The following is a 57,671-nucleotide window of genomic DNA, read 5'->3' on the forward strand; positions in this document are numbered from 1 at the left end:
TTACAGCAACCGTTAACTCCATTCCGCTTATCGCAAGCTCGATTATGAGCAAAAAAATCGCTGCCGGCTCCGACGCTATCGTGCTTGACGTGAAGACAGGTGCAGGCGCCTTCATGAAGACGGTAGACGATGCGAAGGAGCTTGCGCACGCAATGGTGAGCATCGGCAACAACGTGGGTCGCAAAACGATGGCGGTCATTTCCGACATGAGCCAGCCGCTGGGCTTTGCAATCGGCAACGCTTTGGAAGTGAAGGAAGCGATTGATACGCTGCAAGGAAAAGGTCCAAAGGACTTGGAGGAGCTTTGTCTGGCGTTAGGGCGTCAAATGGTCTATTTGGCGAACAAAGCAAGCTCGCTGGAAGAGGCGGAGGAAATGCTGAAGGAAGTCATTCGCAATGGCAAAGCGCTGGAGAAATTCAAAGTGTTTATTGCCAATCAGGGCGGAGATCCAACGGTTGTTGACCATCCAGAGAAGCTGCCGCAAGCGGCTTACTTAATTGAAGTGCCAGCGAAAACCGACGGTGTTGTAGCGGAGATTGTTGCTGACGAAATCGGTACGGCAGCGATGCTGCTCGGTGCAGGACGTGCGACGAAGGACTCGGAAATCGATCTGGCTGTAGGCTTAATGCTGAATAAAAAAGTGGGCGACACCGTCAAAGCCGGCGAATCGCTCGTAACCATTCATGCCAATCGTGAAAATGTGGACGATGTGCTCGCGAAAATTTATGACAATATCCGTATCGGCGATAAAGTCGAAGCTCCTGTCTTGATTTACGGAACTGTAACCGAGTAGTAATAAAGCCATTTGGGTATAAAATACAAGCCGCCATCCGGGTGCAATTGCTGCCGGGATGGCGGTTTTTGTGCTGCAAGGAAACGGCTGGCAAAGGTTTAAATAGGGTTTATTAAAGGTTTATAAGGTCATGAAACGGAAATGCTTAACCTACAAATACTTAACAACTAAAATATTTGACAATAAGGTAAAATGCCCTTATTATATGTGATGGGACAGCTGTCCATTGGGAAATGGGCACGTAAGTCATCTTGTGTAGATAGGCAGGGGGAGAACAAATGTCGCAAGCAGCATCGAAAGGCGGCGCAGAGCCTGAATTCCGCTTGGCAAGCATTATCGTACCGATGATCGCCATTATTTCAGGCATATTTATGGTTATTTTGGATTCAACAGCGATGAATGTGGCGTTGTCTAGACTCGTCATTGATTTTAAAACCGATTTGCCAACGATTCAATGGACGGTAACGGGCTATATGCTGGCGACGGCGGCGGTTATTCCGCTTTCAGGCTGGCTTTCGGATCGCTTTGGAGCCAAAAATATATTTTTAGGCTCGGTTGTAGCCTTCACCTTGGCATCATTGCTATGCGCATTGCCTAGCAGCGCCGAGTGGCTCATCGTATTTCGGATTATTCAAGGCTTGGGCGGCGGTTTCGTTATGCCGGTCGCTATGGCTTATGTGTTTCGTTTAAGCCCGCCGAATAAGGTAGGGCAAGTCATGGGGATGATGGGCGTGCCGATTTTGCTCGCGCCTGCGGTTGGCCCGATTTTGGCGGGCTGGCTCGTGGAATATCACTCCTGGCACTGGATTTTCCTGATAAACATTCCGGTCGGCATTTTCAGCATTATATTCGGCCTTTGGAAGCTGCCGAAGACGGAGCGCAAGCAGGTCACCGGCATTGATATTCCAGGCATGATTTTAGGGCCGCTTGCATTTGCCGCCTTATCCTACGGGGTTACGCAAGGCGCGGAAAGCTGGTCTTCGGATAAAACGATTGGCGGGCTCGTTATCGGCGGCATTGCGCTCATCGCATTTATTATCGTAGAGCTGCGTTCAAAAACACCGCTGCTGGAGCTTCGCGTGTTCCGCTCGGTCGACTTTTCATTCAGCATTTTTGTGCAGTGGCTGCTGCAATTTTCGCTTTTCGGCGCGATTTTCCTGCTTCCGCAATTTCTGCAGCAGGCACGCGGCTACGGCGCCTTTGATACGGGGCTGACCTTGTTCCCGCAGGCGCTAGCTTCCGCATTTATGATGCCGATTGGCGGCTATTTGTTTGATAAAATCGGGGTGCGATGGCTTGTCGTTATTGGCCTCAGCCTTGTATCCGGTGCGATTTTTCAATATACGCAGGTCGATTTGACGACTGAAGGCAGCGACTTGCTGCTTCCGCTCATTATGGCGGGCATGGGCTCCGGCCTCATGATGATGCCGCTCAACTCGCATTTGCTGCAAAAAGCGCCGCGCGAGCTCGTCAGCCGGGTCACGTCGCTAACAAGCGCTTTGCAGCAAGTTGTCAGCTCCTTCGCGGTTGCTACTTTAGTTACGGTGCTCTCTTCACGAGTGAAGACGCTCATTGTGGATCAGCAGCTGCCGCTTACGACGCCTGCCGAAGTGCAGAAAGCGACGCTAGCCGTTGCGCCGGAAGCATTCGGCTATACGTTCGGCATTATGCTCGTTATTGCCATCGTCGGCATTTTCCTCGGCTTGTTTCTGCGCAGAGGGAAAGTGCAAGCGGGAGCGGAAGAGCAGAAGAGCAAGCAGGAATTGGGGCTTGAAGGACTGCATTAATTTAATTTAATTTAATCAAACTTACGTCAGACGCCTGGTTCGCCAGCGGCGGTCTGGCGTATTTTTTTATTGTTCAGGTCAGCTTACTATTGACATTTGGTCTATAAGTTATAGACTACAGATATGAGGTCGATAACTTATAGACCAAGGAGTGGGAAAATGAAAGGCTATAAGCTTACAGAAAGCGAAATTAAGTTTACCGATTTAATCTGGAAAAACGAACCCATAAGTTCTGGTGATCTTGTGAAACGATGTCAAGAGGAAATGAATTGGAAAAAGTCCACAACCTATACTGTGCTGAAAAAAATGTGTGAAAAAGGTTTATTACAAAATGAAAATTCAGTCGTTTCTTCTTTGATTACAAGGGATGAATATTACGCAAATCAAAGCCAACGTTTTGTTGAAGATACGTATGGAGGGTCCTTGCCCAAATTTTTAACAGCGTTTATGGGCGGAAGAAAATTAAATAACCGCCAAGCAGAGGAGCTGAAAAAGCTGATTGATGAACACAAGGAGGGGTAATCATGAGCGAGCTATTTCTGTCTGTTTTAAACATGAGCCTTACAGCAAGCTATGTCATTCTTGTTGTCATATTAATCAGGCTGCTGCTTAAAAAAGCCCCGAAGGTCATCTCTTATGCTTTATGGGGAGTGGTAGCTTTCCGGCTTGTCGTTCCAGTCACCTTTGAGAGTGTATATAGTCTGTTGCCAAGGAATGGGGATCGAAATCCAATACCTCAAGCTAGTATGCCTCAGCAAAGTCCGCAGATTAATAGTGGGATAGAAGTGGTCGATTCAATTGCAGGCGGGACAATACCAGCAATGGCTGCACAGGATAGTGTGAATCCATGGCAGATTTACATACAAATTGGTTCATATATTTGGATTTTATGTATGCTGGTTTTGCTTATTTATAGTCTTGCATCTGTATTTCTCTTAAAAAAACAGCTCAAAGATGCCCAACGGGTAGAGCGGAATATCTACGAAGCTGGGAATTTGAAAACACCTTTTGTACTTGGCTTTATACGACCAAAAATTTATTTGCCCGTTGGACTCGATGCCACGGAGCGCAGCTACATCCTGCTGCACGAGCAGACTCACATTAAACGATTGGATCATATCATTAAGCCAGCAGCCTTCTTACTATTATCCGTGCACTGGTTTAATCCTCTTGTATGGGTAGCCTTCATGTTAATGAGTAGGGATATGGAATTTTCCTGTGATGAACGTGTATTGAAAAAGATGGATTTTGATGTGGCTATAAAAAAATCTTACGCGTCCTCCTTATTATCACTTGCTGCGGATAGACCTATTTTGAATGGAAATCCGCTTGCTTTTGGTGAGGGAAATGTGAAGGGGAGGATTAAAAACGTATTAAATTATAGAAAGCCAAAATTCTGGTTACTTGCTTTCTCAATCATCATTTTGCTAGCAGTTGGGATTGGATTGATAGCAAATCCTGTAATAAAGGGGAGAGATGCATTAGAACAAATAACTGACTCAGAGAATATATCATCAGGTGAAGAAGTTTCGTTGGAACGACCAGAGAAATCAGCAGCAGAAATATTAAAAGAACTAGCCAATCAACCATTTTCAATTAGTGGGAATCAAATTGGTGATGACGATCAAGAAACCGTAGTCACATTTGGAAAAGCTTTTGTGAATTTGTATACCGGTGCTGTTGCAGAACAAGAAACAGTAACCTTTAGAAATTACATATCTAATGAAAATCTTCTTAAATACACAAATAAAATGTTAGAGCTAGAACAAAGAAAAGAACTAAAGGGAGCAATCAGTGTCCATTTCGGTTTGGAAAATGAATTCAAGGAAGCAGAGCTCAAGAAACTGGACGTAAATCTCTACTACGTAAGTTTGCCATTTTCGAACCAAGGGTCTGGAATGAACCTTCAGATGTTAGTTCAAGCTGAAAACAAGGCATTAAAAATCGTTGATTATTATTTTGGAAACAAAGATGGTGTAGATACGATTGCAACAGGACATCCCGCTGATAGAAAGCTTCATGATCCAAAACGATGGGATGACCAAGTGTGGGTTGATGGAGTTTTTGAAAAGCTTGATAAAATAGAAATTTGAACGGAATTTTAATCTAAACGTAATTTTACAAGGAATGAAGCGTTAGCAAATAGCCATACCAAAAGCGCCTTGCCTGCATAACGCAGGGCAAGGCGCTTTTCCCGCTGGTGTCTCCCATTCAGCCTAACGGTTTTGCCCTGGTTCCCGCAATAACCTCTTTGTTACCCGATTGGATGCTTGCGAGAGCAAAGCAGCGGTATGTGCACGCAATAGCTCCCGGATAAGCTCCATAAATGCAATCCCCCTTCTGCTTCGGTTCATACATTCTATTAAAATGCCAGAGAGATGTGCTAGTCTCTTAATCTATCAGGCGAAAGTTGATGAATATATCGGTTAAGGACAATGGACTATAGCGTTCTAACCTTTCAGCTGCTTGCGGTAATCCGTAGGTGACACGCCGATAATCTTCTTGTACAGCCGGGAAAAATAATACGGGTCCTTAAAGCCGAGCGACAGGCTGACCGCTTTCACGCTTTGGTCGGTAAGGTCAAAAAGCTGTCCGGCGCGCTGCATTTTCAGCCGCAAATAATAGTCAATGGGAGCGTAGCCAGTAGATTGCTTAAAAAGATGATTAAGATGCTGCTTGGATATGCGCGTTCGCGTAACCAAATCGTCCAAGGTCAAATGGCCTTCCAGCTGTTCCTTCATATATTGGATAGCCTGTTCAATATAAGCGAGCATCTTCTCGTCCTGCTTGCGCTTTGGAATGAGCGAAATGAAGCTGAGCAAATAACGAACCGTTTGCGAAATATGCAGCTGATGAATGACCGAATAGGACTTGGCTGAAAGCAGCTCGTAGCATTGGTTGAATAGCTCGACGATTTTCTCTGCCTCCGGCAGGGAGACGTGGAGCAGTTCAGCTTCAAGGCCAAGGCTTTCCAGCAGCTGCACCAGCTCCTCGCCCCGAAAGTGAAACCAGTAGATGCTCCATGGATTCGCCGTATTGGCCCCGTAGCTATGAGGGGTAAAGGCGGGAATGATGGAGACGGTTTTTTCCGTTACTTGAATCGTCTCCTCGCCGCCGAGCTTGATCCAGCCTTCCCCGTTCGTGCAATAGATGAAAATATAAGCATCGCAGCCTTTGGGCCGCTCCCGGTAATGGTGCTTGGCCCGGTGAAAATAGCCAATATCCGTTACATAGGCTTGGCGAATAATCGGGTGGCTGGTCATCTCCTCAAGCTGGTAGGAGGGCAAAACAATGAGCTTCTCCGTCTCGAAGCCTTGCGTTTTTTTGTTGAGCATGGTGAAGCAAGCCTCCTCGTTCCTTATGGCTATATTGTAAGCGGTTGGAGCTTCCAGCCGCAAGTGATGCATTAACGCAAAATCAGAATATGCTCCATTAGGAACAGATGATTGTTAATGGAAAAGCGGGCATAGGCGCGGTACAGTGGAGGAAGATAAAGGAGGTAATGGCTTTATGAGTAAGCACCAAATAGCTGTAAAACTGAATGAGCGCAATAAGGAGATTACGACAGGCACATTGTCCGGCAATAAAGGAAGCAATCCGAAAGGAGAAAGCTTCGGTTTTACGAATTTTTACATGACGCGCAATGGCGAGCCTTTTATTCCTGTCGTCGGTGAGTTTCATTTTTCCAGATTTTCTTATTTGTACTGGGAGGAAGAGCTGCTCAAGATGAAGGCAGGCGGGGTGCACATAATCGCTACCTATATATTTTGGAATTACCACGAGGAGAAGGAAGGGCGCTTTAATTGGAATGGCAACCGCAATCTCCGCCATTTTATAGATTTATGCGCCAAGCTGGAGCTGCCGCTCGTGCTTCGAATCGGCCCTTTCTGCCACGGCGAGGTGCGTAATGGCGGCATTCCGGATTGGGTGTTCGACAAGCCGCTCGTCATTCGCTCGAATGATGAGCTGTATTTGAACTACGCAGCGCGCCTGTACCGCGAAATTGCAAGGCAGATGAAAGGCTCGCTGTTTCAAGAAGGCGGCCCGGTTATTGCAATTCAGCTCGAAAATGAATTTATGCACTGCGGCGCTCCGCTGGACTCATGGGGCTACAAAACCGGAATATTCATGTCTTCGGGCACGGGCGGCAATGCGCATTTGGACAAGCTCAAAGCGATTGCGGCAGAAGCGGGCATTCGCCCGCTGTTCTTTACGGCAACGGCATGGGGAGGAGCGGCGGTGCCGGAAACGGATACGCTCCCGATGCTTGCAGGCTATGCGTATACGCCTTGGATTCCTAATCAGCCGCCAAGCGGCGAATATATTTTCCGCGATCTTCATGTAACACCGATGGAGAAGGTCAATTATCCTTCTGCACAATATCCCGTCGCATATTGCGAGATGGCAGGAGGCATGCAGGTCAGCTATACGGCAAGGCCGCATGTGAGCCCAGACAGTGTGGAAGCGATGACGCTTGTAAAGCTGGCTAGCGGCAGCAATCTGCTCGGCTATTACATGTATCATGGCGGCTCGAATCCGCGCGGGGAAAATGGTTTTCTCAACGAATACGGCTTGCCGAAAATAACGTATGATTACCAGTCTCCGCTAGGCGAGTTTGGACGCATTGGCGAATCGTACGACCGTATCCGCACGCTCAGCTTGTTCATGGAAGCTTACGGTGCAATTTTGGCACCGATGGGAACGGTGCTGCCGGAAGGACAAGCGGAGCTGCATCCTGAAAATACGGAGGAGCTGCGCTATTGCCTGCGGCAGAAGGATGGCTCGGGCTTCCTGTTCCTGAACAATTTTCAGGATCATGTAGACATGCCAGACCGGGAGGAAGTAACGGTGACGCTGGATACGTCCAGAGGACAGGCGAGATTTCCGCATACCGGGAGCTTGCGGCTCAAGCAGGGAATTAGCGCGGTGCTGCCGTTCCACTTGGAAGCAGCAGGCATTCGCATAGTTTCCGCTACGGTTCAGCCATTGACGAAGCTTGCGGATTTAGAGGAGCCGCTGCTTGTCTTTTATGCGCATGAGGGACTGAGCCCAGAGCTTGTTATAGCTGTTGACACGGTCGCGGGCGTAACTAGCGATGGTGGCGGCACTGTGGAGCAGCAGGACGGGGTTTATATAGTGCGTCCGGCAGTGGGCAAGCAGCATGTCGCTGAAGTGAAGCGTAAAGACGGGAACGTCGTTCGTATACTCGTCCTTTCCAGAGAAGAGGCGCTGAACACCTATCGCCTCCGCGTGTGGGGAGAAGAACGCCTGCTGATCAGCGACAGCCACCTTTATGCAGCGGGCGGGCAGCTCATTTGCACCTCGCCAGGCAAGGCGGAATGGCAAGTTGCCATGTATCCGGCAGCTGAAGCCGAGCTCAAATCAAGCCAAGGCAGCCTTTCTCCTGCTGCCGGAGGCTTGCTCCAGACGTATACGGTGAAGGTTGCGGCCTATGAACCTCAGCTTCTCATCAAGAATACGTCAAGTCGTCATGCGGCCGTGCAAATCGATGCTTATTGGCCAGAGCAGGTAGCAGACTTGTTTCTTCATATTGAATATGATGGCGATGTAGCCGCTGCTTATTTGAATAATGAGCTGCTGACGGACCATATCCATTATGGCCAAGCTTGGCCGATTGGGCTGAAGGGCTTCCAAAATGAACTGCTGGATAATGAGCTTCAGCTCGCGATTACTCCGATTCGAAAAGGTACGACGCATACGTTCGTAAATCAGGCGTTCGTGGAGCGCTTTGAAGGTGTGGAAATGGCAGCGTTTCATGAGATCAAAGCGGTGCCGCATTATGTGACGGCATTGTCTCAAGTGTTCAAATAAGCCGCTAATTGAAGGGAGAAGCAGGCACGCCAGTGCCCGGCAAGCAGCAAGCGCCGGGAAACAGGCGTGTTTGCTGTCGTTTTTATGCGTTTTTTGACGAGAAAGGTACTAATTTATATATGACTTTGTCCGCAATATTGAGGGTACTGCAAAGGAAGAGGTCTGGCTTATGATGAATATATAAGCTTGGCGACGGATTTGAGCCACGGCGCTGCAAGAGCGACGAACCATAAAAACTAAAGGAGTGACCATCGCAGTGACAACACAGCAACAGCAAAATATTCAGCCATGGAAGCTATGGTACAAGCAGCCAGCGAGCCGTTGGGAGGAAGCGCTGCCGATCGGCAATGGCCGACTGGGCGGCATGGTATTTGGAGATGCGCGCAAGGAGAGAGTTCAGCTTAACGAGGATACGTTATGGTCTGGATTTCCACGCGACACCAACAATTATGAAGCATTGCGGTATTTGAAAAAATCGCGCGAGCTCATTTTTGCTGGGCAATACGGCGAGGCCGAGACGCTTGTGCAGGATAAAATGCTAGGTATGAACACGGAGGCTTACCAGCCTCTGGGCGATCTTTATATGGAACATCGCCAGCTGGGAAGCGATAGCGGAACTTCTGCTTTTCGCCGTGAGCTTGACCTTGATACAGGAATTGCTTCGTCTGCGTATACAGTAGATGGCCGATCGTTTCGCCACGAAATATTCGTAAGCGCCGTCCATCAAGTGATGTGCATTCGCTATGAGGCGCTGGACGGCGGGGAGATTTCTCTAACGGCAGGGCTGGAGTCGCCGCATCCGGTGCAGCTGACGGAAGGTAGCGGCGGCGCGCTTGTACTGAGCGGGACATGCCCATCCCATATTGCCGACAACTATCGTCAGGATCATCCGAAGTCGGTGCTTTATGAGCAGGGCCGGGGTGTTTCCTTCGAGGCAAGGCTGCAATTGCTAGGTGCAGGCGCGACTAACATCGTAGGTGGCTCCAGCAGCTCGCTTACTGTAAGCGGACACGGCACGGTTACGCTTCTGCTTGCGGCTGCTTCCAACTTTGCCGGCTATCAGGTGATGCCGGTTAATGATTCCGCGGCATTGGCGCTTAAAAATGAGCAGCCACTAGCGATTGCATCGGCGCTCGGCTATGAGGAGCTGCGCAGCCAGCATATTGCCGAGCATCAGCGGCTTTTCCGCCGGGTAGCTATCGATCTCGGTACTAGCCCGAATGCGCTGCTTCCAACAGATGAGCGGCTTGCAGGCTATAAGCGGGGCGAGGCAGATCCGCAGCTGGAGGCTTTATATTTTCAATATGGCCGGTATTTGCTAATGCAGAGCTCAAGGCCCGGTACGCAGCCAGCCAACTTGCAGGGCATATGGAATGACCGGGTACAGCCGCCATGGAACAGCAACTATACGACGAATATCAATACGCAAATGAACTATTGGCATGCGGAAATTTGCGGGCTGGGCGAATGCCATGAGCCGTTGATTGATATGATTAGCGAGCTTAGCCAGACCGGCAGCCGAACTGCGTCTATTCATTATAATGCGCGCGGCTGGGTCGCCCATCACAATGTGGATCTATGGCGGGCCTCGACTCCTTCGGGCGGGCATCCAAGCTGGGCTTTCTGGCCATTCGGCGGCATTTGGCTTTGTCTGCATCTCTGGGAGCATTATGCGTTTAATCCAGATCTGGCCTACTTGCGCGAACGTGCGTATCCGGTCATGAAGCAAGCTGCGCTGTTCTGTCTGGACTGGCTGCAGGAGACAGAGAATGGCGTACTTGTAACGGTTCCGGCAACTTCGCCGGAAAATATGTACAAGCTGCCAGATGGCAGCGGCGGCACAAGCAGCGTTTCTCTGGCAACGACTATGGATATTTCACTTATTAAAGAGCTATTCACGCTTTGCCTGCACGCAGCCGATTTGCTAGGCGAGGATGAAGCGCTGCGCAGCGAGTGGCAGGAAGCGCTTGTGAAGCTGCCCCCATTTCAGGTTGGTTCGGATGGCAGGCTGATGGAATGGGTTGAGGAATATGAGGATCATGAGCCGGGACATCGCCATGTATCGCATTTAATTAGCCTGTACCCGGGTTTTCTGATTAATGCGGAGAAGGAGCCAAAGCTGCTGGAGGCTGGCCGGGAATCGCTGAGACAGCGAATCGCGAGCGGCGGCGGCCATACGGGCTGGAGCTGCGCTTGGCTGATTAACTTATATGCAAGGCTGGGCGAGCCGGAGCAGGCGCATCATTTTATCGAGACGCTGCTTTCCCGCTCGACGCATCCGAATTTGTTCGACGATCATCCACCGTTCCAAATTGATGGAAATTTCGGCGGGACAGCAGGTATTGCTGAACTGCTGCTTCAAAGCCATACGCAGGAGCTTGCGCTGCTGCCCGCACTGCCAAAAGCATGGCCGGACGGTTCCGTACGAGGACTGCGGGCGCGCGGCGGCTTCATTATCGATATGGAATGGAAAAATGGACGTCTGGCGTCTGCCCGCATCGAGTCATTGGCAGGCTCGCTATGCACGCTGCGCAGCGGCGATCTGGAGCTGGCCGTACAAATGGAAGGCGAAGGCACGCTAGTCGCAATGCAGGGCGAGCGGTTTGAAACGTCGGCTGGCGCTGTATATACCGTCTTGCCGAAGGAAGCACTGTAAGCTTAAATCATACACCTATATATAGAAGATATAGCATAAGGGAGAAGTGGAAAAACCATGACAGAACAGCAGTATCCATTTTTAGACGGCAAGCTGGACATAGAGGAGCGTGTGCGCGATCTCGTATCGCGGCTGACGCTGGAGGAAAAAGTAGAGCTAATGGTTCAATATCAGCCTGCCGTTGAGCGGCTCGGCGTAAAACCATACAAGCATGGAACGGAAGCAGCGCATGGTCTAGCTTGGCTCGGCGAAGCGACCTCGTTCCCACAGCCCCTCGGTCTTGGCTGCACCTGGAACCCGGAGCTGCTGAAAGCTATTGGTTCTGTCATCGGTGATGAAGCCCGCGTCTATTATCAGCGCGACCCAGAAGTAAATGGCCTCACGCTGTGGGCGCCTACCGTCGATATGGAACGCGATCCGCGTTGGGGACGGACGGAGGAGGCTTATGGCGAAGACCCGAAGCTGACGGGCGAGCTTACTACGGCACTCGTGCAAGGCATTCAAGGCGACGACCCGGTTTTTTTCAAAGCGGTCGCGACGCTGAAGCATTTTATCGCCAACAATAATGAAATTGATCGCGGCAGCTGCTCGGCGAGCATTGATCCGCGCAATATGAAGGAATATTACCAGCGTGCTTTTCAGCCTGCGTTCGTCAAGGGCGGCGCGCAATCGATGATGACGTCGTACAATTCGGTAAACGGCATCCCGACGATATTGCATGAGGATGTGAACAAGGTCGTTAAGGGCGAATGGGGCATGAATGGGTTTATCGTCAGTGATGCTGGCGATTTGATCGGCCTGGTGAAGGATCATCATTATTATGATACGTACAAGGAAGCGGTAGCCCATTCGATTAAAGCGGGAATCGACAGCATTACCGACGATAAGGAAATTAGCTGCGGGGCGATCCATGAGGCATTGTCCGAAGGCTTGCTTGCGGAAGCAGATCTTGACCAAGCGCTGACCAATACGTTCCGCGTGCGTTTCCGTCTTGGCGAATTTGATGCGGATAATCCGTATGCGAATGTGCCAGATTCCGTCTTATGCGCTCCAGCCCACGGCGACCTGTCGCTTCAGGCTGCCCGCGAGTCGATCGTTTTGCTCAAAAATGAAAAGGCCACGCTTCCGCTGAGCAGCAGCAAGCTGGGCAGCGTAGCGGTCATCGGGCCGCTCGGCGATGTTGTGTATCGCGATTGGTACTCCGGCACTTTCCCTTATACGGTTACGCCGTTCGCTGCCATCCAGCAGAAGCTGGCTGGCAAAAAGGTAACGTTTACGAGCGGCAGCAATCAGGTGGTATTGAGATCTGCCGCAGATGGAGCACCTGTCTCGCTTGGTGACAACGGTGTACTGCAGGTCGCCGCTGGCAGCGCTGCGGAGACGTTTGAGGTATGCGATTGGGGCTGGAACAGCTTGACGCTGCAAAGCCAATCGACGGGCAAATTCGCGACGAGCGCAGATGATGTCCACATTGCGGCTGCAGCGGATGAGGCCTATGGCTGGTATGTGAAGGAAGTGCTGCATCTGGATGCGAAAGCGGATGGCACGACGGACATTGTTACATGGGATGATAAACCAGTTGTGCTGAAGGAGCAGGATGGCAAGCAGCTGCTTACTGTAACCGAGGAAGTTACCGAGGAAGATCGTGCGCCAGAAGCAGCTGGAGACAACGCGGGCGGCGCAGCTAACAGCGGAAGCGGCAACAATCGTGACAAAGAGCATAAAGGTGCCTTTAGGTTAGACGTTACCGTTGATGGAATTGCCGCAGCAGTAGCGGCAGCCCGCGAAGCAGAAACAGCGATTGTATTCGTTGGCAACAACCCGCTTATTAACGGCAAGGAAGAAACGGACCGTCCGGGCTTTACGCTTGCAGCAGCGCAAGAGCAGCTGCTGAGGGAAGTATACGCGGTTAATCGAAACGTAATTGCCGTCGTCATCGGCAGCTACCCGTTTGAGCTTAATTGGGCGCAGGAGCATCTTCCAGCCGTTGTCTATTTGGCGCATGCCGGACAAGAGCTTGGCAATGCGGTCGCTGATGTGCTGTTCGGCGATTTTGCTCCGGCAGGCAAGCTGAATATGACTTGGTACAGCCAAATGGAGCAGCAGCTAACCGATATTTTGGATTATGACATTATTAAAGGAAAACGTACCTATTTGTATTTTGAGGATACGCCGCTATATCCTTTCGGCCATGGTCTGACGTATGCGCCATTTTCCTTCGACAGCCTGCAAATTTCCCCGGCTGAAACGGGCGAAGGCTGGACAGCCAGCATTCGAGTAACGAATACGGGCAGTGTGGAGGCCGGCGAAGTCGTGCAGCTGTATGCCCATGCGAATGCCTCGCGAGTTAAACGTCCGGTGAAGCAGCTCGTTGGCTTCGAGCGCGTTTACTTGCAGCCGCAGGAAAGCATTACGGTTCAGATCGCGATTAGCGCAGCTGAGCTTTCCATGTGGGATGTGACGCGGGACCGCTTCTGTCTGGAGTCAGGCGTTTACAGCCTGATGGCCGGCAGCTCGTCAAGCGACATCCGCTTGACAGCCGAGCTTTCCATCGAAGGCGAGAGCATTCCGCCAAGAGCGCTGATGCAGCTGACGCGCGCGGAAAACTATGATGATTATTCCGGCGTGCTGCTTGATGAGAGCAAGGAAAGCGGCACCTGCGTGCGGCTGGCGGACGCGTCTACTGCTGGCTGGATACGCCTTGCAGATGTGCAATGGAGCGCTGCTCCAGCAGCCATCGAGGCGCGGGTTAGCGGAGGCCCGGCTGGCGGCACGCTGACGGTGCGCTTTGGCGCGGCTGAGGCTGAGCAAGCAGCTGTTCTGACGGTGCCGGCTGGCGGCGAGCAGCAGTGGCAGACCGTTTCGGCATCGCTTGCAGCGGGCATTTCCCCGCAGGCGGACGTATATCTTTCGTTGAGCGGCAGCGTGCGGTTGAGCAGCTTTATTTTTTCCTAAAAGCATATTAAGGATCGTTAGGCCGCAGGCTCTTTATGAACTTGCGGTCTTTTTTAAATATAGGAAAGGATATGATTTCGCCATACTTTCTCTATATTTCTCGGACTGAAACGCACCGCGCCGCCAGAGGACGGCGGAAGCCGTTTCACCTTGCCAGTCGCGGCAAAAGCATGCGCAAGCCAAACCCTTTGTTTGCTGCAGGTGGGCAGGCTTATTTGGCTCGTTACCCGGGCGGGAGGAGCAGGGTGTACATCTGGGGTGCTGCATTTTATAATAGAAGCGGGGCTTTCGAGAACGCTTTCTTACATTTTTACCACGAATTGACGCTAGAGATATAAGAAGTAATAGAAGAAGGGGCATTTGCCGAGTGAAGAAACAATCTGCCTTCGTCAGAAGGATGAACGATGTTCGCATTAAGCATAAGCTGATGATTTCATTTTTGCTCGTCGTCTGCATTCCGGTGCTGCTTGTCGGCATTATTTTAACGGCGGCCTTTCGTCAAAATGTGCTGAATCAGGCGACGCAGCAGACGCTGAACAATGTAGAGAAAATCAAGAAGCAGACGGATGACATTATTCGGATGCCCATTACAATTTCGGATAAAATGCTGTTTGACAATGCGCTGCGAAGCACGGTGAACACCAATTATGAATCTACGTTTGAGGCTGTAAGCGCATTGTGGGAATTTCGGGCGTTTAAAGATTATATGCAGCTGTATTCAGAAATCAATAATATCCGCTTTTATACGACGAACGAAACGATTCTTGATAACTGGGAATTCATCAAAACAAGCAAAGCCACTGAAGAGGCTTCCTGGTACAAAAGTGCGATGGGGGAAGTCGGCATCCACTGGATGTACATCAAGGATGAGACGAAGAAAAATAAAAATTATCTCAGCCTTGTACGAAAAATACCGTTTCCTACCTATCGGACAAGCGGCGTGCTAGTCATTGGCATCAATCAAGAGAAGCTGAATGCGCTGCTTAGCCAGGAGCCTTTCGATACGATGATCTTTGATGATTCCGGCTATATTGTGGCGGCCAGCAATCCGAAGCAGGTGGGGCTGAATTTAACCAATCTCGATTTTTCCAATCAATTGTCCGGGAAAGGGCCGGGTACCTTTGAAATTTTGTATGAAGGCAAGCGTTCGCGGCTTGTCATGGAGGAGCTCACCCCACAATCGAGCCGCAATGGTTTGCGCATCGTATCCGTCTTTTCAATCGACAGCATCGTCAGCGAAGCGAATCGCATTAGTATTTTGGGACTGACGATTATGGGCATTAGTTTGGCAATTGCGTTTTTGCTCATTTATTTTTTCTCGGGACTACTTGCGACGCGCATGCTGCTGCTGCATAAAAACCTCAACAAAGTAGCAATGGGCGATTTGACGACGGTGGCTACGGTGGACGGCAATGATGAGATTGGGCTGCTCTCGCGGCAGTTCAACAATATGGTGGTCAGCATTCGCGGGCTGATGGACGAGGTTTCTGAGTCCCAGCGGCAGCAGGATCAGCTGGAACTGAGGCAGAAGGATATTAAGCTTAAAATGATGGCGAGCCAAATCAATCCCCATTTTTTGTTTAATGCGCTGGAGTCCATTCGCATGAAAGCGCATGTAAACGGCCAGACGGAAATTTCCTCGATTGTCCATATGCTGGGCAAGCTCATTCGCCGCAATTTGGAAATTGGCGCTGGTAAAATAAGACTTAAGGATGAGCTGGAAATTGTCCGCTGTTATTTGGAAATTCAGAAGTTTCGCTACGGCAATGACCGCCTCACCTTTAATTTGGAGCTGGACCCGCATGCACAGTCATTGGACATTCCGCCACTGATCATTCAGCCGTTGATCGAAAATGCGGTCATTCATGGTTTGGAAAACATCGATGAAGGCGGCTGCGTGACCGTGACGACGCTGCTTCGGGATCGGGTGCTGCATGTGAAAGTGTCGGATAACGGCATTGGCATTGACGAGGCTAGAATGGATGAAATTATGCTGGCGCTGGGGGATATGGACGATGAGCAGGAATATCGCATTGGACTGCGCAATGTTCATCAGCGACTGGTGCTGCTCTATGGACAGGCTTCCGGATTGCAGATTATGAGCGGCGGGGAAGATGGCGGAACGACCATTACGTTTCAAATCCCGCAAGCGCAAGGAGGGCAAGAAGATGCATAAGCTGCTTATCGTTGATGATGAGCCGATGATTCGCGCAGGTCTGCGTACAATTATTGATTGGGAAAGTCTTGGGTTTGTCTGGGTAGGGGAAGCGGCCAGCGGCCCAGAAGCCCTTATTAAGCACGGCCAGTTGGCGCCCGATTTAATTTTAATGGATATACGCATGCCGAGAATGGATGGCTTGCAGGTGATAGAGGAAATTCGCAAAATTGACACCTCCTGCCATTTTCTTGTTTTGAGCGGACATGCTGATTTCAGCTACGCGCAGCGGGCGATCCAGTTCGGCATTGACGCTTATATATTAAAACCGGTTGACGATGACGAGCTCTATGAGAATGTTGTGCGTATCGCGGGGATTTTGGACAAGCGTTCCGAGCAGGCGGCAAGTCTTGGCCATAGAGAGACGCTGCGCCGGGAGGAGCTGCTGCAACTTGCTGTATCGGGCGACGCGGCCAGCTATCCGGAAATATGGAAGGAGCTGGAGCAGCTTACTGGCGTTACGGCGAAGAGCTTCCAGCTGCTGCTCATTGAGTGGTCAAGAACGGAGGAGCATACGTCTGCTGCAAGCATTGCGGCGAGGCGTAGATTGACAAGTGCGGTACAGAGCAACCGGGCAGGCTGGACGTTTAGCTCGGGCGCATATACGGCTGTGCTGCTGAAAGATTACGTCGTGCAGGAAGGCACGGGCGAGCTGCTTCGGCAGTGGGTGCAGCAGGCGGCGCAGGAGCAGCGTTATATCGCTGTCGTTGGCGAGGCGGTGCCTGCGCTTGTACAGCTGCCGAGCAGCTATGAAGCCATACTTGCGGCGATTAAGCATAGCTTCCGGCTGTCAAGCGGCGAGCTTCATCTCGTCGGAGGCGAGGAGCAGGCTCTGCATGCAGAGGCGGATGAGGAGCAGCTCCAATTACGGCTCCAGGAGCTGGCCCAGAAGCTGTATTATATGCTCGACATCGGCAGCCAGGATGGCGTGCGGCTGATGCTGCAGGAATCGGGGGAGCTGGCGAGCACGAGCCGGCTTTCCGAGCAGCGCATTAAAACCAGCTTTGCGCAAATGCTGACGATTGTATTGAACAAGCTGACGGCGGTTCATGTACAGCTTGCGATTCAGGACGAGCTGCGCATTGTAACGGATTTATACAAACAGACGAACTATGATGAGATGATGGCGCTGCTGGAGGACCGTCTGTCGCAGCTCGCGTTCCGTCTCGGAAATTCGAGCAATGTATCGGTCATTAAGCAAATTACCGGTTTTATTGAGCGCCATTATGCGGAAAATTTAAAGCTGGAAACGCTGGCAGAGCTGTTTAATTATAATAGCGGCTATTTGGGCAAAATGTTTAAAAATTTCACCGGCGAGCATTTCAACACCTATCTCGATCAGGTGCGGCTGCGCCATGCGGTAGAGCTGCTTCAGCAAGGGCTTAAGGTCCATCAAGTATCCGAGCTGGTCGGCTATGCGAACGTCGATTATTTTCACGCTAAATTTAAAAAATATAAAGGCATGTCGCCTTCGTCGTTTAAAGGCATGGTGAAATCAGATGCCGAGCGGCAGGAGTCTTAAAGCGAAAGATAAAGCGAAAGCGAAAGCTAAATCTAAATCGAAAGGGGAACGTGGATTGAAAGTCATCGATTTGACGCATACCATTTTTGAACAGACGCCCGTTTATCCCGGCACGCCGCAGCCAACGCTGGAATCGCTGAGCACGTATGAGAAGGACGGCTTTAGAGAAACGCTGCTGACGCTTGCTTCTCACACCGGCACACATATGGATGCGCCTGCGCATATATTTGCGGGTGGAAAGACGCTGGAGCATATTCCAGCGCAGCAGTTCGTGGGGACGGCGCTCGTCATTTCATGCAGCGATCTGCAGGCTGGCGAGCAAATTACGATGGACTATATTGAGCGGGTACGCGCGCTTGCCGATTCGGTTGATTTTCTGCTTTTTTACACAGGCTGGTCCAAGCATTGGGGAACGGATGCATATTTTGGTGATTATCCCTATATGACGGAGGAAGTAGCCGACTATTTAATCAACAGTGGTAAAAAAGGCGTTGGCCTCGACGTTATTGGCGTTGACCCGATTTCGGATGCGAATTTGACCATTCACAAAAAAATCTTTTCGCAATCCGAAATGGTTATCGTCGAAAATTTAATTCATTTGGATCAAATAGGCGGCGGAGTATTTACCTTTTGCGCTTTGCCGCTCAAATTTCGGAATGCCGATGGAGCGCCGGCGCGGGCGATTGCCATCGTAGAATCATAACGAAGCGGGTAAATAAACTTCCAATTACATATTTTATTTTCCAAAAATGCCCTCGGCTTGTTTTCAAGCGGAGGGCATTTTTTTGCGAAATCCGTCATTTTTAGCTAATGATCCGGCCGGAATCCCTCATTTTTTGCAGAAAAATCATATCAAAATCACATAAATAGCAGCCTGTACGTATTTTTATATGATTTTAGGTGGAATTTGTCGGGTGCCTAGCTGAAAATGCTATCGGTTATGATGGGAACATAATAAAGAGAGAAATTCACGGATATGTTGAGTGAAAGTGAAGTTTTTAGGAGGAGCAGAGATGAAATCGTTACCAACCGCAGAACACCCGCTTAATGTGAACAAAAGCAAAGCCAATCGTTTCTGGGACCGGATGAAGCAGCAGAAATACTTGTATTTTATGTCCGTCCCGTTTGTCATCTGGGTTTTCGTATTCAGCTATGTACCGCTTTGGGGCTGGGTGATGGCATTCCAGAATTATAAACCGGCCAAAGGATTTTTTGAACAAAAATGGGTCGGCTTCGACAACTTCATTCAGTTGTTTGGAGATGAACGCTTTTATCTCGTCCTGCGCAATACGCTGGGCATGAGTATTATGGGACTGATCGTCTCGTTTACCGTTCCCGTTATTTTTGCCCTGTTTCTCAATGAGATCAGAGGCCAATTTTTCAAACGCTCCATCCAGACGATTTCGTATTTGCCCCACTTTGTATCCTGGGTTGTCGTCGCTGGCCTTGTTAGCAAAATGTTGTCCACGGATAGCGGCGGTGTCAACGACCTGCTTATGTGGCTAAATCTGATAGACGAGCCGATTCAATTTATGACGAAAGGCAGCTGGTTCTGGGGCATTGTAACGATGTCCGATATGTGGAAGGAAACGGGCTGGAACTCGATCATATTCCTGGCGGCTATGGCGGGCATTGATCCCGAGCAATATGAAGCGGCAACCGTTGACGGAGCAGGAAGATTCCGTAAAATGTGGAATATTACATTGCCCGGCATTCGCACCACCTTTATGGTATTGTTTATTTTGTCCATCGGACATTTGATCAGCATTGGCTTTGAAAAGCAATTCCTCCTCGGCAACCCGCTCGTTGTCGATTATTCCGAGGTACTCGATTTATATGCGCTGAAGTATGGCATTCAAATGACCCGCTTCTCTTACGGTACGGCGATCGGCATATTCAACTCCGTCGTCAGCATTATACTCGTGTTTAGCGCTAACGCCATCTACAAACGCATTACGAAAGAATCGGTTATTTAGGAGGAGAAAAGCATGCAGGGAACGATTAGACCAAAGTCAGAAATCATTACAGACGTCATCATATATATTGTGATGGGGCTTGCTGGATTAATTACGATTTACCCGTTTTTGAACGTACTCGCTATTTCATTCAATGAATCGATGGATACGGTAAAAGGCGGCATTACGGTGCTGCCTAGAAAATTCACCTTGGAAAACTATATTACGATTTTTCAGTATAAAACATTGCTGACCGGTTTCCAAAACTCGGTGCTGCGTACGATTATCGGTACGATTATCGGGGTGCTGTCGGCTTCAATGATGGCATTTGTGCTTAGCCGCCGCGAATTTCAGGCGCGCAAGCTGATTTCACCGCTTTTCGCGATGACGATGTATTTCTCCGGCGGTATGATCCCTATTTATTTGCTGATTAAGAATCTAAATTTGATGAGCAGCTTCTGGGTATATATTATTCCGCTTATTTTGAGCGTTTGGAACATTTTCGTCGTCCGCTCCTACATTGATGGGCTGCCATACGCTCTGCAAGAGTCTGCAAAAATCGATGGCGCCAATGACTTTACGATTTTCTGGCGGGTCATCCTGCCGCTTTGCCAGCCTGTGTTGGCGACAATTGCACTGTTCATTGCGGTACAACACTGGAATGCTTGGTTAGATACGTATTTGTACAATCCGCAGGCCCCGCAGTTTACAACGCTGCAATATGAGCTGATGAAGGTGCTGCAATCGACGCAGTCCGGCTCTAATTACCGTGATGCGAGCGTACAGCAAAACTTGGCTGCGGTATCGCCAGAATCCATCCGGATGGCCATTACGATGGTCGTTACGGTACCGATTTTAGTCGTCTATCCTTTCCTGCAAAAATATTTTGTCAAAGGGATGACGCTTGGCTCCGTCAAGAGCTAGTGGACGGGCCTTAAGGCTTCCATATGGTAATAGCAGGTTTCCTGTTATATACAAGTTTATCGCTTCATAATTTAATACCGATTAAAAGGGAGGCAATACGAAGATGAAGAAAAAGAAAACCGCTCTAATGGGCTTGCTGCTTGCAACGGCTTTGACTTTCACAGCATGCGGCTCGGGCAACAATAACGAAGCAGGCACAGGCAATACTGGCAATGCAGGCGATGGAAGCTCTACTGAGCCTATTACGGTACGACTGGTATCGGGCGATAACAATCCAGACTGGGATAACATGCAAAGCGACATCGGTAAATTCCTCCAAGAAAAAACAGGCATTACGATGCAGCAGGAGTTCCCGGTTGGCGGATCAGATACGGACATGTTCGCTCTGATGGCAGCAAGCGGAGAGTATCCGGATATGGTTATGGCGAAGGGCAGCGTAAAAAGCTTGGTTGACGCTGGCGCGCTTCTTGACCTGACGGATCTCATTGAAGAACATGCCCCTAATATTAAAAAAGTGTATGGCGATTATTTAACCCGCCTTCGTTACAGCAAAGATGATCCAGCTATTTATGAGCTTCCTTCTTCCGGTGTAGGCCAAACTTATTTTGATGCCGAAGGCGGCTTCGAAATTCAGCATCAGGCGCTTGAGGCGCTGGGCTACCCTGAAATCAAAACCGTTAAAGATTATGAAAATGCCATTAAATCGTACATTGAGAAAAATCCGACGACTGAGGATGGACAAAAAAGAATCGGCTTGTCGCTTAACGGCGGCGAATGGCAAATTCTGATTTCCGTAACAAACCCTGCATTTTATGCAACAGGCTTGCCGGATAATGGCGAGTTCGCTATCGACGAGAAAACATTCGAAACGAAGCTTCACTACCAACGTGAGGAAGAAAGAGAATATTTCCGCTGGCTGAACCACATGAACGATATCGGCCTTCTGGACAAAGAAAGCTTCGTTCAAAAATATGACCAGTACAAATCTAAAATTGCAACAGGCCGAGTAGTCGGCATTATCGATCAGAAGTGGGACTACATGCAAGCGGAAAATTCCCTGAAAGCGGAAGGAAAGTTCGATGCGACGTATGCGCGCTTCCCTGTAACGCTTGATGAAAGCTTCCAAGATCATTCGTATCAAGGTACAGGCTACATGGCAGGACACGGTCTTGCGATTACGAAATCGGCCAAAGATCCTGTCCGTCTGATCAAGTTCCTGGATTACTTGGCTTCTGAAGAAGGTCAAATTCTCGTTAACTGGGGCATTGAAGGCAAGCATTATGATGTTGTGGACGGCAAACGCGTATTCAAGCAAGAAATTCAAGATCTCAAAACAAACGATGGCAACAAATTTAAGAAAACGACAGGTATTGAAAATTACTTCATATCGGCTCGTTACGGCGATGGCGTTAAAGATTCCACAGGCAACTATTTTACGACGAAATTCCCAGAGCAGTTCAAAGCTGAATATTCGGAAGCGGACAAAAAGACGCTTGCCGCTTACAAAGTGGAGATGTACAAAGAATTCTGGCCTGCAGACGATGCTTTCCCTGAGCGTCCTTACGGCGCAGCATGGAACTTGAATTTTGAAACAGGCTCGGAAGCGGATGTCATTTTCCAAAAAACACAAGATATTATGAAGAAACGTGTTCCGGAAGCGATTTTGGCGAAGCCGGAAAACTTCGACAAAATATGGGATGATTTCATGGCGGATCTGGACAAAGCAGGCGCTAGCAAGCTGAATGAACAGTTTACGCAAATGGTTAAAGACCGCGTGGAGTTCTGGTCGCAAAAGTAAGGGGATGCAATGGAGGGGAGAACTCTTAAATGAGTTCTCTCCTTCATTTCTGTCAATAGGCATGTTATGGTAATTAAAGACTAGTCGAAATGGAAGAGGAGCTGTTTTACAGTGATTAATGAAAAATTGCCGAAAATTTGGTACGGTGGCGACTACAATCCGGAGCAGTGGGATGAGTCTGTTATGGAAGAGGATATTCGGATGTTCAAGCTAGCGGGCATTGATGTAGCGACCGTCAACGTCTTTTCGTGGGCGCGCATTCAGCCTGATGAGGACACTTATGATCTCGAATGGCTGGACCGCATCATTGACCGACTATACAAGGACGGCATTTATGTCTGTCTGGCGACGAGTACAGGTGCACACCCGGCATGGCTGGCGAAAAAGCACCCCGATGTGCTGCGTGTCGATTACGACGGACGCAAGCGCAAATTCGGCGGACGCCACAATTCCTGTCCGAACAGCCCGGCTTACCGCAAGCTGTCCGAGCGTTTGGCTGGCACGATTGCACAGCGCTATAAAGATCACCCCGCTGTGCTCGTATGGCATGTATCGAATGAATACGGCGGCTATTGCTACTGTGACAACTGCGAGGCGTCATTCCGCGTTTGGCTGGAGCAGCGATATGGCACGCTTGAGAAGCTGAACAAGGCGTGGAATACCGCATTTTGGGGCCATACCTTTTACGATTGGGATGAGATCGTTGCTCCCAGTGCCCTCAGCGAGGAGTGGGGCCACAACCGGACCAATTTCCAGGGCATTTCCATCGACTACCGCCGCTTTCAGTCGGCAAGCATGCTTGCTTGCTATAAGCTGGAATATGAAGCGATTAAGCAGCATTCGCCTAATCTGCAAGTGACAACGAACTTAATGGGTACTTACTCCGAGCTGGATTATTTCGAATGGGCAAAATATATGGATGTCGTCTCTTGGGACAACTATCCTGCGATGGATACGCCATTCAGCCTGACGGCAATGACGCATGATCTGATGCGCGGCCTCAAAAGCGGCCAGCCGTTTATGCTGATGGAGCAAACGCCAAGCCAGCAAAACTGGCAGCCGTACAACTCGCTTAAACGTCCTGGCATTATGAAGCTATGGAGCTATCAGGCGGTGGCGCGCGGCGCGGATACGGTGCTGTTTTTCCAGCTTCGCCGCTCGGTTGGTGCTTGTGAAAAATACCATGGCGCCGTTATTGAGCATGTCGGCCATGAAAATACCCGCGTATTCCGCGAATGTGCCGAGTTGGGTGCTGAGCTTCAGCAGTTGTCTGGCCGCATCCTCGATTCGCGTGTTCATTCCAAGGCAGCGATCGTCTACGATTGGGAAAATCGCTGGGCGGTCGAGCTGTCGAGCGGTCCGACCGTCGCGCTTAAATATCTCGATGAGGTTCATAAATATTATGACGCCTTGTTCCAAATGAACGTGCAGACGGATATGATCAGCGTGGAGGAGCAGCTCGATCGTTACGATCTCGTCATCGCTCCTGTGATGTATATGGTGAAGCCTGGCTTTGCGGAGAAGGTTGAAGCTTTCGTTGCGCGCGGCGGCACTTTCGTCACGACGTTTTTCAGCGGCATCGTCAATGAAAATGATATCGTGACGCTGGGCGGATATCCGGGCAAGCTGCGCAAGGTGCTGGGCATTTGGGCCGAGGAAATCGATGCCCTGCTGCCGGGCAAGCAAAATGATATTATCCTTAATAAACCGCTTGGCGCGCTTGATAGCGGGACATACTCCGGCAGCATTTTGTGCGATCTGATTCATACAGAGGGCGCTGAAGTGGTTGCCGAATATGGTTCAGACTTCTATAAAGGCATGCCTGCGGTAACGGTTAATTCGTTTGGCGAAGGCAAAGCCTGGTATGTGGCGACCAGCCCGGATAAAACGTTCCTCGAAGGCTTCATGGCCCATTTGTGCTGTTCTGCCGGCATTAAACCGCTGCTTGCGACTCCAGACGGCGTTGAAGTGTCGCAGCGGGCCATTAACGGCAGCACCTTTACGTTCATTTTGAATCACAATGCGGAAGCGGTGCAGCTCTCGGAGCTGCCTAGCACGTTCACGAAAGAGCTGCTGAGCGGGGAAGCTGTAAACGGATCGCTTGCCATCGCAGCGAAAGGCGTAGCGATTTTGGAAAGCTAGAAGAACCGCTGCGGACAAGCTCCGCATTTGCCCCTGCCCGCATATGCTGAACGTATAGAAGCATAGCTAAAGGGAGGGCCGCCTGTGAGGAAAGCCAATGCATTAAGCAGCCGCAAGCAATTGGAGCTGATTTTACTTGTGCTGGCGCTGTATGTGCTGCTCGTTCTGCTGTTGATTTTGCTATTATTTTAAGCTGGATGTCCGTGCTGGCTCACGGACCAGGAATATAAAGGAGCATTCGACTGTTTTGGCTGCGGCTAAAGCGGGCGAATGCTCTTTTTTTCCGAATATAAGCATTTGAAAGGAAAACGATGTGCTGCATACATAATAGCCCCTTAGGTGGCAAATAATGATCAAGAACTGGTGCGTCCGCGCATCTCGTGTTTAGCATTTTGCAGCAGCGTATAACGGAAAGGGGGGCAAGCTATGACAGCAAGCAGCTCAGACAAAGGGAAATACAAGAAGATGGCGATGTCGTCAAAGGAATACCAGAACTTTGCCAAAACGCGGGAGCCTGCCCGCTCCATAGGAACGAATTGTTTGAGAGCCTTCATTATTGGCGGCGGTATTTGTGTGCTTGGGCAAGTGATTCAGGAGCTGTTTATGCATTTGCTTCATATGAAGGCGGAGGATGCGAGCAATCCGACGGTTGCTGTGCTCATTATTATTTCAGTGATTTTGACGAGCATTGGGGTGTACGATAAAATCGCCCAGTGGGCAGGAGCCGGCACAGCCGTGCCTGTCACAGGCTTCGCCAATTCGATGTGCTCGGCGGCGCTGGAGCACCGTGCTGAAGGGCTTGTCCTTGGCGTTGGCGCCAATATGTTCAAGCTGGCGGGCTCCGTTATCGTGTTCGGCGTTGTGGCAGCATTCTTCGTCGGCATCGTCCATCTCATTCTCGGCACAGGAGGGCAATAATATGCTGCGCGGCAAACAGACCTGGTGGTTCGAGAAGCGCCCCGTCATCATCGGCGCGGCAACGGTAGTAGGGCCAGACGAAGGCGACGGCCCGCTGGCCGAGGATTTTGACCTTGTGCATCCCGAGCTGGATATGCAGCAGAAAAGCTGGGAGAAGGCCGAGCGGCTGCTGCTGGAGCAGGCAGCGGACTTCGCGCTTCAGCATGCCCGGATCGACAAGGAAATGGTGCAGTTTTTTGTGGGCGGCGATTTAATGAACCAAATCATAAGCAGCAGCTTTGCAGCGCGGTCGCTGGGCGTGCCTTATCTTGGCGTCTTCGGCGCCTGCTCCACGTCGATGGAGTCGCTGTCGATTGCCGCAATGCTCGTCAACTCCGGCTCTGCCGATTATGTGCTGGCGGGCACATGCAGCCATAACTGCACGGCGGAGAAGCAGTTCAGATACCCGACCGAATACGGCTCGCAGAAGCCGCCGACGGCACAATATACCGTTACTGGCGCTGGAGCCGGACTCGTTGCCGCTTCGGGGGACGGTCCGACCATCGAATGCGCGACGATCGGGAAAATCGTCGATCTCGGGATCACCGATCCATTTAATATGGGCGCTGCGATGGCACCTGCGGCTGTCGATACGATTCAAGCGCATTTTAACGATACAGGACGTTCCCCAAAAGATTATGACTTAATCGTAACAGGCGACCTTGCTGGTGTCGGGCATCCGCTTGCCAATGAGCTGCTGCTGCAAAATGGCGTGCCGATGGATGACACGGTTTTTGGCGATTGCGGCCTAATGGTGTACGATGTGAACCGCCAGAAGGTGCAGGCGGGCGGCAGTGGCTGCGGCTGCTCGGCAGTTGTCACCTATGGCCATTTGCTTAAGCGGCTCGCAAGGGGCGAGCTGAAGCGGATATTAGTCGTTGCGACGGGAGCGCTGCTGTCACCGCTGTCATTCCAGCAGGGCGAGAGCATTCCCGGCATTGCGCATGCTGTCGCGATTTGCGGAAAGGAAGGGTAAGGCGATGATTTTTTTATGGGCATTTCTAGTAGGCGGCGCTATTTGCGTCCTAGGGCAAATTATGTTTGATGTGTTTAAGCTGACCCCGGGGCATACGATGGCGACGCTGGTCGTTATTGGGGCAGTGGTGGATGGCATCGGCTTATACGAGCCGCTCGTTGCCTTCGCCGGAGCGGGAGCGACGGTCCCGATTACGAGCTTCGGCAATGCGCTTGTGCACGGGGCTCTGACCGAGCTGCATGACCAAGGCTGGATTGGCGTTATTTCCGGCATCTTTAAAGTGACGAGCTCGGGCATATCGGCTGCGATCATCTTTTCGTTCCTGGCGGCATTGGTTATTCGGCCTAAGGGGTAATATAGGGGAAATAGATTGGAAAACTGGAGGGTCCTGTGGGATCCTCCAGTTTTTTTTGGAAATTGATGCATTTGTACTTACTTGCTGGACTACTGTAAAATGGAACTATATGCCTTTATCCATCTTGATACGCTGCGGGAGGTTATTCATATGGAAACGCGACAGGTTGACATGCAATTATGCGCATCTATTCTTACTAATCTAAATTATAGTATTTTGGGAAAACAAGAGCAAATCGAAAGACTGATGATTGCAGTGATCGGCGGCGGGCATGTACTGTTAGAGGATGTTCCCGGCACGGGAAAGACGCAGCTCGTAAAGGCGCTGGCTCGTTCAATCGGCGGCCAGTTCAGGCGCATTCAGTGCAATCCGGATTTGCTGCCTACTGATATAACAGGCGTGTCCATTTATCATCCGAAGCAGGAGGAGTTTTTGTTCAGGCCGGGTCCGGTCATGACCAATTTGCTGCTGGCTGACGAGATCAATCGGGCGACGACCAAAACCCAATCTGCGCTGCTGGAGGCGATGGAGGAGGGCCATGTGACGGTAGACGGCGACACCTACGCGCTGCCTCATCCGTTTATGCTGCTTGCCACGCAAAATCCAATCGAATTCGAGGGCACTTATTTGCTGCCGGAAGCGCAGCTTGACCGTTTTATGATGAAGCTTTCGCTCGGCTATCCTAGCGAGGAAGATGAGCAGAAGATGATTATGGGCGGCGAAGTTCGGCTGCAGCCGGAGAGCCAAATTGCCCAAATCGCCGATGTGGACGATATTATCCGCATTCAGCAGCAGGTGCAGGCTGTCCATATGGATGAGGCGGTGGCCAAATATTTGGTCAGCATTGTCAGAGCTACACGCGAGCATCCCGGTATCCAGCTTGGCGCCAGCCCGCGTGCTGCCCTTTCGTTTGCCCGGGCGGCCAAAGCAGCCGCTTATTTGGAGCAGCGCAGCTTTGTTACGCCTGATGATGTGAAGAAGCTTGCTTCGCATGTATTGTCTCACCGGCTCTCCCTGCATACGGAGGCCAGAATGAACGGCCTCAAAGCGAGCGAGCTGGTCGATCAAATCATGGAACAGGTAAGAGTGCCGGTGAGATTGGAGCGCTGATATGGGAATGCGGACGCTCAGCTTGCAAGGCAGACGACTGCTCATTAGCGCGTTTCTGTATGGAGGAGCGCTGCTTTACTTGTTATTTCAAGGCGGCAAAACGGCCGTCATGCTGTTCGTCATTATGAATGCGCTGCTGCTTTATTTGCTGCTAGGGCGCTTTAGCGGCATTAGCAAAGTAAGCGGCAGCCGCAGCTTGCGCAAATCGGATGGCGGCCATGGCGATTATGCGCTGGCGGCCGGGAGCTCGCTAACGGTCAAGCTTTCGGTGAAGGTGCCCGGGTATTATCCGATACCGTTTGTGCTTGTCCGCGATCAATTGCTGCGCAACAATGGACAAGCGCTGCAATTCGAATCATCCTTTGTGCCGAATTTGAAGCGTTCCGGCGAAGTGCTGTATACGACACCTCCGCTGCAGCGCGGTGAATATCGCTTCGGGGCTACCGCCTGCTCCTCCCATGATGTGTTTGGGTTGTTTGAGCATTCGGGCAGCTTTACCGAGGAGTCGGTGTTCAGCGTGATGCCTCAAATCGTCCCCCTTCGCCAGCAGCGCGGTTTGCAGCTTGGCGCGCGCGGGCCATACTCGCACGCTATTGCTTCACGCTCGGCGAAGGAGACGACCCAAATCAATGGCGTGCGCGAATATGTGCCTGGCGACCGCTTGTCGCGGATTCACTGGCATGCGACGGCGCGCACGGGACATTGGAAGTCCAAGGAGTTTGAACGGGAGTCGCTGCCCCGAACGCTTATTATTATCGATCGCGATGCCAAGGCTTACAGCGGGGCGCAGGCAGACCGCTTTGAACTCGCGGTATCAGCGGCCGCTTCGCTCATTGAGAGCGGCGGGCGAGGAGAGACGGCTATGGGGCTGCTGTCGGCCGGATCGCAGCGGGCCATCTTCCCTCCCAAGGCGGGTGCCGAGCAACGGGGGGCGATTATGCAGCATTTAACGGCGGTGAATGCCGATGCGGAGCAGCCTTTATATCAGACGCTGCTTGCATCGGAGTCGCTGCTTGATTCGGGCTCAATTGCGCTTGTTATTTCTACAGCTTCGGGCAAGGAGGCGAGCGCCAGCTTGGAATGGCTCGCACGCAAAGGGCTGCAGCCTTGCCTGCTCCATATTGCGAATGTGGACGGGCGGGCCGCCGTGATGAATCAGGACTGGCAGAAGCTGCTGCGCGCCCGAGGCTGGCCGGTATTTACGCTCACGCAGCTGCCTGAGCTGCCGGCTGTGCTTGAAGGAGGCGGCGGAGCATGAAAAATACTTTAAAAAGATTGAAAGAATATGCCGCGTTTGAGTGGTACAGCCGAATATCCCGTATCATTATTATTTTTTCGCTGCTTAATTCGATTGCGGTTTTTGAAAACTACTGGTGGCAAGCTACATTTACCTCCATTTATATGGCGCTGCTGCTTGCGGGGGCAGTTGACGTCTTGCTTCCAAGGATGAGGCGCAGGCTGCGGCTGCCGCTCCAATTGCTGCTCGTCGTGGTATCAACATGGTTAGTAGTAGGCGCATCTCCCAGCTTAACCGGCTCAGAGGAAGGCTTGCGGAAATTCGCCGCTATGATATGGAGTCTGCTGATCCAGTTCAACCCGTATATTTGGTTTAGCCTGGCTATGCTTGCCACGTACTTGCTGTTCAGTGCCTGGACGACGTCGCGCATTCGGCTATTCGGATTTATTGGGGCGAATTTGCTCGTTTTGACGGTTGCCGATTCATTCACGCCGATCTGGCTGTGGGACAATGTGGCATGGGTCGTATTGCTAGGGCTCATATGGCTCGCAGCGGGGCATTTGCACCAATTTCAGCGTCACCATCCAGGAAGCTGGAAGGAGCTGCTGCATTATCCTTTGCAATTATTTATGCCTATTGCGGCGGTGCTTGCGCTGCTGATGGCGGCAGGCCTGTTCATGCCATCGATTTCGCCTGTGCTTCGTGACCCGTATACGATTTGGAAAGAATCGAAGGGTGAGAAGGTCAATGTTTTTTTAGGTGAAAAAGGCTCGGACCCAGGTGGTGTAACGCTGGACACAAGCTCCGGCTATGGGCGTGATGACGACCAGCTTGGCGGCGGCTTTAACTTCGATTATTCGCCAGTCATGACGGTTGCAAGCTCCCATCGGAGCTATTGGAGAGGGGAAACGAAATCATTTTATACCGGCAGCGGCTGGCTGGAGCTGGATGAAGGAACGGAGCCGAACAACGTCAATCAGTTGAAAAAGGAGCAGGAGCTTTCCCTGCCGTATGATCGCAAGCTGGCAGACACGATTGAAGTGGAGCAGACGGTGACGATGATTCGGAAGGACCAGTATCCCGTTTTATTTGCTGCCGCTCCGATTAATCGCATTCACTGGATTAATGATCCGGAAGCGAATTTATCCTACCGGCTCACCTGGGCGCCTGACGACCAAGAGCTGCGTTTTCCTTTGCAGGGAAGGGGAAGGCAGCCCTATCCGGAATCATACTCCGTCGTGTCCACCGTTCCCGTGCTGGATGAAGCGAAGCTCCGCAGCACAAATGCGCGCTTGTACAGCTCGAATGAAAATGATCATTATACACAGCTGCCCGATAATTTGCCAGGCGAGGTCAAGCAGCTTGCTGAGGAATTGACCAAAACTGCGACCAATGACTATGATCGGGCAAAAATGCTGGAATCGTATTTGCGTTTGAATTTTGTCTATACGAATGAGCCTGATCTGGGCAAGCTGACGGGAGAGTCCGATGATTTTGTCGCCCAGTTTCTGTTTGAAATCCAGGAAGGCTATTGCGATTATTTTTCTACAGCTATGGCGGTGCTGGCCCGTTCCGTTGACCTGCCTACCCGCTGGGTGAAGGGTTTTGCGCCAGGCGCATTGCCTGCCCTCGGTGTTGATGCAGCAGATCGCTTTGATATCGATACGTTTTTACAGGGGGAAGGCACGTATACCGTGCGCAATTCCGATGCCCACTCTTGGGTAGAAATTTATTTTGAAGGTTATGGCTGGGTTTCCTTTGAGCCGACAGCAGGATTTTCATTCCCTTATACGATTGCCGGTGAAGATGCAGCGGCGCCTACACCGGAAGTAGAAGAGGATACAGACGAGGCGGTTAAGGCGGCAGCTGCCGAGAAAGCCGACGTTTCGTACAAAGGCTTTTATATAGCAGGTATTTCCCTGCTTGTATTATTGCTCGCGGCTAGCTTGATTGTACGCCGTCAAGCGCTGAAGGCGGCGTGGCTTCGCTTCCGGTTCCGCTCCTATACGGCGAATGAACGCATCGTATGGGAAACGGAGCGCCTGCTCCGTGTTTGCCGGAGAAAGGGGCTAAAGCGCTCTGAGCATGAGACGCTGCGGGAAGCGGTGCAGCGGTTTGCTCAGCATCGCACAGATATTCGCAGCGAGCTGACTCAGGTGCTGAACGATTTTGAACGAGCCAAATATAGTGGCGCCGAGGCAGCTCCAGAAGAGGCTGAGCAATTTGTGAACAAAGTCAAGCATGTTATTTCGCTATTATAATGAACAGCTTTTATCCGACTATATATAGAAGGAAAAATTCAGCCTGCCGCTGTCCAAACAATGGACGGCGGTATTTTTTTGCAACAAAATCGTTTTTTATGTTATAGTTTCGTAAGATAGCAGGAGAAAAGCAAAGGGGTTTAACGCTTATGTTCAAGAAACTGTTGCCACATATGCGTGTGGATACGGTTTATGATATTCAATTAGATGAGCTGCATAAGAAGGGAATTCGCGGCATTATTACGGATCTGGATAATACGCTTGTGGGAGCGCGGGTGCCGCTTGCAACGCCCGAACTGGTCAAATGGCTGGACGATGTCCGTGAGCGCGGCTTTAAAGTCGTTATCGTATCGAATAATAATGTAACCAGAGTGTCCAAATTTGCAATGCCTTTGAACATTCCGTTTATTCATGCTGCGCGCAAGCCGGCTAATACGTCGTTTCGCAAAGGGCTAAAGGTATTGGAGCTGAAAGCGGAAGAGACGGTAGTCATTGGCGATCAGATGCTGACGGATGTGCTGGGCGGCAATCGAATGGGATTATATACGATTCTTGTAGCGCCAATTGCTCCTGCTGATGAAGGAATCATGACTCGGGTCAACCGCCGAATTGAGCGTATCGCCAAATCGAGCCTTGGCAAAAACGGGTTATGGAATGAGGGGGAGAAGAAGTGAAGGAAGAGCAGCTTAGTCTGGCCGCGCAGTCTTGTGCGGGCTGTGGCGTAAAACTGCAAACGGAAAATGCAGAGCTTCCTGGCTTTGTGCCAGAGCAGGCAGTAGTTAGGGAGCCGGCTATATGCCAGCGTTGTTTCCGTATTCGCAATTATAATGAAGCATCGTCGGTGACGGTGGATCAAAATGAGTTTCTGAAGCTGCTGAGCAGCGTAGCAACAACCGACAGCCTCGTTGTGCATATTGTCGATTTGTATGATTTTGAGGGCAGCCTGATTTCGGGCTTGCAGCGTTTTGTTGGCAACAATCCCGTGCTGCTCGTCGTCAACAAAGTCGATTTGCTGCCAAAATCAATGAACCTGAACCGACTGCGCAACTGGGTGCAGCAGCAGGCGAAGAGCGAAGGGCTGCGTACGCTGGATATCGTGCTGTGCAGCGCGAAGCGCAACATCGGTTTCGAGCATGTCATTGAGGCGCTTGATCGTCACCGTAAAGGGCGCGATGTGTATGTGGTCGGCGCCACCAACGTTGGCAAATCTACACTCATTAATCGCTTGATTAAAGATTACAGCGATTTGGAGCGCGAGCTGACGACGTCCCGCTATCCGGGAACGACGCTTGATGCGGTTCACATTCCGCTGGATGATGACAAGTTCATCATCGATACGCCCGGCATCGTCTATCCGACGCGAATGACGGAAATTGTGCCGCGCGGATTTCTGCAGTCGCTGCTGCCGGACAAGCCGATCAAGCCGCTTGTGTATCAGCTCAATGACCAGCAGACGCTGTTTATCGGCAGCTTAGTCCGGTTTGATTTTGTAGAGGGCGAGCGCCAATCGTTTACGCTGTACATTTCTAATGCGCTCAATGTGCACCGGACGAAGATGGAGCGCGCGGATGCGCTTTATGAGGACCATCAGGGCGAGCTGCTCGGCGGACCATCTCGCGAAGAGCTTGCGGAGATGCCGGCATGGACGCGCCACTCGCTGCGCGTGCCGCGGGGAGCGAAGAAGGATGTATTCATCTCTGGCCTAGGCTGGATTCAGGTGAACGGAGAGGCAGGCGCCTTGCTCGATCTATATGCCCCGAAAGGCATCAAGGTGCTGCTTAGGGATTCATTGATTTAACGGCCATGATGGGAGAAGCTCATCATTGCGTTTTACACTTCATAGCAGCTGAGAGGGGATATTGGCGGAAATGAGTGCGGGAGAAATCCATAAAGCTATGCAGCGCATAGATAGCCATACAGTGCTTTACGGTGTAATTGGTGACCCCATTCATCATTCCAAGTCACCCATTATGCTGAATCGCGCTTTTCAGGAAACGGGCATTAACGGCGTTTATTTGGCTTTCCACATTACGGCAGGTGAGCTGTCCTCTTTCGTTAGCGGCGTTCGGGCGATGGGCATTCGGGGAGTGAATGTGACGATTCCTCATAAATTGGATATGATGAAGGAAATGGATGAAATCGACGAAAGCGCGCGAGCGGTAGGGGCGATGAATACCATTGTCAATGATAACGGCCGCCTGATTGGCTACAATACTGACGGCATCGGCTACGTCCGTTCCCTTAAGGAAGAGGCGGAGCCGGACCTTGCCGGGAAGAAGATCGTCGTGATCGGAGCAGGCGGAGCTGCGCGCGGCATTGTTTATGCGCTCACAGGCGAGCAGCCGGAGCGCATCACAATCGCTAACCGCTCACTCGGCAAGGCTGAGGAGCTTGCAGCAGCACTGCGCCACCGTGCCGACATTGCAGCAGTCACGAATGATGAGCTGCGCACGGTATGCGCGGACGCGGATGTCGTAATCAATACGACCTCTCTAGGCATGTATCCGAATGTGGACGAAAGTCCGCTTGATGCTTCATGGCTGAAAGCGGGCTGTGTGGCCAGCGATTTAATATACAATCCGCTGCAAACGAAGTTTTTGCAGGAAGCTGCGCTTCATGGCTGCCGGACGCATGGCGGTCTGGGCATGTTTATTTATCAAGGCGCGTATGCTTTCGAATATTGGACAGGGCAGCCTGCGCCTGTTCAAGCGATGCGCGAGACGGTACTCGCTGCCCTCCAGGGCTAGCAGCATTTTTCTTATTACTATTTGAAAGAAGGAACATAGAGCGATGCTTACAGGGAAACAAAAACGTTATTTGCGCGCGATGGCGCATCATTTACAGCCGATTTTTCAAGTCGGCAAAGGTGGAACGAATGACCATCTTGTACGTCATATTAATGAATCGATTGAGCTTCGCGAGCTGATCAAGCTGTCCGTGCTGAACAATTGCATGGATGATCCGAAGGAAATCGGGGTTGAAGTAGCAGCAGCAGCTAAAGCCGAGCTGGTACAGGTTATCGGCAAAACGATTGTGCTTTACAAACGCGCATCGGAAGAGAAAAACCGCAAAATCGAATTGCCAGCTGTCAAAGCGGGACGCTAAAGGCTTGCGAGGAAATGAGTGCCCGCAATTTGTTCAAATATAGGAAAGTATATGATTTCGCCATACTTTCTCTATATTTCTCGGACTGAAACGCGCCGCGCCGCCAGAGGACGGCGGAAGCCGTTTCACCTTGCCGCTTTTGCTGGCAAGTATCTAGCGGTACTTATTTCGCCGCAATGACTAAGTGTGAAGTCTACAGATAAGGAGGACTGCGGCTATGCGTAAAATCGGCATTATGGGCGGAACGTTCGACCCGATCCATCTCGGACATCTCATTGCCGCAGAAACAGCGCGCACAAGCTGCGGGCTGGATGAGGTGTGGTTTATTCCCTCGTTTTTGCCTCCGCTTAAAAGCCATGAGCCTGGCGAGCACAGCGAGCTGAGGCTGCAGATGGTGCAGGAAGCTATAAAAGGCAATCCGCATTTTCGGGCATTGGATATAGAGCTTGCAAGAGGCGGGCTCAGTTATTCGATTGATACGGTTCTAGAGCTGAGGCAGCTGCATCCGCACGATTCCTTCTCCTATATTATTGGAACTGACCGGATCAATGATTTGCCCGGGTGGCACCGGATTGAGGAGCTGGCGGAGCGGGTTGCTTTCATCGGGCTTAATCGAGAAGGCACGGAATCGGAAGCCGGCGAGCTGCCGGACTACTTGCAGCAGCGGCTGACGTATATCAATATGCCGCCAATCGGCATTTCATCTACGGCGATTCGCGAAGCGATTCAAGCTGGCGGCAGCTTCCGCTATCTCGTACCGGAAGCTGTGTTTCATTTTATTACGGGGAGGGGCCTTTATGGAGCGCGATCAAATGATTGAGTCGGTGAAAGCGCAAATGCCCGAGAAACGCTGGAAGCATACCGAAGGCGTGATGGCAACGGCGGTTCAGCTGGCGGTAAGGTTCGGGGAAAACCCGGAGCAGGCGGAGCTGGCGGCGATTTTGCATGATGTGGCGAAATATTGGCCGGTCGACCGCATGGAGAAGGTGCTGCGGGACCAGCAGCTGGCGCCTGAATTGCTTGACCAGGATAAAAATTTATGGCATGCCGAGGTGGGCGCCTGGGTGGCGGAGCATGAATATGGCGTGACAGATACGCTGGTGCTGGATGCCATTCGCTTCCATACTTCGGGACGCCTTGCGATGACGCGGCTGGACAAGGTCGTATGCCTCGCGGATTATATGGAGCCTGGGCGCGATTTTCCCGGTGTTGACGACATTCGCAGGCTGAGCAAGGATAGCTTGGAGCAAGCGCTGCTTGCGGGGTTTGATTCAACCATCCTGCTGCTGCTCAAAAAAGGCAAGGCCATTTTTCCACTGACAATAGATGCACGTAATGGTTTAATAGAAGAGTTAAAAACAGGAGGCTGAGTTATGACGGTACATTCGGAGGAGCTTCTGCAAGCAACGGTTGCTGCAGCGGAAGATAAGAAGGCTATGCGTATTGTAGCTTTGAATTTGCAGGAAATTTCCCTGGTAGCGGATTATTTCGTAATCTGCTCGGGTAATTCGGATACACAGGTACAGGCGATTGTGACGGAAATCCGCAAATCCGCGGAGCTGCGCGGCGTACGCGTACGCGGCATTGAAGGGATGGATTCCGCACGCTGGGTGCTGATTGACCTTGGCGATGTTGTTGTTCACGTATTCCACCGCGATGAGCGTGAGTATTATAACATTGAAAAGCTGTGGTCTGACGCCAAAGTTGTGGAGTTCGCATGAGCTTGATCGCCGGTACGACAATAACGCTAAGGGTGGCACGTGAAGTGTCGCCCTACGGCTATTTTTTGACCGATGGCGAATCCGAGGTGCTGATGCATTATACGGAGCTGGTCGGCAGCAAGCCTAAAGTTAACAATGAGGTTGAAGTATTTATATTTTTTGATACCGAGGATCGGCTGGCGGCGACGATGAAGCGTCCGCTGGTGAAGCTCGGCGAGATGGCCCGGCTTAAGGTTGCCGATGTCCATCCGCGGCTGGGCTGCTTTCTTGAAATTGGTCTTGGCCGTCAGCTGCTGCTGCCGCTTTCGGAGCTGCCGGAAAATATCGATTATCGTCCGCTGCCAGGCGATGAGGTTCACATTGTGCTGGGCCATGACAAAAGCGGCAGGCTTATTGCCCGGCTTGCGGGCGAGGATGAGCTTGGGCCGCTCGTATTTGCGGCACCAGATTCCTGGCGCAACCAGTGGATCGAAGGCTGGGTAACGAAATCGCTGCAAATGGGCTCGTTTGTCCTAATTGATGGCGGCGTTGTCGGCTTCGGCGCCTACGGTCTTATTCCGGCACCGGATCGCCTGCGCCCGCTTCGGCTTGGCGAGCGTGTCTCGGCCCGGATTACCTTTATCCGCGAGGATGGACGGGTGAATTTGTCGATGGGCCAGCAGAAGGAAGTGGGCCGCCTTGAAGATGCCGATCGTCTGCTCGCCTTTTTGAAGGAGCGTCCGGGCGGCGGCATGCCTTATTCCGATGAGACGGAAGCGGGCATTATTAAGCAAAAATTCGGCATTAGCAAATCGGCATTTAAGCGTGCGATCGGCAAGCTGATGCGCGAGCGTCTTATTACCCAGAAGGGCAACTGGACCTATCTAGTGGAAGCGACAGGAGACAATGGCGCAGCAGGCGATGCTGCCAAGTCGAACGATGGCGAAGCTTCTGCTTCCGAAGGCTCATCAGAGGATTAAGGAGGGGCTTTCTAGGTGGAGTCATATGGCGAGTTCGCTGCGGTATACGATGAGCTTATGAGCGACATGCCTTACGAGGATTGGCTGTGGTTCACACAGCAATGCTGGGAGCGTTATGGCAAGCCTTCTGTTATTGCCGATCTTGGCTGTGGGACAGGCTCTATTGCGATACCGCTGGCTTTGGCCGGCATGCAAGTGTACGGCATCGATTTATCTGAGGATATGCTGACTGTGGCACGCAGCAAATGGGATGAGGCGCTATCTGCCGTCCAAGGCGCACGTGCAGGCACAGCAACCTGGCTGCAGCAGGATATGAGGGAATTGGATCTGGGCGCGCCTGTGGACGCGGTTATATCGTTCTGCGACTGCGTCAATTACTTGACGGAGGAAGCCGATGTAATCGCCGCTTTCGAGGCGGTATACGCGGCGCTTCGCCTTGGCGGCGTATTTCTGTTCGATGTGCATCCGAAGGCACAGCTCATTCGTTATGCGGAGGAGCAGCCATTCGTGCTGGACGAGGACGGGGCTGCCTACATTTGGACATGCGAGCTGGATGAGGAGCGCTGCGAAATTGAGCATCATTTGACGATTTTTGCGCATGAAGGCGGCGAGCGGTTTCGCCGCTTTGAAGAAATGCATGTGCAGCGGGCTTATGAGGCGGACTGGATAGCGGAGCAATTGCACGCAGCCGGATTCAGCAAGGTCGAGCGTTTTGCCGATTTCAAGCTGCAGCCCCAAGGCGAGCACTCCGAGCGGCTTTTTTTTGCAGCGGTAAAATGATAATACGGCGTTCTGCTGGAACGCCAAAAGGCTTGCGCGGCCGTCATGCTCAACAGGAGCAGAGCGGCCGTACAAGCCTTTTTTGTGCTCGTATTACAGTTGCTGGGAGATCGGCTGTCGCATTTTCGCTACAGTATGTTTCCCTGCAATCAGAGCTGCGCAGCAGCGTCTGTATGCTCTTCACTCGCTTCTTCCACCGCTTTATGCGGAGGGACGAAGCAATGGCGGCAGCGGGGCTCGTAGCTCTCCGTATCGCCGATTAAAATGACTGGCCCCAGCGTCGCTGGCTGGCCGTTAATGACGCGCTGCGTGAACGCTGCGTTCGCATCGCCGCATACTGCGCAGAAGGAAGTCAGCTTTACGATTTCGTCTGCAATGGCAAGCAGCCCGCCGATATAGCCGAAGGCTTTGCCGCGGTAATCCATGTTAAGGCCGTCTACAATGACCTGTTTGCCGTTATAGGCAAGCTCCTCTACAAGAGGGATGATCGTTTTGGAGAAAAACTGCACCTCGTCGAAAGCGACGACGTCGGCATGCTTCGTATCCTGCAAAATGCGCTCCGCCATCTCGGGCGTAAGCTCCTTCGGAATGTTGAAGGCTGGCAGCCGGTAGCCAATGCGGCTTACAATTTCCTCGCTGCTGAACCGATTATCTTCCGCAGGCTTATACGCTCTTACTTTTTTGCGGCCATATTGCAGCAATTTATGACAGCGCCGTATGAGCTCGCCGGATTTTTCCGAGAACATTGGGCCAATAATGACCGTAATCCAACCTCTATCCATATGGCCTATTTCTCCCTTACACTTGAGTCCATGTGTGCCTGTATCATTTTAGCAGGATTACCCTGCGATGCAATGTGAAGGATGTATGCTTTTTGAATTGCTTTATCAAAAATTATTCTCGAAGCGCGTCCTTCAAACGGCTGTTCATGGAAGTGCCTGCGGCTGCCCCACGTGCAGCAGCGAGCCGCCATTTTTTAACTTCCTGCTTCAAGCGATCGTTCTCTGCCGCTAATAATTCGATGCTTTCCAGCAGCTCGGGATTCGTATATCCGGCATCCTTAAATAGCTTATGCACTGCCTCGCGGAGCTGTTCAGGCGTTAAAATTTCGTTCATATTAACCTCCGTATCAATTAAAAATGACTCTACCACATCATATCCGTATCTGTTAAAATAGTCGAGTGGCCTAAAACCGGGTCTCATAGATAGGCGTATTTTTTCATTTGACTCCACCTATATATTGATGTAGAATCAAATTCAGCAACTACATCTTGTTGTGTAGCACGGAAATCGACACTTTAAGTCTACTAGCGCATTTGACGCTTTTTCAGGGTCAGAAGCGCTTTTCTATTGCTGATATCCGGTAGGGGAGAGAGAAATATATGCTGGTTGTCTATGATTCCAAGACGGGCAACGTCAAAAGATTTATCAACAAATTGAATATGCGCGTTATGCCGATTGAAGAGCAGGAAGCGGTCCAAGAGCCGTTCGTTCTCATCACGTATACAACAGGTTTCGGACAGGTGCCAGAACGGGTCATGTCGTTCCTGAAGCGCAACAGCAAACATCTTCGCGGCGTATCCGCCAGCGGCAACCGCAATTGGGGAACGGGCTTTGCCAAAAGCGCAGATACGATTGCCGAGCTATACAATGTCCCTGTTATTTCTAAATTTGAGTTGTCCGGAACGAAATACGATACGGAAAACTTTGTTGAAAGGGTGCGAACCATTGAAGCATATTGAGTTGAATAATGAGCTGATGCAGCGCGGAGCTGACGGCTTTTACCAGTTGGACAAGGATAAAGAGGCAGTAGCAGCATTTATGGAGGAAGTTGAGCAGAAGAGCGTGAAGTTCGCCTCGCTCCAGGAGAAGCTTGACTACTTGATCGGCAATGACTACTACGATAACGTTTTTGACCATTATACATATGAGCAAGTTGAGGCTGTATTTGATTTAACGGCAAACAGCAGCTTCCAGTTTCAGTCGTATATGGCAATTTCCAAATTCTACAAAGACTATGCCATGAAAACGAACGACAAGCTGCAATATTTGGAGCAATATCCAGACCGCGTTGCGATTGTTGCGCTTCATTTGGGCGAAGGCGACGCAGCGAGAGCGCTGCGCATTGCTGAAGCGATGATTGAGCAGCGGCTGCAGCCGGCAACGCCAACCTTCCTTAATGCGGGCAAAAGCCGCCGCGGCGAGATGGTATCCTGCTTCCTGCTGGAAATGGACGATTCGCTCAATTCCATCAACTATGTCATTGGCACGTGCATGCAGCTGTCCAAAATCGGCGGCGGCGTAGCGGTCAACCTCTCGAAGCTGCGCGGACGCGGCGAGCCAATCAAAGGCGTCGAGGGTGCGGCGAAAGGCATTATGCCTGTCCTTAAGCTGATGGAGGATGCATTCTCCTATGCTGATCAAATGGGACAGCGCAAAGGTTCTGGCGCAGGCTATTATAATATTTTTGGCTGGGACGTTATTGAGTTCCTCGATTGCAAAAAAATTAACGCCGATGAGAAAACGCGGATCAAAACGCTGTCGATCGGCCTTATTATACCGAACAAGTTTTATGAGCTTGCTGCGCAAAACAAGCCGTTGTACGTCTTCGGACCACATTCCGTCCACAAAGCCTATGGCAAATATTTGGACGATATGGACATGGACGAAATGTACGAGGAGCTGCTTGCGAACGATTTAGTGAAAAAGAAAATCGTCATGAACGCACGCGACATGATGACCAAGATCGCTTCGATCCAGCTGGAATCCGGCTATCCGTACATTATGAACAAATCGAATGCGAACCGCGTTCATGCGCTTAAAGATGTGGGCGGCGTCAAGATGTCGAACCTTTGCACGGAAATTTTCCAGCTGCAAGAGACGTCGGTTATTAATGACTACGGCACGGATGACCTGATTCAGCGCGATATTAGCTGCAACTTGGCATCGCTGAACATCGTAAACGTCATGGAGCTTAAGAAGATCAAGGAATCGGTTCATGTTGGGATCGAGGCGCTTACGACAGTCAGCGATCTTTCGAAAATCGACAACGCTCCAGGAGTACGCAAAGCGAACGAAGAGCTTCATTCCGTCGGCCTTGGCGCAATGAACTTGAACGGCTATTTGGCGAAAAACCACATTGCTTACGAAAGCGATGAGGCGAAGGAGTTCGCCAGCACGTTCTTCATGATGATGAACTACTACTCGCTGGAGCAAAGTATGGAAATTGCCAAAGAACGCGGCGAAACGTTCAAAGATTTTGACCGTTCCGAATATGCGAAGGGCACTTACTTCTCGCGTTATGAAGAGACGGATTTCCGTCCGGTCAGCGCTGCGGTGAAAGCTTTGTTCGAAGGTATGGAAATTCCATCCCCTGAGGACTGGACTGCGCTTAAGGCGAAAGTACAGCAGCACGGCCTTTACCACGCTTACCGTCTGGCTATCGCGCCAACGCAAAGCATTTCGTACATTCAAAATGCGACATCGAGCGTTATGCCGATCGTTGAGCATATTGAGACGCGGACGTATGCGAACTCGACAACTTATTATCCAATGCCGTTTTTGTCGCAGGACAATTTCTTCTATTACAAATCGGCTTACAATATCGATCAGTTCAAGCTTATTGACCTGATTGCAGAAATTCAGCAGCATGTGGACCAAGGCATATCGACGGTTCTGCATGTCAACAGCAACGTGACAACTCGGGAGCTTGCCCGCTTCTACATTTATGCAGCGCATAAAGGATTGAAGTCGCTCTATTACACAAGAACGAAACGTCTATCCGTAGAAGAGTGCACAAGCTGCGCGGTTTAAAAAAAGAAAATAGATTTGCGCAAAAAGATAAGGTTGCGGGGCGGCCGCTCTATGTGCCGTCACGCAGCCTTTTACAAAGGAGCCTAATATATAATGAAGGCAGTTAACTGGAACCGCCCGGATGATGATTTTACGCTGACGTTCTGGCAGCAGAACGTAATGCAATTCTGGACGGACGAAGAAATCCCTCTATCCGATGATAAAATGGATTGGATGGAAATGAGCGATGCCGAGCGCAGCTTATATAAAAACGTGCTTGGCGGATTGACGCTGCTGGATACGATTCAGGGCGGTATTGGCATGCCGAAGATTTTGGAGCATGTGGATGGTTTGCAGCGCAAAGCGGTGCTGTCTTTTATGTCGATGATGGAGCAAATTCATGCGAAATCGTACAGCAGCATTTTCACAACGCTTGCGTCTACGGAGGAGATCGACGAGATTTTCCAATGGGTAGAGAAAAACGAGCAGCTGCAACGAAAAGCGGAGCTTATTTCCTCGTGGTATGAAGGCATTAGCACGAAGCAAGAACTGTATAAAGCAATGGCCGCTTCCGTATTTTTGGAAAGCTACTTGTTTTACAGCGGCTTCTTCTATCCGCTTTATTTGGCAGGTCAAGGCAAAATGACGAGCAGCGGCGAAATTATCGACCTTATTTTGCGTGACGAGAGCATCCATGGCTTGTACGTTGGCGTGCTGGCACAGGAGCTGTTTAACACCTTTACGCCAGAGGAGCAGACTTCGCTTAAGCAGGAGCTGGATCAATTGCTTAACGATCTGTACGAGAACGAGGTTATTTATACCGATTCGCTGTATTCACCGCTTGGTCTGGAGGAAGAAGTAAAAACTTATGTGCGTTATAACGCGAATAAGGCGCTAATGAATCTTGGCTTTGACGGCGTGTTCCCGGATGAGCCGGTCAATCCAATCGTATTCAACGGCATCAGCACCCACACGAAGCAGCATGATTTCTTCTCCAAAAAAGGAAACGGCTACGTACGGACGATTCACGTTGAGCAGCTCAATGACGATGATTTTGTTTTTAATTTCTAATCCTATTCCTATCATTTATCAAGCATTCGGTTATTGCAACCGAATGCTTTTTTTCATTGATTAATTAACTAAACAGCATGGCCAGAACAATGACGTCGAGAAAATTTTTGGTAGCCTCATGCATTAAATACTGCCGCAGCACGCCCTCCTGCTGAAAACCAAGCTTTTTCAAAACGTTCAGCGAAGCGGCATTTTCAGGATGGACCTCGGCTTGAATGCGGCGTGCGTGAATATGCTTGTTATTGAAATGCATAACAGCCTGAAGCGCTTCGGACATAATGCCCTGATTCCAATAAGCGGGATTCAGGTCATAACCTAGTGTGAGCGGATAACGGGGCGCTTCCTCAAACGTCCCTCTTGTCGGCATCAGCATCACCGTTCCCAAAATAGGGGAGCAGTCTTGCAGCGTAATGCCCCATGGAATGAGCTTGCGCTCTGCATAAGCTTTGTTCCAGGAGTCTATTAGCATTTTGGAAGCTTCAATGGAGTCTGGCCCGAGCCAGTCCAAATGCCGCGTCACCTTCGTATCGGAATAAAAAGCATGCAAATCCTCGGCGTCCTGTACAGCCATTTGGCGCAGCGTTAATCGTTTCGTATGTAGAAAAGGGAATGAGGAAAATAAATCGTCGAAGCCCATGCGGTTCACACGCCTTTTCATAGAAGGTAGGGGAGCGTGCCTATCATATACTAGCTTGCTTAAACGAAAATGAAAAAGCAGCTGCAGCCAGATTGCTTTTATGATATATTAGGCAATACCTAATAAAATAAGCTGTTGCCTACAATTATGTACCTATAAAAGGAGGAGAATCATATGCTAGAGTGGATGCTTCGGGAGGTCATGGCAGAGCGGGGCATTTGGTCTGGTGCGGCATTGGCGCGACTGCTTGAGGAGAAAGCGGACTATCGCCTGTCTGCCCCTTCGATTAGTGCGCTGCTCACCGGGCAGCCGAAACAAATGAAGGCGGATACGCTGGATGCGCTTTGCACGGCGCTGGATTGCTCGCCGAGTGTGCTATGGGTGCATACGCCGCCCGCCAAAACGAAAGGAGCTTGACCAAATGACCATTAAAGCTATTTTGCCGTTCGGTGACCCGATATTGCGAAAAAAAGCGCGCCCTGTTGAAGCGGTAGATGCGAGAATACTAAAGCTGCTTAGTGATATGGCAGATACGTTATATGAAAGTGAAGGACGGGCGGGATTAGCTGCTCCCCAGATCGGCATTTTAAGAAGAGTCGTTGTTATGGATTGCGGCGACGGACTGATCGAGCTCATTAATCCTGAAGTTATAGCGATGGAGGGCGAGCAGACGGGAGCGGAGAGCTGCTTGTCATTTCCAGGCTACTACGGGCGGGTGAGCCGAGCGGAGAAGGTTGCGGTGCGCAGCCTAAACCGAGCGGGCGAAAGTGTTATTTTTCACGGTGAAGGCTTTCTCGCCCGCTGCATGCAGCATGAAATAGACCATTTGGACGGCGTGCTGTTCATCGACCATATGAAGGAGCGATGGCTGGTGCACGAGCATACCCATGAACGGATAGAGCTGCTGCCTGTGCTGCAGCTGAGCCATGCTGCCCATTTGGGATAAAGGGCTACCGCTCTCTAGGGCAATCATGTTACACTATTGGCGGGTGAAAGCTCATCCTAACGCAACTGTTCTGACCGATGAAAAGGGGGAATTCGCGTGGACAACTGCTCAATTATTACGAAGCCAACGCTTCATTTAGTAGGGATTAGTTATTGTGGTCCGTATTCTACTTTTCCAGATGAGGCGATTCGCCTGCAAAGCGAGTTTCTAGCCCGCAAGCATGAGCTAAATACCACGTCGAAGGCGCCGCTGCTGTACAGCCCGTATTTTGGCAACGAAGTATTTGCCACTTATTGGGCCTGCTACGAAATGCCGCCGTCAGAGGACGTGCCGGATGGCATGGTGCAGTTCACCATCCCAACCCATCGTTATGCGATGGTTGCATCAACGAACAAGAGAATTGGAGAAGCCTACGAGCAGCTATTCGCCTGGATGAACGAGCAGGAGCTTGAGAAGCATCAGAGCGCTGTCGCACTTGAAGTTTTTTATATTCAGGAGCAGCATTTGGAGGAGGAAGCGGTTGAGCTTCTTATTCCGCTTGCCGATTAGAACAAGCTGTGCCGCACAAATTAGATGCGTTATAATAGGAGAGGAGTCCTCAGCGGGACGCCTCCTTTTTATTTGGTGATTAAACACGAGCAGGAAGGGGACTGAGGCGTACATGGTACCTATTTATATAGTAGATGCATTTACGAGAGAAGCATTTGGCGGCAATCCGGCAGCGGTATGCTTGCTGGAGGCGCTGAGTGATGAACGGTGGATGCAAAAAGTGGCGGCGGAGATGAATTTGTCCGAGACGGCTTTTGTGGCCCCGCGCGAGGGCGGTTATGAGCTGCGATGGTTTACGCCTGCGAGCGAGGTCGATTTATGCGGGCATGCTACGCTCGCTGCAGCTTTCGTATTGTGGAAGACGGAGCGGCTAAGTCCGAATCAGGCGGCAGCCTTTTGGACGAGAAGCGGCGTGCTGACTGTAGAGCTAGGGGAAGATGAGGCGGAAATGACGATGGACTTCCCTTCGGAGCCGCCAGTTCCGGCGAAAGCGCCCGAGGCGCTTATTGAGGGGCTTGGGCTCATTCCGCGATATACGGGACGCAACCGTATGGATTATGTCGTTGAAGTAGACAGCGAGCAGACCGTGCGCGCACTGAAGCCGGATTTCTCACAGCTGCGCCTGCTGGATGGGCGTGGTGTTGTTGTGACAGCTCGCGCTGAAGGCCAGGCAGCATACGACTTTGTATCGCGGGCTTTTTATCCGAAAGGGGGCGTGCAAGAGGACCCAGTGACAGGTTCGGCGCATTGCGCACTGGCGCCTTATTGGGCGAAGCGGCTGCGCAAGGACGAGCTGGTCGGTTATCAAGCGTCGGCTCGAGGCGGTTTTGTAAAGGTGAAAAATACAATGGATCGCGTTCAATTAAGCGGACAAGCCGTTCTAATGATGCGCGGTGAGCTGGAGGAGATTTAAGCGATGATGAAGCTAAAATGGCAAAGAGAGCAGAAGCAGCAGCTGATTGAGCAGGTACAGCACTATTTTGAGCTGGAGCGTTCGGAGGAAATCGGCTCTATAGCAGCGGAACAGCTGCTTGACCATATGGTTGCGCTGCTCGGTCCGCATGTCTATAATCAGGCGATTCAGGATGCGAGAAAGACGGTTGTCGAACGAATGCAAGCGATGGAAGACGAGCTGTATGCGCTGGAGAAAAATGTTTCCGCTCCCCGCGGCGGCTCCCGCTAACAAGCCGAAGGAGTGTTTATGCAGGTGGAAATAAGCAAAGCGAATATGAAATACGATATTATTTTGTTTGATATCGACGATACGCTGCTCGATTATGGTCAGGCGGAGGCTCACGCCTTTACAAGCTCCTGTCGGGACTATGCCATTACTCTGGAAGGCAGCGACTACGTAGAACGCTATCGCATGATTAACCAGCAGCTGTGGCTGGATTTTGAGCAGGGCAAGGTGACACTGGAGGAGCTGAAACAGGAGCGGTTTAGACAGCTTTTTGCTGAAAATAATCCTCACATCGCAGCAGATGAATTCAGCGCCTGCTATTTGGACTATTTAGGCGAGGGCAGCTTTCTGATTGAAGGTGCTGTAGAGCTGTGCAGCAGTCTACATGGGCATTGCCGAATGGCGGTTATTACGAACGGCATTCTCGAGGTGCAGCTGTCGCGTATTGGCAAGGCGGGGCTGAATCCTTTTTTTGAGCATATTATCGTATCGGAGGAGACGGGATATCAGAAGCCGCATAAAGGCATTTTTGACTATGCGTTTGCGAAGCTGGGTGCAACTGACCCGTCCAAAATCATCATCATCGGCGATTCCTTGACCTCCGATATGCAGGGAGGCATCAACAGCGGCATTGCTACGTGCTGGTTTAATCCGCACCAGAAGAGCAATATGACCGCGGTTAAACCGGATTTTGAAATTCAGCAGCTGTCTGAGCTCATTTCAATTGTAAATGGATAAATCAAACGACAGATTTTCAGAGGACTGAGGTTCCGCTATTCTGATTTATGAGATGATTTGAGGCTGTATGCGGACAGGAAAGCCGTTATAGCCCTCATTATTCCGTCAAAATGGTCATTGGCAGCGCATTAGCGTCACCTGAGTCCACAGCCCCTGCCATAACCCTTAATTCGGTTGAAATAGCGGCTGCTGTGTCCGCCAGGACTATGCAAGAAGCTGTCTTTCGGTAGAGGCTCCTATTTAATTGCAGCAGCGGAGTAGGACACAAGTTTCTGCCCTACTCCGCTGCTGTTTTTTGTGCATTTATATCCATTATTTTGTGAAGATTTATCAGAATTAACTTGATTATATTAAAAACGAACGACCCTATATTCATATCTTCCCACCGTAAGCGGGCCAGCGGCAATGGCAGCCTCAGTCAAGGCGTCTACGCCTGCACGCGGCAGTGTAACGGTACCGCCAGCACCATCCATATTAATAATGACCCAGATGACATAGCCATCCCCCTGCCTAGGTGCGACAATGGTGCCTTCGGTAGCTTCAAACCGCAGCGTGACACCCGCTTCATCGGCATAATGCAGCAGCATGCGTCGCAGCATCGCATCCCCTTCATCGCCCTGCGGCATGGAGCCAAGCATGACAAGCTTGCCTTGACCGATGCGGCGCTCGGTAATAAAAGCGGCACCGGGCGTTAGTCCGCTCTGAACGCAGCCGATTGCGGTTGCCCGGCCATCGCTTTCAGAATCGAAAGCGTCGCCGGAGAGGTCGTTGCCTCCCCGTGGCTCAAACACCGAGCTCCACATGCCAAGCGGGGCCTGGAGGCCGAATGCTTGTCCATACGCATTCGTTCCGTCCATCGGATAAACGAACGTAGCCTCCACGCCAGCCAGCTCCTCCAGCTTTCCTAAAGCGGCATCGGTATGCCAAGTATGATGCTCCGTCCGGCCGCCCGTAAGCGGGCCCGCGATCCAAATGCCGCCTTCCCGAACGAAGGCGAGGGCACGGTCGATGTAGTCCGGCGGCAAGTAGGGCATGAATGGCGTAAGCAGCAGCTTGTATCCGCCGAGCTCGCTGCCTTCCATAATTAAGTCGCGATGAATGCCGAGCGCGACCAGCCGGGCATAAAAATCGGTGACGAGCCCGCGATGATTCAGCTTGCGCAGCGGCTCGGTACGCAAGTAGGCTTTGGCGCGATCCGAATAGGTCATCGCTAGCTCAGCCTGCATGGGCGAGGTTGCCAGCAGAATGTCCTCCAGCTCGCGCCGCGCCTGCTCAACCTGCTCGACATTGGCATAGCCAATCGTCTTTTTGCCCCAAGCGCTTACGACTGAGCCATGCGGCTGCTCGCTGCCTGCGTGCTGCTGTCGCCAAGGCCAATAACAGAAGCCTCCCGCGCCCAGTGCATAAGCGGCGACTGCTTCCACCTTCACATAACCATCCGGGTGAGGTGTCGCATAGCTCTCAAGCGAGCCGCTGTAGCTGGCGCTCGTCTCCATAACCCAGAACGGCTTGCCGCGCTTGACGCTGCGCCATAAGTCGCAGTTGATCAAGTAGGCCGGCCAATTGATGCTGGACGCATACGTATCATAGGCGCCGAAATCCAGCTGCTGGAACAGCCGTTCAATATCCACATGGAAGGCGATGCTGCTGTTGTGAGTAATCGGCAGCGCCGAGTGGCGCCGGATGACGGCAATTTGCTCCTCGGCAAATTCTGCAAGCATCTCCATCGAGAACAGCCGATACATCGTTTGCAGCGACGCATGATGCAGAAATGGCGTTGCACCTGGCTGTGGAATTTGATCAAAGCGATTATAATATTCGCTCCAAATATGAGTGCCCCACGCTTCATTCAGCTGCTCAATCGTTCCATACCGCTGCTCCAGCCAGCTATGCCACAGCTGCAAGCATCCTGCGCACATGCATTCGGCTACATGCGCCTTGAACTCATTGTCGAGCTGCCAGCCAATCAAACCTGGCAGCCTGCCAAGCTCCTGAGCGAGCTGCTCAATAATGATCGCCGAGCGTCCGCGAAAGTAGGCGTTGTTCGTACACGCATGCTGCCGCGACCCATGTCCCAGCGTCTCGCCTTTCTCATTGACGAACAGCCGCTCCGGATGGCCATGCGATAGCCAAATCGGTGGTGTCGCTGTCGGTGTGCATATGATCGTATCGATTTCATTTTCATGCAGCGTCTGGATGATTTCAGCCAAAAACCGAATGTCAATCCGATTTTCCTCAGGCTCCAGCTTGGACCAAATAAATTCGCCCATTCGCACAACATTAATGCCAGCCTGCTTCATTAAAGCCATATCCTCCGCAAGCACATCAGCATTCCAAAGCTCAGGATACAGTGCCGCCCCATGATACAGCTTTCCTTCCAGCGGTCCCTTCATCTAAACTCACGCCTTTCCGTTGATCTTACTTTGTACTTTAATAGGCGCAGCTGCCGACTGGCAATCGGACTTTTTAACGGGGCTAATATGCGGGTTTAATACCTTTTACACAGGTTTGCACTTTCTTGGCGGAACGCTCAAAAACCCCATAGCAGCGCGGTTCAAGAATGTCTAATTGCGGGAAAATGCGAGCTGCCCGCATACTAAGGCTACACCGCAAATGAGTGAGGCCGAGTAAGATTAGTGTGATAAGCGAGGCTAACGGCGCGGTAGGACAAAAGTAAACGAATGAAAGCAGAGGTGAGCGAGGATGAAACAAATGGCGGTTATGCCGGAAGCTGGCAAGCAGCCATCCCGGGACTATCGTCCAAGCGTGCTGGGGCGGCTTAAGAAAGACAAGTGGCTGTACATATTGCTGCTGCCAGGCTTGCTTTATTTTATCGTATTTAAATATGTGCCCATGTGGGGCGTACTGCTGGCATTCAAAAATTTCCAGCCGTTTACCGGATTTTTGAAAAGCGAGTGGGTGGGAGTGGAGCATTTTCAGCTGTTTTTTGCCAATCCCGAGTTTTTTATGCTGCTGCGCAATACGCTGCTGCTTTCCTTATACAATTTAGTATTTTTCTTCCCGGCACCGATCGTGCTGGCGATATTGATGAATGAAATACGCTTCGCGCTCTTCAAACGCACGGTGCAGACGATGATTTATGTGCCGCATTTCATCTCCATGGTTATTGTGGCGAGTATGACGTATGTATTTTTGACGACGGCCGGAGGCCCAGTCAACGAAGTGCTGGAGCAGTATACCGGGCACAAAATCGAATTTCTCGCCACACCCGAATGGTTCAAGCCGCTGATCATTATGCAAACCATTTGGAAGGAATGCGGCTGGGGAACGATTATTTTTCTCGCTGCGCTTGCAGGTGTAGATATGGAGCAATACGAGGCCGCCACGATGGATGGCGCGAATCGCTGGCGTCAAATTTGGCATATTACGCTGCCGGCAGTGCGCAGCACGATTGTGATTTTGCTTATTTTACGCATGGGCAACATTCTCGAAAATGGCTTTGAACAAATTTATCTCATGCTGAACCCGCTCAACCGGCAGGCGGCAGAAGTATTCGATACGTATGTGTACATGATGGGAATAACCCAAGGCGCATTCAGCTACAGTACCGCAGTTGGGCTGTTCAAATCGCTGATCGGCGTCGTGCTTGTCGTCGGGGCGAACTATTTGGCGAAGCGCTTTGGTCAGTCGGGGCTGTACTAGCTAAAAGCATGGTGAAAAAGGAGTAGCGGAATGAAAAGATTGAACCGGAGAAGCGACAGCGATCGGAGGTCAATCTTTTCATGCAGCGCAGCCTCTTGAACACCAAGATATTATACAGTATGGAAGAAGGGGGCCTTGAAAAAATGGCCAAGCATTACAATACCGTATCCAGCAGAGTGTTTGATACTGCGAATTATATCGTGCTCAGCGTCTGTGCGCTGGCGGCGGTGCTGCCGTTTATTTTCGTCATATCGGGCTCGTTCGCAACCGATGCGGAGCTGACCCAGCGTACGGTGTTTCTCATACCAAGGACGTTTTCGCTGGCGGCATATGAATTTATTTTTTCTACGAATACGATTATGAAAAGCATTGGCGTTTCCTTGTTTATCGCATCGTTCGGGACGCTGGTGAACCTGTTCTTCACGGTCACGATGGCTTATCCGCTGGCACGCCGCAATTTGATGGGCCGCAATGTCGTGCTGAATCTCGTTATTTTCTCGATGCTGTTCAGCGGCGGCATGATCCCAACGTATTTGGTCATTCGCGAGCTGGGGATGCTCGATTCCTATTGGGCACTCATTATACCGGGGGCGATTAGCGCCTTCAACCTGATCATTATTAAAAACTTTTTCCAGGAGCTGCCGCCGGGGCTGGAGGAAGCGGCCCGCATTGACGGCTGTACGGAGCTGGGGCTGCTGTGGCGCATCGTTTTGCCGCTCTCAAAGCCAGTGCTTGCGACCTTCACGCTGTTTTATGCGGTAGGGCATTGGAATGATTTTTTCGCGGCGCTGCTGTATATAAATGATCCGCAAAAATGGCCGCTTCAAGTGCTGCTGCGTCAAATTGTTCTGCTGTCACAGGCTGCGGCAGGCGACGTTAATGCGATGGATCCGTCTTTCGTCAAGCCGCCCGACCAATCGATCAAGATGGCGGTTATCGTCGTCGGCACCGTGCCGATTTTGCTCGTGTATCCGTTTTTGCAAAAGCATTTTGCCAAAGGCGTGCTGATTGGCTCCATTAAGGGCTAATGGCGAAGGCACGTCAGAGCTGTTTCCGTGAGGCAACACAAACAAGCCGATTTAGCGCGCAAGTAGCTGGCGGTTTGGTATTTTACCATATATGATAAATGATTAAGGGAGGCGTCAGCGATGAGAAAGAAAGAAGGAAAGAGAAAACGTTTGCTGCCCATGCTGCTCGTTGGTTCAATGGCGGGAGCCGTAATTGCAGGCTGCTCGCAGCAGGGAGGAAATGCCGAAGGCAGTACGGGAGGTTCGTCTGCTGCACCGACTGCAGCAGGTGAGAGCCCGGCAGCCGAGAAGGCGCTGCAGCTCAATATTATGCTGCCGATTTTTAAAACGAATTTCCCGAAGGATGATAGTCCGGTAGCAGCCGAAATCGAGAAACGGACGAATACCGACATTCATTTTGAGTGGGTGCCGAACGCCTCTTATACGGATAAATTTAATATTACGCTCGCCTCGGGCAAGCTGCCGGATATTATGTATGTGCCAGATGTGAAGTCACCGAGCTTCGTTAATGCCGCGAAATCAGGCGCGTTTTGGGAAATCGGGCCTTATTTGAAGGATTACAAAAATTTGAGCCAGGCGAACCCGGTCATTTTAAACAACTCCTCGGTTGATGGCAAAAATTATGGTTTGTACCGCGGCCGCGCTCTTGGTCGCAATGGCGTATTTTTCCGCAAAGATTGGCTCGATGCCGTCGGCCTTCAAACGCCGCAAACGATTGATGATTTTTACAATATGCTGAAGGCGTTCAAGGAGAAGGACCCGGACAAAAACGGCAAGGACGATACGTACGGCATGGTCATGGTCAAGTGGACGGGCCAGTGGGCGAGCGGCTTCGATACGATCAAGCTGTGGTTTGGGTCACCGAACAAATGGGGCGAGCGGGACGGCAAGCTCGTTGTCGATTATGAAACGCCCGAGTATTTGGAAGCGCTTAAATTCATGAAAAAGCTGTACGATGAAAAGCTGATTAATCAGGATTTTGCCATTATGGATTCGGCGAAATGGAATGATCCGCTTGTTAATAATCAGGCTGGCGTCATAGTGGACGTCGTGGACGGCGCGGCGCGGGCCGACGATAAAATTCATGCTGCGCTTGCGGCAGCGGGCAAAGACCAGCCGGATGTGCATTATATGGATGTATTTGGCGGGGTGAAAGGAACGGATGGACAGGTTCATACGCTGCCAACGTCCGGCTTTGCCGGCTTGCTGGCCTTCCCTAAATCGTCCGTTAAAACCGAGGAGGAGCTGAAGCAAATCCTCAAGTTTATGGATCAACTGAGCGAACCCGAAATGCAGACGCTGCTAGGGTATGGCATTGAAAACAAGCATCATACGATCGTGGATGGTGCGCTTGAGCCGAGCAAGGATGCAGCGCTGCTGGAATCCGAGGTTGAGGGGCTCAATCAGATGCTCAGCTTTATTCCAGAGGACAAGTCGACGAAAGTGAAGCAGACGCCGCTGCGCATTAAGCAGACTGAGGTGCAGAAGGAAAATGAACAGCTTATCGTGACGAATCCGGCAGAGCCTTTCATCTCGGATGTTTATACGCAAAAAGGCGCACAGCTGGACAATATTATGAATGATGCCCGGATTAAATTTATCGTCGGTCAAATCGACGAGGCTGGTTTTAAAGACGCGATCAAGCTGTGGAAAACGAGTGGCGGCGATGATCTGAGCAAGGAAATGAACGAGCTGTATGCAGCAAGTAAATAAGAGCTTTTATGAAATATAAGCATTTATAAGTTACACCCTTATAACGGGCTTATATTTCAGCGCGAAACGCTAGCTTTGCCGCCAGAGGACGGCGACAGCCGTTTACGCTTGCCGCGCAAGGCTGATAGCCTGATCGGGCAGGGCAATAGGCAGAGGAACCGCATATAGCAGCGGTCTTCTGTCTATTCCTGTTCCATGCGATTCCATTATATGTAACAAATAAATAAATTGAAGCGTGATTGGCAGGAAATTCAGCCTGCTTAGCGAATGCGTTTACAAAGGGGATTCGTTGCAATCGCCTAATTTTCAGCTAGTGGGTGAGCTCATGATCAAAAGAATGAAAGCCAGGCTTATGCCGGGGGCGGGGAAAGCAGCGGGTCCGAAAGGAAGATTTTATCGCAAAAATCTTATTTTGCTGCTCGTCGTTTGCAGCATTCCGGGACTGATTACCGGGGCGCTCGTTTATTTTTTGGCTGGGGGCATACTGGAGGCCCGCTTGCTGGAGCAGCATAATGAGCAAATTAAGCAGCGGGCGCAAAGCATTGACGAGCAGCTGACGAATTTGGAGCTGATGCTGTCGCACTGGGCATTCGATTCCAAATTCGATTATACGCTCGGCAATCGGGACTATGTGCAGCAGTTCGAGAAGGCGCGTGACATTACGAAGACGCTGCTGGTCATGCAAGGCTCCAATACGATGAACAAGCAGGTCGGGCTGTATCTTGGCGGGGATCAGCATGTGCTGTTCGGGCCGGAATATGGCGTGCTGCAAGGAGATGGACAGGCAGAAGCCTATGAAGGGCTGCTCCAATCGGATAAAGTAGCTTATTGGACACAGGTGGCCTTTGACGCGGCTCGTCCGTCCCAAAAAGAGCTGACACTTGTGCATTACGTTCCTGGAGGCAGCTTGCATCCGTTCGGAGCGCTGCTTATTAGGCTTGATAACGACAAGGTTAGCGATATGCTGCGGACGATGACGCCCGGTGAAGGCGGAGAAACGTATTTAATGCAGGATAATGGGGAGCTGTACGCATCCACGAGCGGGAATGACAGGAATTCTGAATTTGTAAGCGCTTTAAACGAGGCGGTTGCTGCTGAGAGCTCGAATAAAGGTTCATTTTTGTTTCGGTTCAGCGAGAGCGGCATGACGTACGCGGTTTCCTATGGCAAGCTGTCACGAATTTCAGACAATTGGACTTATGTATCTGCTTCGCCGATTACGGGCATTACAGAGCCGGTTATGGTCGTCTCGAAAAGCATTGTTGCGGTCAGCCTTGGCGCACTGCTGCTTGCGGCCATTCTAGCGTGGCTTGCCTCGCGCAGCATATATTCCCCGGTCAATCGCCTGATGACGGTGCTGCGGGAGCGAAGCGCGCCAGCAGGCAAGCCGGATTGCGAGTTTACGTGGATCGAGCGGGAGTGGCAGCATTTGCACCGGGAAAGCGAGGAGCTGCATGCGAAGCTTTCGGAGCAGCTGCCTCATGTGAAGGAGAGCTTTCTGCATCAGCTGCTGCAAGGCTATTTGGCGGATTACTCCGAAGGGGAGCTGCTTCGCCGAATGGAGCGTTACAAATGGCAGATAGAGCCGGGCACACATTATATGGTGCTATATATGAAGCTGACCGGCATCGCTAATTTGGAGGGCAAATTCAAATACGGCGATGAGGGGCTGGCGACGTTTGCGGCGGTCAATATGATGGAGGAGCTTGCGGCCACCTATTTTGAGCAGAGCAATACGATTAACTTTCATAATTTAGCAGCGGGCTTGCTCATTATTGTGCCGGAAGGGCGCTCGTATCGCGAGGAGCTGCATGCATTCAGCGAAGCGGCGATGCAGGCGTTCAACCAAATTCTTAATATGAGGGCGACGATTGCGATTAGCCCGGATACAGCGAGCATAACAGAGATTCCGCATTTGTTTGAAGAAACGAAGCATGCGGTCAGCTTCCGCCGCTACGATCAGGAAAATCAAATCATTGATATGGAGCAGCTGGAAGAGCAGGGCAGCGCAGCAGCGGAGCCTGCCTACCCGTTTACGCTGGAGCGGGAGTTTATACAGGCGCTCCGGACGGGGCGTGAAGCGGAGGCTTACGAGCTGCTGGAGCAGTTTCTGCAAGCATTGTCCAGCGCCGAGGCGAAGGAAATGGATGTGCAGCAGGGCATGCTGCATTTGCTCGGCGCCGTCCAGCATGCGATTATGGTGTCGGGCATCGCCCCGAACCGCTTGTTCAAGGGTGCGAACCGCTACGAGCAGCTGTCGCAAATTCGCGAGCCAGAGCTGCTATTGGACTGGTTCCGCGGCATGATTGCCGCTCCGTTTCTCAGGGAGCTGGGCGAGCGGACGAATGCCCAGGTGAAGCGGCAGATCGAGCATGCGATGCTGTATTTGCAGCAGCATTATATGAGCGATATATCGCTCGACAGCTGCGCGGAGCATATCGGCATGAATCCTTTTTTCCTGAGCAAGTCGTTTAAACAGGTGACGGGAAAAAATTTCATCGATTATTTGACTGGGCTGCGCATGGACAAAGCGAAGGAGCTGCTGCGCGAGTCCGTGCTGAAAATTAATGACGTCGCTGAGCGCGTCGGCTATCAGCACAGCTATTTCAATCGCATCTTCAAAAAGCTGGAGGGCATGACGCCAAGCCGCTATCGCGAGCTGAGCCAAGCGGAGTAGCAAGGCAGGAGCTCTGCAAGAAAAGCAGCAAGAGAAGTAGCTAGGTAGCGGCCGCAATGCTAAAACTGGCATCAACTGCTGCCTATAGCTGAAACAATAAAGTTCAAGCCTTTGCAAGAAAGTGCAAGCCTTGAAAGGCCCGCTTGGGATGCCCGATCTGGACCGCTAAGTGGCGTTTATTGCAAAAGAGTCTCGGAGCAAAAAAGTGTCATTGCCCGCAAACTACCATCCTTCTAGTATAGAAAGAAGCTTAGAAGAAAGAGGTGGTAGCATGAGTGTCAAGCTCAAATGGCTAGGTAAGCAGGCGGCTGCGCCTGTCGGTTTAACATGGGGTGTTCCTTGGAAGGAAGGCGAATTGCTTCGCGGCGATTCGCTTATTCTGCATAGCGAGGCAGCAGGCATCGAAAATGCGGCAAGCGCTTCCGCACTTCCGATGCAAAGCTGGCCTACTGCCTTTTGGCCGGATGGCAGCATCAAATGGTCCGCTCATGCGGCGGTCGGCTCCGGCGCAGCGGGCAGCTTTCAGCTGGAGCTGGCAAAACAGGCAGCGGCACCGGTTCAGGGGATAGCTGCGGCTGCCGAAAGCGAGCAGCCGATCCTAAAGGTTGTAACAACCGACGAGTCGATCATTGTAGATACAGGAGTTATCGTTTGTACGCTCGCACGAAGCGGCAGAGGAATCATCCGCAGCATTAAGCGTGGGGAGCAGGAGCTGTGCAGCGGCGGTGATTTGGTGTGCTTGAAGGAAAGCCGCAATCAGCTGCAAGGCGCATTAACGCTGCGCGAGGAGCCGTTTCACGGCTATGTTCATACGGCCACCGTTGAGCAGGACGGCCCGGTCAGAGCGGTCATTAAGCTGACGGGCAAGCATCGCGCGAGCTACAATTTAAGCCAAACGGCTGACCCGAACAAGCCCGATCAGCAAAACGTAGTCAGAGTCAGTCCAAGCAGAGAATGGATACCGTTTACGCTGCGCTTTTATTTGTATGCGGGACTGGATGCCGTTCGCCTCGTCCATACGTTTTTCTATGACGGCAATCCGCATGCGGATTACATAAAAGGGCTGGGGCTGTCGCTCGCTGTACCGATGCGGGGGCCGCTTTACAATCGGCATGCCCGGTTGGCGGGCAATGACGGCGGTTTTTTGCGGGAATCGCCGAAATCGCTGCATACTCGGCGGACGAAAGGCAAATACCGCGAGCTGTTTGAACGGCAAGCTGCGGGGGAAGCGGTCGCTTTTGATGCGGACGAGGATGCTTATTTTCTCGGGCTGCTGGAAAATTCGGCGGTCTGGGATGATTTCAAGCTGGTGCAGCATTCAGCGGATCACTATGTGGCGACGAAACGCACGAAGGCGGAGTGCAGCTGGCTGAAGGCGGGTGAGGGAAGCCGTGCGGAAGGGCTTGCCTATATCGGAAGCGAGGGCGGCGGCCTAGCTGCAGGTATGCGGAATTTTTGGAAAAAGCATCCGGCCTCGCTGGAGCTTCGCCATACAGCTTCGACTTCGGCCGAGCTAAATGTGTGGTTCTGGTCGCCGGATGCGCCGGCGATGGATTTGCGGCATTACGATACACAAACGTATGTGGAATCGGCTTATGAGGGCTCGGAGGAGCTGCGGGCAACGCCGTACGGCATT

The 57,671-nt window shown here is 51.3% G+C and carries 48 protein-coding genes (2 of these 48 cut by a window edge); 43 read left to right on the top strand and 5 right to left on the bottom strand.

The features are described from left to right. The 4 genes from AC50X8_RS16900 to AC50X8_RS16915 all read left to right on the top strand — a co-directional run. Positions 1 to 794: the 3' portion of a pyrimidine-nucleoside phosphorylase gene (locus tag AC50X8_RS16900; RefSeq protein ID WP_056041979.1), read on the top strand. 508 nt of this gene lie to the left of the window's left edge; only the last 794 of its 1,302 coding nucleotides appear in the window; its start codon lies beyond the left edge, outside the window; the stop codon is at positions 792 to 794. Positions 795 to 1,072: 278 nt separating this feature from the next. After that, positions 1,073 to 2,581, top strand: coding sequence for a DHA2 family efflux MFS transporter permease subunit (locus tag AC50X8_RS16905; RefSeq protein WP_494862069.1), 1,509 nt, complete (start codon positions 1,073 to 1,075; stop codon positions 2,579 to 2,581). A gap of 159 nt (positions 2,582 to 2,740) precedes the next feature. Continuing rightward, positions 2,741 to 3,103 (top strand): BlaI/MecI/CopY family transcriptional regulator, encoded by a 363-nt coding sequence (locus tag AC50X8_RS16910; protein WP_056041975.1) that lies wholly within the window; start codon positions 2,741 to 2,743, stop codon positions 3,101 to 3,103. Between the two features lie 2 nt (positions 3,104 to 3,105). Beyond that, on the top strand, positions 3,106 to 4,674 hold the full coding sequence (locus tag AC50X8_RS16915) for a M56 family metallopeptidase (protein WP_494880545.1): 1,569 nt from the start codon (positions 3,106 to 3,108) through the stop codon (positions 4,672 to 4,674). Positions 4,675 to 5,031: 357 nt separating this feature from the next. On the opposite strand, the gene AC50X8_RS16920 is transcribed toward AC50X8_RS16915, so the two are convergent. Beyond that, a complete protein-coding gene (locus AC50X8_RS16920; RefSeq protein WP_494880547.1) occupies positions 5,032 to 5,916 on the bottom strand; it encodes a helix-turn-helix domain-containing protein in 885 nt (294 codons plus the stop codon). Positions 5,917 to 6,091: 175 nt separating this feature from the next. Here AC50X8_RS16920 and AC50X8_RS16925 point away from each other — a divergent pair, with 175 nt between their 5' ends. The 25 genes from AC50X8_RS16925 to AC50X8_RS17045 all read left to right on the top strand — a co-directional run bounded on the left by AC50X8_RS16925 (position 6,092) and on the right by AC50X8_RS17045 (position 38,041). Next, complete coding sequence (locus AC50X8_RS16925) at positions 6,092 to 8,413, top strand: beta-galactosidase (RefSeq protein ID WP_494880549.1); 2,322 nt, start codon at positions 6,092 to 6,094, stop codon at positions 8,411 to 8,413. Between the two features lie 256 nt (positions 8,414 to 8,669). Next, entirely contained in the window at positions 8,670 to 11,069 is a 2,400-nt protein-coding gene (locus AC50X8_RS16930; protein WP_494880551.1) for a glycoside hydrolase family 95 protein, read from the top strand. A 57-nt stretch (positions 11,070 to 11,126) separates the two neighbouring features. After that, a complete protein-coding gene (locus tag AC50X8_RS16935) occupies positions 11,127 to 14,024 on the top strand; it encodes a glycoside hydrolase family 3 C-terminal domain-containing protein (RefSeq protein WP_494880553.1) in 2,898 nt (965 codons plus the stop codon). A gap of 367 nt (positions 14,025 to 14,391) precedes the next feature. Next, entirely contained in the window at positions 14,392 to 16,200 is a 1,809-nt protein-coding gene (locus AC50X8_RS16940) for a sensor histidine kinase (protein WP_494880555.1), read from the top strand. Beyond that, complete coding sequence (locus tag AC50X8_RS16945) at positions 16,193 to 17,761, top strand: response regulator transcription factor (RefSeq protein WP_494862060.1); 1,569 nt, start codon at positions 16,193 to 16,195, stop codon at positions 17,759 to 17,761. Before AC50X8_RS16940 ends, AC50X8_RS16945 begins: the two co-directional genes overlap by 8 nt. Next, entirely contained in the window at positions 17,739 to 18,464 is a 726-nt protein-coding gene (locus AC50X8_RS16950) for a cyclase family protein (RefSeq protein WP_494880557.1), read from the top strand. The genes AC50X8_RS16945 and AC50X8_RS16950 overlap by 23 nt, the downstream gene beginning before the upstream one ends. A 310-nt stretch (positions 18,465 to 18,774) precedes the next feature. Further along, positions 18,775 to 19,737 (top strand): ABC transporter permease, encoded by a 963-nt coding sequence (locus tag AC50X8_RS16955; protein WP_056041968.1) that lies wholly within the window; start codon positions 18,775 to 18,777, stop codon positions 19,735 to 19,737. Positions 19,738 to 19,749: 12 nt separating this feature from the next. Further along, the gene (locus AC50X8_RS16960; RefSeq protein WP_056041966.1) at positions 19,750 to 20,640 is read left to right on the top strand and encodes a carbohydrate ABC transporter permease; all 891 of its coding nucleotides are present in this window, start codon (positions 19,750 to 19,752) and stop codon (positions 20,638 to 20,640) included. Between the two features lie 103 nt (positions 20,641 to 20,743). Further along, positions 20,744 to 22,438: an ABC transporter substrate-binding protein gene (locus AC50X8_RS16965; RefSeq protein WP_494862057.1), complete on the top strand. Its 1,695-nt coding sequence runs from the start codon at positions 20,744 to 20,746 to the stop codon at positions 22,436 to 22,438. A gap of 111 nt (positions 22,439 to 22,549) precedes the next feature. Beyond that, entirely contained in the window at positions 22,550 to 24,580 is a 2,031-nt protein-coding gene (locus tag AC50X8_RS16970) for a beta-galactosidase (protein WP_056041961.1), read from the top strand. Between the two features lie 426 nt (positions 24,581 to 25,006). Then, on the top strand, positions 25,007 to 25,498 hold the full coding sequence (gene spoVAC, locus AC50X8_RS16975) for a stage V sporulation protein AC (RefSeq protein WP_056041958.1): 492 nt from the start codon (positions 25,007 to 25,009) through the stop codon (positions 25,496 to 25,498). Position 25,499: 1 nt separating this feature from the next. After that, a complete protein-coding gene (spoVAD, locus tag AC50X8_RS16980) occupies positions 25,500 to 26,513 on the top strand; it encodes a stage V sporulation protein AD (protein ID WP_056041955.1) in 1,014 nt (337 codons plus the stop codon). Positions 26,514 to 26,517: 4 nt separating this feature from the next. Next, positions 26,518 to 26,868 carry a stage V sporulation protein AE gene (gene spoVAE / locus AC50X8_RS16985; RefSeq protein ID WP_056041954.1) on the top strand — a complete coding sequence of 117 codons (351 nt, stop codon included), beginning with the start codon at positions 26,518 to 26,520 and terminating at the stop codon, positions 26,866 to 26,868. Between the two features lie 150 nt (positions 26,869 to 27,018). Then, positions 27,019 to 27,978, top strand: coding sequence for an AAA family ATPase (locus AC50X8_RS16990; protein WP_494862053.1), 960 nt, complete (start codon positions 27,019 to 27,021; stop codon positions 27,976 to 27,978). Position 27,979: 1 nt separating this feature from the next. Beyond that, on the top strand, positions 27,980 to 29,236 hold the full coding sequence (locus AC50X8_RS16995; protein ID WP_155973519.1) for a DUF58 domain-containing protein: 1,257 nt from the start codon (positions 27,980 to 27,982) through the stop codon (positions 29,234 to 29,236). Further along, positions 29,233 to 31,476: a DUF4129 domain-containing transglutaminase family protein gene (locus AC50X8_RS17000; RefSeq protein ID WP_494880560.1), complete on the top strand. Its 2,244-nt coding sequence runs from the start codon at positions 29,233 to 29,235 to the stop codon at positions 31,474 to 31,476. Before AC50X8_RS16995 ends, AC50X8_RS17000 begins: the two co-directional genes overlap by 4 nt. 149 nt (positions 31,477 to 31,625) lie before the next feature. Further along, positions 31,626 to 32,150 (top strand): YqeG family HAD IIIA-type phosphatase, encoded by a 525-nt coding sequence (locus tag AC50X8_RS17005; protein WP_056041947.1) that lies wholly within the window; start codon positions 31,626 to 31,628, stop codon positions 32,148 to 32,150. Then, positions 32,147 to 33,274, top strand: a complete 1,128-nt coding sequence (yqeH, locus tag AC50X8_RS17010) for a ribosome biogenesis GTPase YqeH (RefSeq protein WP_046229654.1) — start codon at positions 32,147 to 32,149, stop codon at positions 33,272 to 33,274. Before AC50X8_RS17005 ends, yqeH begins: the two co-directional genes overlap by 4 nt. A 70-nt stretch (positions 33,275 to 33,344) precedes the next feature. Beyond that, positions 33,345 to 34,223 (top strand): shikimate dehydrogenase, encoded by an 879-nt coding sequence (gene aroE / locus AC50X8_RS17015; protein WP_494880562.1) that lies wholly within the window; start codon positions 33,345 to 33,347, stop codon positions 34,221 to 34,223. Between the two features lie 43 nt (positions 34,224 to 34,266). Continuing rightward, positions 34,267 to 34,581 (top strand): ribosome assembly RNA-binding protein YhbY, encoded by a 315-nt coding sequence (gene yhbY, locus AC50X8_RS17020; protein WP_099521038.1) that lies wholly within the window; start codon positions 34,267 to 34,269, stop codon positions 34,579 to 34,581. Positions 34,582 to 34,798: 217 nt separating this feature from the next. Next, positions 34,799 to 35,401 (top strand): nicotinate-nucleotide adenylyltransferase, encoded by a 603-nt coding sequence (gene nadD, locus AC50X8_RS17025; RefSeq protein ID WP_056041944.1) that lies wholly within the window; start codon positions 34,799 to 34,801, stop codon positions 35,399 to 35,401. Continuing rightward, positions 35,379 to 35,951 carry a bis(5'-nucleosyl)-tetraphosphatase (symmetrical) YqeK gene (yqeK, locus tag AC50X8_RS17030; protein ID WP_494880564.1) on the top strand — a complete coding sequence of 191 codons (573 nt, stop codon included), beginning with the start codon at positions 35,379 to 35,381 and terminating at the stop codon, positions 35,949 to 35,951. The genes nadD and yqeK overlap by 23 nt, the downstream gene beginning before the upstream one ends. Positions 35,952 to 35,954: 3 nt before the next feature. After that, positions 35,955 to 36,302, top strand: a complete 348-nt coding sequence (gene rsfS / locus AC50X8_RS17035) for a ribosome silencing factor (protein ID WP_056041940.1) — start codon at positions 35,955 to 35,957, stop codon at positions 36,300 to 36,302. Then, positions 36,299 to 37,261: a CvfB family protein gene (locus AC50X8_RS17040; protein WP_056041938.1), complete on the top strand. Its 963-nt coding sequence runs from the start codon at positions 36,299 to 36,301 to the stop codon at positions 37,259 to 37,261. Before rsfS ends, AC50X8_RS17040 begins: the two co-directional genes overlap by 4 nt. Before the next feature lie 15 nt (positions 37,262 to 37,276). After that, positions 37,277 to 38,041: a class I SAM-dependent DNA methyltransferase gene (locus AC50X8_RS17045; protein ID WP_056041935.1), complete on the top strand. Its 765-nt coding sequence runs from the start codon at positions 37,277 to 37,279 to the stop codon at positions 38,039 to 38,041. A gap of 149 nt (positions 38,042 to 38,190) precedes the next feature. Here AC50X8_RS17045 and AC50X8_RS17050 read toward each other — a convergent pair whose 3' ends face one another. Together AC50X8_RS17050 and AC50X8_RS17055 are read right to left on the bottom strand one after the other, a co-directional pair. Continuing rightward, on the bottom strand, positions 38,191 to 38,823 hold the full coding sequence (locus AC50X8_RS17050) for a thymidine kinase (protein WP_056041933.1): 633 nt from the start codon (positions 38,821 to 38,823) through the stop codon (positions 38,191 to 38,193). 112 nt (positions 38,824 to 38,935) lie between these two features. Beyond that, complete coding sequence (locus AC50X8_RS17055) at positions 38,936 to 39,157, bottom strand: hypothetical protein (protein ID WP_056041931.1); 222 nt, start codon at positions 39,155 to 39,157, stop codon at positions 38,936 to 38,938. 266 nt (positions 39,158 to 39,423) lie between these two features. Between AC50X8_RS17055 and nrdI the strand changes: the two genes are divergently transcribed. The 3 genes from nrdI to nrdF all read left to right on the top strand — a co-directional run bounded on the left by nrdI (position 39,424) and on the right by nrdF (position 42,904). Then, entirely contained in the window at positions 39,424 to 39,783 is a 360-nt protein-coding gene (gene nrdI, locus AC50X8_RS17060) for a class Ib ribonucleoside-diphosphate reductase assembly flavoprotein NrdI (protein ID WP_056041929.1), read from the top strand. Further along, positions 39,770 to 41,854 (top strand): class 1b ribonucleoside-diphosphate reductase subunit alpha, encoded by a 2,085-nt coding sequence (nrdE, locus tag AC50X8_RS17065; protein WP_056041927.1) that lies wholly within the window; start codon positions 39,770 to 39,772, stop codon positions 41,852 to 41,854. Before nrdI ends, nrdE begins: the two co-directional genes overlap by 14 nt. A 93-nt stretch (positions 41,855 to 41,947) precedes the next feature. Further along, positions 41,948 to 42,904: a class 1b ribonucleoside-diphosphate reductase subunit beta gene (gene nrdF / locus AC50X8_RS17070; protein ID WP_494862039.1), complete on the top strand. Its 957-nt coding sequence runs from the start codon at positions 41,948 to 41,950 to the stop codon at positions 42,902 to 42,904. A 64-nt stretch (positions 42,905 to 42,968) separates the two neighbouring features. On the opposite strand, the gene AC50X8_RS17075 is transcribed toward nrdF, so the two are convergent. After that, the gene (locus tag AC50X8_RS17075) at positions 42,969 to 43,562 is read right to left on the bottom strand and encodes a GNAT family N-acetyltransferase (RefSeq protein WP_081419102.1); all 594 of its coding nucleotides are present in this window, start codon (positions 43,560 to 43,562) and stop codon (positions 42,969 to 42,971) included. Positions 43,563 to 43,715: 153 nt separating this feature from the next. Here AC50X8_RS17075 and AC50X8_RS17080 point away from each other — a divergent pair, with 153 nt between their 5' ends. From AC50X8_RS17080 to AC50X8_RS17105, 6 genes are all read left to right on the top strand, one after another. After that, positions 43,716 to 43,958: a helix-turn-helix domain-containing protein gene (locus AC50X8_RS17080; protein WP_056041921.1), complete on the top strand. Its 243-nt coding sequence runs from the start codon at positions 43,716 to 43,718 to the stop codon at positions 43,956 to 43,958. A gap of 4 nt (positions 43,959 to 43,962) precedes the next feature. Beyond that, positions 43,963 to 44,487, top strand: coding sequence for a peptide deformylase (gene def, locus AC50X8_RS17085; protein ID WP_056041919.1), 525 nt, complete (start codon positions 43,963 to 43,965; stop codon positions 44,485 to 44,487). Positions 44,488 to 44,583: 96 nt separating this feature from the next. After that, positions 44,584 to 45,036, top strand: a complete 453-nt coding sequence (locus AC50X8_RS17090; RefSeq protein WP_056041917.1) for a GyrI-like domain-containing protein — start codon at positions 44,584 to 44,586, stop codon at positions 45,034 to 45,036. Between the two features lie 112 nt (positions 45,037 to 45,148). Continuing rightward, entirely contained in the window at positions 45,149 to 45,949 is an 801-nt protein-coding gene (locus tag AC50X8_RS17095; RefSeq protein WP_056041915.1) for a PhzF family phenazine biosynthesis protein, read from the top strand. Between the two features lie 3 nt (positions 45,950 to 45,952). Beyond that, the gene (locus AC50X8_RS17100; RefSeq protein WP_056041912.1) at positions 45,953 to 46,219 is read left to right on the top strand and encodes a DUF2164 domain-containing protein; all 267 of its coding nucleotides are present in this window, start codon (positions 45,953 to 45,955) and stop codon (positions 46,217 to 46,219) included. A 45-nt stretch (positions 46,220 to 46,264) separates the two neighbouring features. Further along, on the top strand, positions 46,265 to 46,954 hold the full coding sequence (locus AC50X8_RS17105; RefSeq protein ID WP_494862327.1) for a YjjG family noncanonical pyrimidine nucleotidase: 690 nt from the start codon (positions 46,265 to 46,267) through the stop codon (positions 46,952 to 46,954). Positions 46,955 to 47,304: 350 nt separating this feature from the next. On the opposite strand, the gene AC50X8_RS17110 is transcribed toward AC50X8_RS17105, so the two are convergent. Next, positions 47,305 to 49,347, bottom strand: a complete 2,043-nt coding sequence (locus AC50X8_RS17110) for a beta-galactosidase (RefSeq protein WP_494880568.1) — start codon at positions 49,345 to 49,347, stop codon at positions 47,305 to 47,307. Between the two features lie 328 nt (positions 49,348 to 49,675). Between AC50X8_RS17110 and AC50X8_RS17115 the strand changes: the two genes are divergently transcribed. From AC50X8_RS17115 to AC50X8_RS17135, 5 genes are all read left to right on the top strand, one after another. After that, complete coding sequence (locus tag AC50X8_RS17115) at positions 49,676 to 50,617, top strand: ABC transporter permease (protein ID WP_494880769.1); 942 nt, start codon at positions 49,676 to 49,678, stop codon at positions 50,615 to 50,617. Positions 50,618 to 50,760: 143 nt separating this feature from the next. After that, on the top strand, positions 50,761 to 51,645 hold the full coding sequence (locus tag AC50X8_RS17120) for a carbohydrate ABC transporter permease (protein ID WP_056042092.1): 885 nt from the start codon (positions 50,761 to 50,763) through the stop codon (positions 51,643 to 51,645). Between the two features lie 120 nt (positions 51,646 to 51,765). Next, a complete protein-coding gene (locus tag AC50X8_RS17125) occupies positions 51,766 to 53,358 on the top strand; it encodes an extracellular solute-binding protein (protein WP_494862027.1) in 1,593 nt (530 codons plus the stop codon). 325 nt (positions 53,359 to 53,683) lie between these two features. Then, entirely contained in the window at positions 53,684 to 56,035 is a 2,352-nt protein-coding gene (locus tag AC50X8_RS17130; protein ID WP_494880570.1) for a helix-turn-helix domain-containing protein, read from the top strand. A gap of 271 nt (positions 56,036 to 56,306) precedes the next feature. Continuing rightward, positions 56,307 to 57,671, top strand: partial view of an exo-rhamnogalacturonan lyase family protein gene (locus AC50X8_RS17135; RefSeq protein WP_494880572.1) — the 5' portion only. It continues 1,404 nt past the right edge of the window; only the first 1,365 of its 2,769 coding nucleotides appear in the window; it begins with the start codon at positions 56,307 to 56,309; its stop codon lies off the right edge, out of view.

Source organism: Paenibacillus sp. JT22N15 (genome assembly GCF_059383755.1).

What these genes read in the sequence shown, in the direction of transcription:
- AC50X8_RS16905 (WP_494862069.1), top strand. Translation starts at nt 1,073, where the DNA reads ATGTCGCAAGCAGCATCGAAAGGCGGCGCAGAGCCTGAATTCCGCTTG.
- AC50X8_RS16910 (WP_056041975.1), top strand. Translation starts at nt 2,741, where the DNA reads ATGAAAGGCTATAAGCTTACAGAAAGCGAAATTAAGTTTACCGATTTA.
- AC50X8_RS16915 (WP_494880545.1), top strand. Translation starts at nt 3,106, where the DNA reads ATGAGCGAGCTATTTCTGTCTGTTTTAAACATGAGCCTTACAGCAAGC.
- AC50X8_RS16920 (WP_494880547.1), bottom strand. Translation starts at nt 5,916, where the DNA reads ATGCTCAACAAAAAAACGCAAGGCTTCGAGACGGAGAAGCTCATTGTT.
- AC50X8_RS16925 (WP_494880549.1), top strand. Translation starts at nt 6,092, where the DNA reads ATGAGTAAGCACCAAATAGCTGTAAAACTGAATGAGCGCAATAAGGAG.
- AC50X8_RS16935 (WP_494880553.1), top strand. Translation starts at nt 11,127, where the DNA reads ATGACAGAACAGCAGTATCCATTTTTAGACGGCAAGCTGGACATAGAG.
- AC50X8_RS16945 (WP_494862060.1), top strand. Translation starts at nt 16,193, where the DNA reads ATGCATAAGCTGCTTATCGTTGATGATGAGCCGATGATTCGCGCAGGT.
- AC50X8_RS16950 (WP_494880557.1), top strand. Translation starts at nt 17,739, where the DNA reads ATGCCGAGCGGCAGGAGTCTTAAAGCGAAAGATAAAGCGAAAGCGAAA.
- AC50X8_RS16955 (WP_056041968.1), top strand. Translation starts at nt 18,775, where the DNA reads ATGAAATCGTTACCAACCGCAGAACACCCGCTTAATGTGAACAAAAGC.
- AC50X8_RS16960 (WP_056041966.1), top strand. Translation starts at nt 19,750, where the DNA reads ATGCAGGGAACGATTAGACCAAAGTCAGAAATCATTACAGACGTCATC.
- AC50X8_RS16965 (WP_494862057.1), top strand. Translation starts at nt 20,744, where the DNA reads ATGAAGAAAAAGAAAACCGCTCTAATGGGCTTGCTGCTTGCAACGGCT.
- spoVAC (WP_056041958.1), top strand. Translation starts at nt 25,007, where the DNA reads ATGACAGCAAGCAGCTCAGACAAAGGGAAATACAAGAAGATGGCGATG.
- spoVAD (WP_056041955.1), top strand. Translation starts at nt 25,500, where the DNA reads ATGCTGCGCGGCAAACAGACCTGGTGGTTCGAGAAGCGCCCCGTCATC.
- spoVAE (WP_056041954.1), top strand. Translation starts at nt 26,518, where the DNA reads ATGATTTTTTTATGGGCATTTCTAGTAGGCGGCGCTATTTGCGTCCTA.
- AC50X8_RS16990 (WP_494862053.1), top strand. Translation starts at nt 27,019, where the DNA reads ATGGAAACGCGACAGGTTGACATGCAATTATGCGCATCTATTCTTACT.
- AC50X8_RS16995 (WP_155973519.1), top strand. Translation starts at nt 27,980, where the DNA reads ATGGGAATGCGGACGCTCAGCTTGCAAGGCAGACGACTGCTCATTAGC.
- AC50X8_RS17000 (WP_494880560.1), top strand. Translation starts at nt 29,233, where the DNA reads ATGAAAAATACTTTAAAAAGATTGAAAGAATATGCCGCGTTTGAGTGG.
- AC50X8_RS17005 (WP_056041947.1), top strand. Translation starts at nt 31,626, where the DNA reads ATGTTCAAGAAACTGTTGCCACATATGCGTGTGGATACGGTTTATGAT.
- aroE (WP_494880562.1), top strand. Translation starts at nt 33,345, where the DNA reads ATGAGTGCGGGAGAAATCCATAAAGCTATGCAGCGCATAGATAGCCAT.
- yhbY (WP_099521038.1), top strand. Translation starts at nt 34,267, where the DNA reads ATGCTTACAGGGAAACAAAAACGTTATTTGCGCGCGATGGCGCATCAT.
- nadD (WP_056041944.1), top strand. Translation starts at nt 34,799, where the DNA reads ATGCGTAAAATCGGCATTATGGGCGGAACGTTCGACCCGATCCATCTC.
- yqeK (WP_494880564.1), top strand. Translation starts at nt 35,379, where the DNA reads ATGGAGCGCGATCAAATGATTGAGTCGGTGAAAGCGCAAATGCCCGAG.
- rsfS (WP_056041940.1), top strand. Translation starts at nt 35,955, where the DNA reads ATGACGGTACATTCGGAGGAGCTTCTGCAAGCAACGGTTGCTGCAGCG.
- AC50X8_RS17040 (WP_056041938.1), top strand. Translation starts at nt 36,299, where the DNA reads ATGAGCTTGATCGCCGGTACGACAATAACGCTAAGGGTGGCACGTGAA.
- AC50X8_RS17050 (WP_056041933.1), bottom strand. Translation starts at nt 38,823, where the DNA reads ATGGATAGAGGTTGGATTACGGTCATTATTGGCCCAATGTTCTCGGAA.
- AC50X8_RS17055 (WP_056041931.1), bottom strand. Translation starts at nt 39,157, where the DNA reads ATGAACGAAATTTTAACGCCTGAACAGCTCCGCGAGGCAGTGCATAAG.
- nrdI (WP_056041929.1), top strand. Translation starts at nt 39,424, where the DNA reads ATGCTGGTTGTCTATGATTCCAAGACGGGCAACGTCAAAAGATTTATC.
- nrdF (WP_494862039.1), top strand. Translation starts at nt 41,948, where the DNA reads ATGAAGGCAGTTAACTGGAACCGCCCGGATGATGATTTTACGCTGACG.
- AC50X8_RS17075 (WP_081419102.1), bottom strand. Translation starts at nt 43,562, where the DNA reads ATGAAAAGGCGTGTGAACCGCATGGGCTTCGACGATTTATTTTCCTCA.
- AC50X8_RS17080 (WP_056041921.1), top strand. Translation starts at nt 43,716, where the DNA reads ATGCTAGAGTGGATGCTTCGGGAGGTCATGGCAGAGCGGGGCATTTGG.
- def (WP_056041919.1), top strand. Translation starts at nt 43,963, where the DNA reads ATGACCATTAAAGCTATTTTGCCGTTCGGTGACCCGATATTGCGAAAA.
- AC50X8_RS17095 (WP_056041915.1), top strand. Translation starts at nt 45,149, where the DNA reads ATGGTACCTATTTATATAGTAGATGCATTTACGAGAGAAGCATTTGGC.
- AC50X8_RS17100 (WP_056041912.1), top strand. Translation starts at nt 45,953, where the DNA reads ATGATGAAGCTAAAATGGCAAAGAGAGCAGAAGCAGCAGCTGATTGAG.
- AC50X8_RS17105 (WP_494862327.1), top strand. Translation starts at nt 46,265, where the DNA reads ATGAAATACGATATTATTTTGTTTGATATCGACGATACGCTGCTCGAT.
- AC50X8_RS17110 (WP_494880568.1), bottom strand. Translation starts at nt 49,347, where the DNA reads ATGAAGGGACCGCTGGAAGGAAAGCTGTATCATGGGGCGGCACTGTAT.
- AC50X8_RS17115 (WP_494880769.1), top strand. Translation starts at nt 49,676, where the DNA reads ATGCCGGAAGCTGGCAAGCAGCCATCCCGGGACTATCGTCCAAGCGTG.
- AC50X8_RS17120 (WP_056042092.1), top strand. Translation starts at nt 50,761, where the DNA reads ATGGCCAAGCATTACAATACCGTATCCAGCAGAGTGTTTGATACTGCG.
- AC50X8_RS17125 (WP_494862027.1), top strand. Translation starts at nt 51,766, where the DNA reads ATGAGAAAGAAAGAAGGAAAGAGAAAACGTTTGCTGCCCATGCTGCTC.
- AC50X8_RS17130 (WP_494880570.1), top strand. Translation starts at nt 53,684, where the DNA reads ATGATCAAAAGAATGAAAGCCAGGCTTATGCCGGGGGCGGGGAAAGCA.